This is a genomic window from Pirellulales bacterium (genome assembly GCA_019694435.1).
Lineage (GTDB): Bacteria > Planctomycetota > Planctomycetia > Pirellulales > JAEUIK01 > JAIBBZ01.
Genome location: JAIBBZ010000004.1, coordinates 57672 through 115342, shown reverse-complemented (window position 1 = coordinate 115342; position 57671 = coordinate 57672). Strand labels below are relative to the sequence as shown.

Sequence of the window (57671 nt, the reverse complement as noted above, 5' to 3'; positions counted from 1 at the left end):
GAACCCTTTGAACTTCGAGACCGAAGGAACGCTGCGCGGCCAGGTGCTCAGCGCCGGCAGCCTGCAATTCGACGTCGAAGGCAACCTGTTCGTCGGCGGCAGCGATTTCTTCGGCGGCGGCGAGTTCGACTATCTGGCATTGCTGCAGAACGACGCCAACGGCATGGGCCAACTGAATTTCGATCCCGATACGCTGGCCGCGAGCTTCTACAACCTGATCTACAACGAGGTGACCGGCGAGTTGTATGCCAACGAGCCGTTTCCGCTGGATGAGCCGATCGACAATACGGCGGTGTTTGTCATCCGACCAGTGCCCGAGCCGTCGAGCCTGGCGCTCGCGGTCCTGGGCGCGATCGGTGTTTCTTGGTGGTGGCGCCGGCGGCGTGCGTAGCGCCGCCGGCGCGGTAGTCAGGCCACGCCCCCCGCAAGTCGTTTTCCGCGCGAGAGAAAAAACCCGCGCAGCGGCAGCGCTCGGGGTGCGCGCCGAACGTGCTTTGCTTTTCGATCCGCGAACAGAAAGGACCGACGGATGATGTTCTGCAAACGCTCGATCTGGGCACCGGCCGTGGCGCTTGCCCTGCTGCCGGCGTTGGCGCAGGGTGGAACGTTTGCCCCGGCCGCGGGTCAGCCCGGCTCCCACGCCATCGCCGCGACGTCGCCGCTGGTCGATGCCTGGGCGACAGGCTTTGTCGACCTGGTGCGCGGCCCACAAAATGCCAGCGTGCTCGGTTCGCCTCTGGCTTCGTTCGGAGCCGGCGCCAACACGCTCGGCGCGGCCGACGCCACGGCAGCCAACCCCGCGCCGATCGTCAGCCTGGGCGACGGGGGCCACATCACGCTGACGTTCGCCCGGCCGATCGTGAATCGGTTCGGTCCCGACCTGGCGGTGTTCGAAAACAGCTTCGGCGATACGTTTCTCGAACTGGCGTTCGTTGAGGTGAGCACCAATGGCGTCGATTTTGTGCGGTTTGCGGCCACCTCACTCACGCCGACGGCGGCACAAGTCGGGGCCTTCACGGCGATCGACCCGACCGATCTCGACAATCTGGCCGGCAAGTACCGTGCAGGCTTCGGCACGCCGTTCGACCTCGAAGAACTGATCGGCGCGTCGCCGGCGCTCGATGTGAACGACGTCCACTTCGTGCGCGTTGTCGACGTGGTCGGCTCGATCACACCCGGGGTGGGCACACTCGACTCCCACGGCAACCCGGTGAACGACCCGTTCCCGACGGCTTTTGCCAGCGGCGGCTTCGATCTGGACGCGGTGGCCGTGCTGCACGAGGCGCCGGAACCTTCGAGCCTGGTCCTGGCGGTGATCGGCGCGGCTGGCGTCTGCGCCTGCCGGCGCCGCTGGACTCGCTGGGCGAGTCTGGCAAGATAGGTCCTGGACGCCGCCCCCCGTGCCGAGAGCAACCGCCGCTGATGAACCCGCTGGTCGATCATAACCGTCGGGCCTGGGATGCACGGGCGCGGCGCGGCGAGCGATTCGCCATGCCGGCCGACGCCGAGCAGTTTCGCGATCCGCTGGCCGCGCTCGACTCGAACGGCTGGCTCACCGGCGAGGTGGCCGGACGCGACGTGCTGTGCCTGGGCGCCGGCGGCGGCAAGCAAAGCGCGCTATTCGCAACGGCCGGCGCGCGAGTCACCGTCGTCGACCTGAGCGCCGAGATGCTCGCGCTCGATCGCGAGGTCGCGGCCGAGCGCGGGCTCAACATCCGCGCGGTGCAGGCGTCGATGGACGACCTCGGTGCGTTGCCTGCGGCGGGGTTCGACATGGTCTGGCAGCCGGTCAGCACGTGTTACGTGCCCGACGTGACGGCGGTTTACGAACACGTGGCCCGGCTGCTGCGCGACGGCGGGTTATACGTCAGCCAGCACAAACAACCCACGAGCCTGCAAGGCGAGCTGCAGCCGACACCCGCCGGCCTGCTGCTTACCGAGCCGTACTACCGCGAAGGACCTCTGCCCGACTCGCCGCCAGGCTTGCATCGCGAGGCGGGCACCCACGAGTTTTTGCATCGCTGGCAAGATCTGCTCGGGGGCATGTGCCGGGCGGGCCTGGTGATCGAAGACCTGGTCGAACCCTTCCACGCTGACCCGGCCGCGCCGCACGATTCGTTCGCTTACCGCAGTTGGTATGTGGCGCCTTACGTGCGCGTGAAGGCGCGCCGCCGCCCGCGTTCGGGCGCCGGCACGGCACGCCTGATCGTCGCGAGTTCGTGACCCCGATTGTTTGAGTCCCCGGCAACGCGATGCGCATTACCCATCTCGAGACGTACCCGGTGCGAGTGCCGCTGCGGCCCGAACGCAGAATGGTCTCGTCGCTCGGGCGGCACGAAGTGAGCGAGTATCTGCTGGTGCGGTTAATTGCGGCGGGCGACCCGATCGGCGGCGAAGTGGAAGGAGTCGGCGAGGCGACGGTCATGCCGCGGTGGAGCGGGGAAACCGTCGCCAGCGCACGGTACCTGGTCGAGCAATATTTCGCGCCGGCAGTCTTGGGCTGTGATGTCCGCGCGATCGACGAGATTGCCCGGCGGCTGGATGCGGCGGCCGCACATAACTGGTTCACCAAGGCCGCAGTCGAAATGGCTTGCTGGGACGCGCACGGCAAGGCGGTCGGCAAACCGGTGTATGAGCTGCTCGGCGGCCCCTGCCGGGAGCGCTCGTTCGATTGCCGTTTCTCCGTTGGCGCGTACGACGGCGAACGGCTGAGCTCGGTCGTTGCCGAACGGCTCGCCGCTGGCTTTCGCACGATCAAGGTCAAGGTCGGCGGAACCGGGCCCGAAGACGTTGCGCGAGTCCGCGCGGCGCGCGCACTGATGGGGCCCGAGCCGCGGCTCGATATCGACGCGAACTGCGGCTGGGACGTCGAGACCGCCAAACGCAAGATCGCCGAACTCGGCGACTGCCAGCTCGCGCTCGTCGAACAACCGACGCCCGACGGGGATTTTGCCGCCTTGGCCGAGGTGCGCCGCTCGACCCGGGTGCCGATTATGGCCGACGACATTTGCTTCGATCTGGCCGATGCCCGCGAGCTGGCGCGCAACGCCTGCTGCGATGTGATCAATGTCTATCCGGGAAAACACGGTGGCCTTGGCCGCGCGCTGGAGATCGTCGGGTTTGCCGCGTCGCACGGCATCGCCTGCACGATCGGATCGAATCTCGAGTTGGACGTGGCCACGGCCGCGATGGCTCACCTGGTCGTCGCCCACTCGAACATGCAGGTCGAACGGTTCCCGGGAGATTGCCTGGGGCCGATTTACCATGAGTTCTCCGTCGTGCACGAACCCGTATCGATTCGCGGGCCTTCGGTCACGATTGCCGATCGGCCGGGGTTGGGCGTGGCGGTCGATTGGGACCTGGTCCGCCGGCACCCGGCCCTCTGAGCCCCTCCTGGCCCGTCAGGCCGGCACTATCTTTGCACCCACTCGAGGTTGCTGGCGTATATAAGGTCGACGGGCAGAAAAAACCTCAAACTGCTAGCATCGGATGGCCGATGCTGTCGGAGTGGGAAGTCTATTCCGGTTGGGCAAGATTAAACGGACAGAGACCATAAAGCTCTACGGGCTTTTGGTTTCTGACAAATTCGAGTACGCTGCGTCGACACCGACGCGCTGATATAAGGAGTCGATGATGAACGTCCTCCTGGCAACGGCCGAGGCGGTCCCTTTCGCCAAAACGGGCGGTCTGGGAGATGTCTGCGGGGCATTGCCGCGGGCCTTGGCCAGGCTGGGAGAGAATACGGCCGTCATCCTGCCGGCTTACCGCAGCGCCTTGAAGAGCGGACAGGCCCTCAACTCGGTGGGCAGCGAGTTCGCCATTCCCATTGGTTCGAAGCAGGTCGTGGGGAGCCTGCTCGAGAGCCGTTTGCCGGGCACCAACGTGCCGGTCTATTTGGTTCGCCAGGACCACTATTTCGACCGGCCTGAGATCTATCGCGAGCAGGGTGTCGACTACATCGACAACTGCGAACGCAGCGTGTTCTTCTGCCGCGCGGTCCTCGAGACGATTCGCCAGCTCGAATTGCGCGTCGACGTGCTCCATTGCAACGACTGGACCACGGGCCTGCTGCCCGCGCTGCTCAAGACCGAGTATCGCGGCGTGCCGCATTTCGAACATCTCGTCTCGCTGATGACGATTCACAACCTGGCCTACCAGGGCACGTTCTGGCACTGGGATATGGCGCTCACGGGCCTCGACTGGAAATACTTCAACTGGCAACAGATGGAGTTCTACGGGCAGCTCAACCTGCTGAAGACGGGTCTGGCCTTTGCCGACGCAATCAACACGGTGAGCCCGCGCTACGCGGAAGAAATACAAAGCGCACCGCTGGGTTGCGGGCTGGAAGGCTTGCTGCAACACCGGCGCGAGGTCGTCTCGGGCATCCTCAACGGCTGCGACTACGACGAATGGAACCCCGCGACCGACGCGCATTTGCCGGAGCGTTTCGACGTGAACAGCTATGCCGTGGGCAAGGCCCGTTGCAAACAGGCCCTGCAAGAGGAGCTCGGCCTGCCCGTCGATCCGCGCGTGCCGCTGGTGGCATTCGTCGGGCGTCTGAGCGACCAGAAGGGCATCGACCTGGTCGAAGCCGTGATCAAGGATTGGGTGCAGCACAGCGACGTGCAGTGGGCCATCCTGGGCACGGGCGAACCGACCTATCACGAGCGCTTTGCCCTGCTGGCCGATCGGCATCCGCACCGAGTGGCCGTACGGCTGATGTTCTCCGAGCCACTCGCGCATCGCATCGAGGCGGGTGCCGACTTGTTTCTCATGCCGAGCCGATATGAGCCGTGCGGGCTCAACCAGATGTACAGCCTGCGCTACGGTACGGTACCCGTCGTGCGGGCCACCGGCGGGCTGGCCGACACGATCACCGACGCGACCGATGCGGCGCTCGCCGACGGCACGGCCAACGGGTTCAGCTTCCAGGAATACAGCCCCTTGGCACTGAGCGAAAAACTTCGCCACGCGGTGACCCTGCGCGAGACCCAACCCGAGGTCTGGGGCCGGCTGCTGGAGACGGGCATGCGCCAGGATTGGTCGTGGGACCGGAGTGCCCGGCAGTATGTCGAGCTGTACGAAAAGATGCTTGCCCGGCAGCGACAGGCAGTGCTGAATTGAGGCCGTCCCGGGGTCGTCGAGGGCGGCGCATCGGCCGCCGCTTAATGTGTCGCGGCGCGGCGTTTGACAGTCTGGCGCGCGACCACTATCACTGGCTGTAGAGATTGTTCCGCGCATAACGACGGCGGATGGATGTGCGCGGAATTCAGGTTCTCACGCCACCGCCGAGCACGGGCCGCAAGGCATCGGGCGCTCGCCTGCCTGGCCACAGAACTCGTCTCGGCGTGTTGATGCAGAAGCGATAAAATTTCCCGGCCAGGGAAGCTGGTCAAGACAGGGCAAGTTTGCCGATAAACTTGCTGCCTGCAGTGCGATCGACGCCTGAGTTGGGCGCTCGCGGCTGCATGGAAGTCCGCGCTCTTCTCGGTCCAACCTCGAAGCCTCGATCCCAGCAGCGTATGAGCCACTCGATTCGCTTTGTCTTGGCGTTACACAATCATCAGCCGATCGGCAATTTCGACGGCGTCATCGAAGCCGCTTACCAGGACAGCTACCGCCCGTTTCTCGACGTGTTCGAGCGGTTCACCGACCTGCGGATCGCGCTGCACACCAGCGGCTCGCTGATGGAGTGGCTCGACGCGCACCATCCGGAATACGTCGATCGGCTCGCGACGCTGGCCGCTGCGGGGCGCGTCGAAATCATTGGCGGCGCGTTCTACGAACCGATCCTGACCATGCTGCCGCGACGCGACCGCATCGGCCAGGTGCGGCGCTACACCCGCTGGCTCGAGTCGCGCATCGGCGCGCGGATCCGCGGCATCTGGGTGCCCGAACGCGTGTGGGAACAGTCGCTCGTCAGCGACCTCGCGGAAGCGGGCATCGAATACACCTGTCTCGACGACTTCCACTTCAAAAACGCCGGGCTGGTCGAAGAGCAATTGCACGGCTACTACCTGACCGAGGACGAGGGCCTGCTGCTCAAGGTGTTTCCGGGCAGCGAGCGGCTGCGCTACATCATTCCGTTCGCCGATCCGCAGGCGACGATCGATTACCTGGGCGAATTGGCGGCGCAGCATCCGCAAGCGGTGGCCGTGTTCGCCGACGACGGGGAGAAGTTCGGCACTTGGCCCGGTACCAAGCAGCACATTTACGACAACGGCTGGCTGGTGAGGTTCTTCGAGGCCTTGTCGGCCAATCGCGAATGGATTCACACCACGACTTTGTCCGAGGTGATCGACCAGACGCCGCCGGCGGGCAAGGTCTATCTACCCGACGGCAGCTACCGCGAGATGACCGAATGGGCCCTGCCGGCCGACCGGCTGATGGAATTCGAACGGCTCCGCCACGATCACGAGCACGAAGGCTTGTGGCAGACGTGCAAGTCGTTCATTCGCGGCGGCGGCTTCTGGCGCAACTTCAAGGTCAAGTATCCCGAAGCCGACGAGATGTATGCCCGGATGCTGATGATCAGCCGCCGGCTGGAAGCGGCCGAGGCCGATCAGGAGCTCTCGGGCACGAACGGCATCGACCCGTTCGACGCGGCACGACAAGAGCTGTACCGCGGCCAGTGCAACTGCAGCTACTGGCACGGCGCCTTCGGCGGCATTTACCTGCCCCATTTGCGCAACGCGGTCTACAACCACCTGATCGCCGCCGACAACCTGCTCGAATCCGCCATGGGTCGCCAAGGGCCGTGGGTCGAGATGACCGCCGGTGACTACAACCTCGACGCCCGGCAAGAGGTAGCGCTGGCCAACGACCGGCTCGTGGCGCTGGTGGCGCCGACGCGCGGGGGCCAGCTCTACGAACTCGACGTCCGGTCGATCTGCCATAACCTGGGCGCCACCTTGACGCGGCGGCCCGAGGCCTATCACCAGAAGGTGCTGGCCGGCGCCTCCGCGGCCGATGGCGAGGTGGCCAGCATTCACGACCGCGTCGTGTTCAAGCAGGAAGGCCTGCAAGATCGCGTGCAGTACGACGCCTTCCCGCGCAAAAGCCTGCTCGATCACTTTTACGATGCCGACGTGTCGCTCGCGGCCGTCGCGGCCGGACATGCGCAGGAGCGGGGCGATTTTGTCGACGGCGTGTACGAAGCCCGGCTGCGGCGCAATCCCGACCGCGTGCAACTGCAGATGGCCCGGCTCGGCCAGGTGTACGACCACTCGGTGCGGCTGATCAAGAGCGTCACGCTGAGTGCCGGCGGCAACGTGCTGGAGATCGGCTATCAGCTCGAGGGGCTGCCGGCCGGTCAGCCGCTGCACTTGGCGCTGGAGTTCAACTTCGCCGGTCTGCCGGACGGGGCCGACGATCGGTTTTTCCACGACGGAGCAGGCGGCCGCTTGGGCCAACTGGGCCGGCAGCTCGATCTGTGCAACGTGTCCGCGCTGGGCCTGACCGATCAGTGGCTGGGGATCGACGTGCTACTCACCGCCTCGCGGCCGACGCACTTCTGGACGTTCCCGATCCAGACCGTCAGCCAATCGGAAGGCGGCTTCGAGCTGGTCCATCAATCGGTGGCCGTGCTGCCGCACTGGCAAGCGCTGGCCGACGATCACGGACGCTGGGCCGTCTCGCTGCAACTGACGATCGACACGAGCCTGGCCGAAGGCCGTATGGAGCGCAACGGCGCCTTGGCGGCAACGTCGGGCTGAAACAGGCCGCCCTGGTCACTTCGCCGGCGGTTTCCAGTCGGCCAAGGCAAGCCAGTCGACCTCGCGATCGAGGCTGCCTGCGCCGTGATGGACTTCGGCCAGGATCGGCGGCACGGCACGGGCCGCGAGTTCTTCGCGATGTTCCGCGCGCGACGCCGCATCGAGCGCGGCCTGCGGCTCGTTCAGCACCAGGCCCGCCACGGCCAAGCCCTCGCCGTAGCTGACGGCCGCGATCAACGTGAGCAAGGCCTGGTTGATCACGCCGACCGCGTTGCGGGCCACGACGACGAGCGGGTAGCCCAGGGCCTCGGCGAGGTCGGCGACGAACAACTCGTCGGACAGGGGCGACATCAGCCCGCCTGCGCCTTCGACCAGGACGACGTCGTAGTCGTCGCACCAGGCGTCGCGCCCCGCCACGAGTAGCGGCACGTCGATCTCGCGGCCCTCGCGTCGTGCGGCGAGGTGCGGGGCCAGCGCCGCCTCGAAACGCTGCGGACAGACCTGCGCCAAGGCGCCTGGCCGCCCGGCCGCTTCCCACAGCTTCAGGGCATCGCCGGAGATGAGTTGCTCATCCTGCCAGTAGCAACCGCTCGCGACCGGCTTGTAAACGCCCACGCGCTGGCCCCGGCGGCGCAGCTCCTGTGCGATCAGGGCCGCGACGTAGGTCTTGCCGACGTCGGTATCATTGCCGGTAATGAACAGGCCCGGTGGCGGTTTGCGCATCGTGGCCGCCAAGGTACCATCACGCCCATGAGCCGTCCAAACCGTCCGTCACAAGGCCCGGGGCCCGACGCGAACTCCACGTCGGTCGCCGTGGCGCTGGTGCAGATGAGCTGCACGCCGCGTAAAGAGGAAAACGTCGCCAAGGCGCTGGCGCGGATCGGCGAAGCGGCCGCCGCCGGGGCCAACATCGTCTGCCTGCAAGAGCTGTTCGCGGGACAGTACCCCTGCCAGAGCGAAGACCACGCGCGGTTTGCCGAGGCCGAGCCGATTCCCGGCCCGACGAGCGAGGCGCTCGCCGCGGCGGCCGCACAGCATCGCGTGGTCGTCGTCGCTTCGCTGTTCGAGCGCCGCGCGCCGGGTTTGTACCACAACACGGCCGTCATCTTCGACGAGCTGGGACAAACGGCCGGCGTGTATCGCAAAATGCACATCCCGGACGACCCGCTGTATTACGAGAAGTTCTACTTCACGCCGGGCGACCTGGGCTTTTGCAGCTTTGCCACGCGGTTCGGCCAGCTCGGAGTTTGCGTTTGCTGGGACCAGTGGTATCCCGAGGCCGCGCGGCTAACGGCACTGACCGGGGCCGAGATCCTGTTCTACCCCACGGCCATCGGCTGGCATCCCAGCGAAAAGGCCGAGTATGGCGCGAGCCAACACGCGGCCTGGGAGACGATGATGCGCTCGCACGCGATCGCCAACGGCGTGTTCGTCATCGCCGTCAATCGCGTCGGCATCGAAGACAATCTCGAGTTCTGGGGGGGGTCGTTCGCCGCCGATCCGAACGGCAATCTGCTGGCCAAGGCGGGTCACGACGAGGAAACCACGCTGATCGTCGAGTGTGATCGGGCACGGATCGACGTGGTGCGGACGCATTGGCCGTTCTTGCGCGATCGGCGGATCGACGCCTACGGCGGGCTGACCGAGCGCTACTTGGCTCCGCCGCCTTGGGAGGGCGCCGCCGCGCGGCGGACGCACGAGCGATGAGCAGCCGCCGACTTCCCGCGCCCCGGCCCGGCTCGCCGGGCGCCTTGGGCTATCGCATGCCGGCCGAGTGGGAACCGCACGCCGCGACGTGGCTCTCCTGGCCGCACAATCGCGACTCGTGGCCGGGCAAATTTGAGCCGGTTCCGGCCATCTGGGCGCAATTGGTGCGCACCTTGGCCGAACACGAGCCGGTGCACGTCTTGGCCGGCCGACCGGCGGTCATGGCCGAGGCCCGCCGGATGGTGGGCGATGTGCCCAACGTCGCCTTGCACGATATTCGCACCAACGATGCCTGGACGCGCGACCATGGACCGACGTTTCTCGTCGGCCCGACGGGCGCGTCGCCGGCCTTGGTCGACTGGCAATACAACGCCTGGGGTGGCAAGTATCCCCCGTTCGATGACGACAATCGGGTGCCCGAGCAGATCGCCCCGCTGGTCGGCTACCGGCGGTACGTGGCCGACATCGTGCTCGAAGGCGGCGCGATCGACTCGAACGGTGCCGGGACGATCCTCACGACCGAGCAGTGCCTGCTGAATCCCAACCGCAACCCGACGCGCAGCCGCGAAGAGATCGAGCAGTACCTGGCCGACTTCCTGGGCGCCAAACAGGCGCTGTGGCTGGCTCAAGGCATTGAAGGGGACGATACCGACGGCCACATCGACGAGCTGGCGCGGTTTGTCGATGCACGTACCGTCGTGGCGATGATCGAGCCGGATCCTGCGGACGCCAATCACGAACCGCTCGCGCACAACCTGTCGCGGTTGGAGGCGATGACCGACGAACGCGGCCGGCCGCTGGAGGTCGTCACGCTGCGGATGCCTGCGCCGATGTATCACAACGACCAGCGCCTGCCGGGCAGCTATGCGAACTTTTACATCGCCAACGGGCTGGTGATCGTGCCGCAATACGACGACCCGGCCGACGCCGAGGCGCTGGCGACCCTGGGCCGGCTGTTTGCCGATCGGCGCGTGGTGGGCCTGCCGGCCCGCGATCTGGCCTGGGGGCTGGGCGCCTATCACTGCATCACGCAGCAACAGCCGCGGCAGCCTTGAGGCCGTCGGCCGCTCGCCCGTTCACCGAACTGCCCGCTTACCGCGGCGAGTTGAGAAACTTGCCGATCTGGTCGAAGCCGGCGGCCAACTGGTCGAGGCTCGTGGCGAAGGAGACCCGCATATAGCCTTCGGCGCCGAAGGCCGAGCCCATCACCGTGGCCACGCCCTGTTGCGCCAGCAGCTCCAAGCACCACGCGGCCGAGTCGTTGACCGGCTGACCGGCGTAGTTGCGACCCAAGTGCTCGCGGATGTTGATGAAGGCGTAAAACGCCCCGGCCATGTCGGGGCAACTCAGGCCTGGCAGATCGGCGATCCGCTGGCGCACGTAGTCGCGCCGCTTGACGAACTCGGCCAGCATCTCGCCGACGCAGGCCTGCGGGCCCTCGAGGGCCGCCAGCGCCGCGTACTGGCTGATGCTCGCCGCATTCGATGTCTCCTGGCTTTGCAGGTCGCCCATCGCCTTGGCGATCGGCGCGGGCGACAACGTCCAGCCGATGCGCCAGCCGGTCATCGCGTAGGCCTTGCTCACACCATTGACGACGATCGTGCGCTGCTGCAAGTCGGGACGCACGGTGGGAAAGCTGGCGAACTTGTGCGGTGCATAGACGAGCTTGTCATAAATCTCGTCGCTGATCACGTACAGATCGCGCTCGATCACCACGTCGGCCAGCGCCCCCAACTCGTCCGGTGAATACATCGTGCCGGTCGGGTTCGAAGGCGAACAAAGCAACAGCGCCTTGGTGCGCTCGTTGCAGGCCGCGCGGAGCTGGGCCGGCGTCAGCTTGAACGAGTCGGCCTCGCTCGTCGAGACGATGACCGGCGTCGCCCCCGTCAGGCGCACCAGCTCGGCATAGCTCACCCAATAGGGCGCGGGAATGATCACCTCGTCGCCCGGGTCGAGCAGGACGGTGAACACATTGTGCAGCGAGTGCTTGGCGCCGTTGGAGACGATCACCTGAGACGGGGTGTATTTCAGGCCCGACTCGGCGGCGTATTTCTTGGTGATCGCCTCGCGCAGCTCGGGAATGCCGCTGGCGACCGTGTAGTGCGTGTGGCCGGCGGCCATCGCGGCCGTGGCGGCCTCGCAAATGTGCCGGGGTGTGGTGAAGTCGGGTTCGCCCACGCTGAAGTCGTAGACCGTGCGGCCAGCGGCCTTCAGCTCTTTGGCCTTGGCGGCCATGGCCAACGTGGCCGAGGGTTCCAACGCAGCGACACGACGCGAAATGGGCGGGCGCATGACTCGTTCCAAAACCTACCAGGCGGGGACACAAGAGGCGGCGCGAAACCGACAATGATAGGCCACCGCCGGTTCGCTTCCAAGGACTGCGATCAGCCGGCGGAAGCCCAGCCGGCTAGGAATCTTGCGCGGGGTTGAAGGTGCGCAACAGCTTGCGGCCGACGAAGATCGCCCAGGCCAGTTGGGGACCGATCGGTCGCGCGTGGCCCGTGTGCGGATACCACTGGAGATGGTCCGCGCCGCCGGCATCATCGGCCACCAGCAAGGTGCCCTGCGTCTCACTCCGCCGGGCCAAGAACACGGCGGCCACGTCACCAAAACAACTGCCGATGCACACCGGCTCGAGGCCGGAGTATTCGGCCAGTGCCGGACTCTGCTCGAGCCGCGCCGCCGTGGCTCGTAGCGAAGCGCGGGCCGTGGCGGCGGGTTCGAGCACCAGTTCGGCATGTTCGACGTCGCTGCCGGCATAGGCCGCGTAGATGTCCTCGGGCGAGAGATCGAGCAGATCGGCATCGAGCGCGGCCGTCAACGGGCCCACGATGCCGACGCCTGAACGCGCGACGCCCGGCAAGCGGTACTCGTAGCGCACCAGCCAGCACGTTTGTTGCTGCTCGTAGCCGGGCCAGAACCACGTGCGCTCGTCGAGCACTTCGAGCGATTGCGGCGCCATCCCAAAGCGTTGCGGCAGCGCCAACCAAGCCGCCAACTCGCCGACGGCCCGGGCCGCCGGCGTGCGCAGCTCGGCGGGCACGCGCTCGGTTTCGTCCAGTTCGGCCAGGTAGTGCAGGACTCTCGTCCGCGCGGCCGGATCGGCTGCCAGCTCGACGAGGCGAGCGACGCCGTCGGGCTGCCCGATGCGCGCCAAGGCGTGTGCGGCCTCGGCCTGCAGGCGGCGATGCGGCAGCGCGAGCGCCTTGCGCAGCGCAGCCTCGGCCTGTGGCCGGCCGATGAGCGCCAGCGCATAGCACAACGCCGACGCAAGGGCGACGCCATCGTCGACCAGCCGCTTGAGCGCTCGGGCGTCGGTGGCGTATTCCGCGGGCGATTCGGCGACGCGATCCAGGCGATCGGCCGTGGCACCTAGGAGCACGATCAAGACATCGAACCGGTCCGCGGCTGGATGCTCGTTAGCGAGCCCGCGCCGCACCAGCTCGTTGGCCAGATCGAGCACCGCGACGGCCAATTCCGGCTGCGTCAGGCCAGCCAACAGCCGCGGAAACGCCGCTTGCGCGCCGCGCCGGGCCAACAGGGCGAAGATCCGGTCAACCAGCACCGGCCCGAGCGGCTGGACCAGCACCAAATCGGCCAGGCCTGCGGCCGTCTCCGGCGCCAGTGACGGCTGAGCATTTTGCAAGCCTTCGACGAGATTCTCTACCAGTGGCGTCCACAGTGGCGAGCGCAGCGCGGGCCGCGCTGCTAGCGTCGTCAACAGCCGGACCACATCGTCGTTAGGCGCGGTGCGCCACCAGCGCACGCGCTGGAGCGCGGCGCGGCGCTCGTCGACCGGCAATTGGTCGAAGCGCGCCAGGTCGTCGACGGTCCACTCCACGCGATCGGCGTTCATCGGCGTTGTCCGCAACTCGAATTCCTCATGCTCGCGGCTTGCGCAACCGATCAACTCACCTTGACGCGAAAGATCGATTGATGCTCCAATCCCCGCGTCAAGGCCACCACGACAGAAAAATCGCGGTCGCCGCGACCTCCGCACCAAGTGTAACGCGAGTGCAATTCAACGGGAAAAACCCGCCCGGAGCCGAGCGAATCCTCCCCATGGCGAGGAGCCTGCGACCGGCGGAGAGTTTTTCGAGAGTCTAGTCGGCGGCACGCCCCGCACTGGGTACCCAGGGGCAGTTGTTCGCCAACCGCTGAAGGGTGCCCAGTTTTCCGAGGAGCCAAGGACATGGCCACGAAGAAGAGCACGACTGCGAAGCGTTCGACGAAGACGACCGCCAAGAAGACGATTGCCAAGAAGGCGACCGCCAAGCGCTCGCCGAAGAAGGCGATCGCCCGCAAGGCGACCAAGTAGTCTTCGTTCCGCGGACGTTTCGTCCGCGGAGCACAGCCGCCGGGCCAAGACCTTGCGTCGGCGCCCTGGCGGTACGATTTCGACAGGTTCAGGCCGGCCCTCTGGCAGCACGAGGGCCGGCCTGTTTTCGTTTTGCCGTTCGAGGTCGCCGTCGCCGCTCTGGTGAAGCACGTCGTACGAGATTCCCGGGGCGTTGACGAAACCTATTGGCGCGGCTAAAGTTGCGCCAAACCATTCATCTTGAGAACCTTAGCAGCGTGACCCGCAACGACTCCGCGGAGACAATTGCCGAAGCCGGCCTTGCGAAGAGTTTTGATGAGTTGGGCCTTTCGCCCACCATGCTCGCCGCCGTGGCCCAGGCCAACTATCTCGCGCCGACCCCCATTCAAGCCGGCCTGATTCCCTTGGCCGTGGCGGGGCGCGACGTGCTCGGGCAGGCGCGCACCGGCACCGGTAAGACCGCGGCCTTCGTGATTCCGATCCTCGAACGGGTCGATCCCAAGCGTGCCGCCGGCGCCCCGCAAGCGCTGGTGCTCGTGCCGACACGCGAGCTGGCCGTGCAGGTCCGCGAAGAGGTCGTCAAGCTAGCACACGGCCGGCGGCTACACTGCGTGCCGCTCTACGGCGGCAAGCCGATCCGCGGGCAGATCGAGAAGCTGAGCCGCGGTGCCGAAATCGTGGTCGGCACTCCGGGACGCGTGCTCGATCACATGAGCCGGCAGACGCTCAAGCTCGATCAGCTCAAGATCGTAGTACTCGACGAGGCCGACCGGATGCTCGACATCGGCTTCCGGCCCGACATCGAGAAGATTCTGCGGCGCTGTCCGCGCGAGCGGCAGACGCTGCTCTTGTCGGCCACCGTTCCGCCGGCGGTCGAGCGGCTCTCGACGCGGTACATGCACGACCACGAGACGCTCAATTTTTCGCCCAAAGAGGTCTCGGTCGACACGATCGAGCAGTTCTATTTCACGGTCGATCCCGAGCGGAAATTCGAGCTGCTGGTCAAGCTCATGCGCCGCGAGCAGCCGCAACAGGCCATCGTGTTTTGCCGGACCAAGCGCGGCACCCAGCGGATCTTTCAGAACCTTTCCAAGAAGTTCGAGGGCGTCGAATGCATGCATGGCGATCTGGCGCAAAGCGCCCGTGATCGGACCATGCTGCGGTTCCGCGAGGGTAAGGTTAAATACCTCGTCGCGACCGACGTAGTCGGCCGCGGCATCGACGTCTCGAGCATCTCGCACATCGTCAACTACGACATCCCCGAGTTTTGCGACGACTACGTCCACCGTGTCGGCCGCACGGGCCGGATGGGCCGAGAAGGCGTGGCCTACACCTTTGTCGCCCCCGACGAGGGCGCCGAGCTGACCAGGATCGAGATTCGCATCAACCGGCTGCTGAAGCGCGATCACCTTGAAGGCTTCGAGCATCAGGCGGCCATGCCGGCCGCCGACAAGCAGCCCGCCGGCGCCGCGCCGGCTGCGGCGCCGCAGCCCGAAGAACCGGCGGCCCCGAAACCGGCCCCCTTACCGGGCGGCCGCACCCGGCGATATCGCCGGGCCCTCTGAGGCCGAGGTCGGATGCGAAGGGGGGGCCGCGCTGGCCGGTACCGCGCTGGTTGGTGCGGCGACGCGTGTCGCAGGCCGCCCCGGACCGGGAATCGTGCTCAGTTCCAACAGCAGCAGCACGAGCACGGTCGCCAGCGCAAAAAAGCACTCGATCGGGGCAGAACGGCCGCCCTGAATGCCGACGATCTGGACACGCCGGGTCCAACGCGCGCTCCACAGCGCCACTGCGCCGGCGATCAGGGCCACGGCCAGCAGCGCCGCCGCCAGCTCGTCGTGGCCTGCCAGCAACAGCCGCGATCGAGGCCCGCGCCAAAGGCTGACACCCACGGCCAAAGCCAGCACGCAATGGCCGGCAACGGGGAACCAGAGCCAGGGGCCCGGCTCATAGCGTTTCTTGGGCCACGCCAGGCCGCGGCCGAAAGACCGCAGCCCGGTGACGACAAAATAGATGCCGGTGGCCGCGGCTATGTTCCACACATGGACGCGTTGCCACGCCAGATAAGGCGCCGATCGAGCCGAGGGAAGCGTCCGCAGGTCCCAGGCGCCATAGACCAGGGCCGCCACGCACAACACGGCAACTGCCAGTGAAGCGGCCCGAAGTCGGCGTGGCAGCGGTTGCGCGTCGGCAAGAATAACCACGAGTGGCCGTTCGGAAGCCAAAGGATCTTCGGGGAAGTCGCCGCGGCGGCGTACATTAGCGTAGGCGCCGCACGGCCGGAGCCGCAACCACGCTCTGCCAGATTGGTTTCATAGCCAGGAAATCGAGTGAGTCGATCCGCCGCGATGCTCGTTTGTGCCTGCGCCCTCGCGGCTGCCCGCGCTGCCGCCGCCGACGCTGGGCTCGCGCGGTACGCCGGGCAGCACATCACGCTGGTCGCCGACCAGCTGGAGCCTGCGGTGGCCAACGAGCTGGTGGCGATGTTCGACCTGGCCGTGCCGCAATGGTGCGATTTCTTCCAGCAGCCCCTCGACGGGGCCGCGAAATGGCGCGTCACTGCCAGCGTGATGCGCAATCGCGAGCGATTCGTGGCCGCGGGGCTGCTGACGCCCGACATTCCGCGCTTTCGCCACGGCTATGCCCTCGCCGATCGGCTCTGGCTCGATGCCCAGACCTCGCCTTATTACCAGCGCCACCTGCTGCTGCACGAAGGCACCCATGCGTTTGTGCAGGCCCGGTTCGGCGACACGGGCCCTCCGTGGTATGCCGAGGGCACGGCCGAACTCCTGGCAACCCACACCTGGCAGTCGGGCCAATTGACGCTGGGCGTGGTGCCGAAGAGCGCCGGGGAAGTTCCCGGCTGGGGACGCATCGGCTGGGTGCGCCGCGCGGTGGCAGCGGGCCGCGGCCGCACGCTCGACGAAATCCTCGCGCTGCGCATCCCGGCCGATCGCGACGACGATGAGTATGGCTGGTGCTGGGCCGCGGCATTGTTTTTCAGCCGGCACCCGGTCACACGGGCCGCCTTCGCCGGGCTGCCGCCGCACGTCCGGAGCCGCGACGTGAACGAAGCGTTGCGCGGCGAGCTGCGCAGCGCATGGCCCGCCTTGGCCGAGCAATGGCTGGCCATGACCCAGGAGCTCGCCTACGGGCACGACGTCGAGCGTACGGTCATCGATTTGCAAGCCGCGCAGAAATCGCTGGCGCCGGGCGAAGCAGCGGTCGTCGAAGTGTCCGCGGAACGCGGCTGGCAGAACTCCGGCCTGAGGCTGCGGTCCGGTCAACGCTATCAGCTTCGTGCCAGCGGGCGCTACCAGATTGCCCGCACCGATCGTCCTTGGCCCTGCGAGGCGGGGGGCGTGACGATCCGCTATCACGAAGGCCGGCCGCTGGGGATCTTGCTCGGTACGGTCCGTCCCGAGGACGCCCCGGACGCGGCGCAGGGCGTTTGCTGGGCGAAGCCCCTGGTCGTGGGGCTCGAAACGGAGTGGACACCCACGACAGAGGGCACGTTGTTCCTCCGCGTCAACGACTCGCCCGGCGAATTGCACGACAACGCCGGCAAGGTGACGGTCCGGATTCGCGCGCAGTGATGTCGTGAGGGGGCACGGCCGCCAAATCATTCTTTACGCGCGGCGCTGCATGTGACATAGTTCGCAGCCCCGGGAAAGGATTTTCCGGACAACGAACGACGCCGCTGCACCAAGGAGGGCGCACGCGATGTGGAGCGATCTGGTCTGCCCGATCGATCAAGGCGCGCTGGAAGGCCGCGACGAGCGATTGGTTTGCCGGCGCTGCGGCTCGGGTTTTCCCGTGCTGGACAGCATTCCGACGTTTCTGGCCGGCAATGAATCGACGCGCTGGCGTCGCAGCCAGCGGCGCTGGCTGGCGGCGCTGCCCCGCTCGCCGCGCGACGAGCGCGTGCAGATCGTGCCCGAGCTGCGCGAGCGCGGCCGGCGCGTCGAACGGCTGCTGCGCGATCACGTGGCCCTGGGCTCGCACGACCGGGTGCTCCAGATCGGCGCCGGCGCCGAGGGCGAGGTCCACCATTTTCAAACGGGCGTCCGCTACGCGGTAGATCCCCTGGCGGCGGTGTTGGCCGAACGCCGGTTGCTGCGCTGGGGCCAGGTGCGCTGGGTGGCGGCGCGCGGCGAACAGTTGCCCTTTGCCGACGGCACGTTCTCGGCCGTGATCTTGGCCAACGTGCTGAACTGGGTCGACTCGCCACGGCGAGTCATGTTCGAAGCCTGGCGCTGCCTCACGGCCAATGGAGTACTGCTCATCGCCCACGGAGCCAACACGCTGCAACCGTTGCGCGACTTGACCCTCGGCGCGGTACACGAGCTGTCCACCGGATTTCGCGTGTTGGCGCAAGGCTCGTGCGGACCGCTAGCGGTGAGCGACGCCCACTCGGGCGCCGTCGCGGCGCGGTTGGTGGCCGACACCCGTCATTACCTGTTGTTGTCGCGCACCGCGGGCCTGCGACTCATGGCGGCTGCTTGAGGCACTTGCCTGAATTGCACAGCTTACTTCGCGGCGTCGCCGGCTAACGTCGGAATAACATTGTCCTAACACGGACATCCCCGACGCGCGCACCTCGGCGAAGAACTATTTCAAAAAACTCCGTGCACTAATCGTCCGCAAACAATCGCACTCTAGATTCCGCCGACGTGGATGCTTGAGTACTGGACCCGTGTGACGCGCCGCGGCTGGGCGCCGGGCCCGATGCAGCGATTGGAAATGCTCATGACGATCTGAAGCCTGCGCCCGCGCGACACCAGTTCGCGCGATTCTTTGCAGGCACCGGCAGACGGCTCTGTTGAGAGCAGTCCCTTGGCCTGAGCGTCGCGTACGCCGGCAAGAGTTGCCTCGCACACGTCTGCAGCGCCGCGGTCTGCGGCGCCTTTCCGCGCGACGCCGTCCGGCCCGAGTGGCGGCCGCAGCGCGTGCTCCCTCGTTCATTCAGCATCGCCTCGATCGAGGCGATGCCAGGCGTGATTTGGCTGACGTATTCAGAAAACAGGAACCTTCGATGAAATTTCGTACGATGGCCGGCATGTGGCTCGTTTCGCTCGGTTGCTCGCTGGCCCAGGCGGGCCCGCTGATCAGCGAGATCTATTTCAATCCGCCGGGCGGCAACGACTCGCCGGCGACCAATGCGCTCGAGTACATCGAGCTTTGCGGTCCGGCTAACCAGGCGCTCGACAACCGCTATCTGATCATCATCGAGAACGAAAACGACGAGTTTAACTCGCAAAACCCCGGTGAAATCGAGGGGATCTTTAATCTCGCCAACATGACTTTCGGCGACAACGGCTTCCTCGTGCTGGGCATGAAGAACCCTGCCTATCCGGGGATCAACGACTCCGTGGCTTTTGACGATCCGACCATCGATGTGCCCGGCGCGCCGACGATTGCCGAAAGCCTCAAGACGCTGGCCAACGGCGCGCACGCCTACATCAACCGCGACACCGGCGCGGGCTACGGCAACGGGCCCACCAGCAGCATCGGGTACACCGGTCAAGGGCTCGATCTCGAAGGCTCGGGCTTTACGGCCATGCTGATCGAGGTTGATCCGGCCATCGGTTCGGCCCCGGTGTTGAACGACGACCTAGACGTCGGCAACAACGGCCTCGACGTGGTCACGGGCCAGGCCGGCTGGACGATCCTGGATTCGATCGGCGTGTTCGGCGAGGCCGACGAGCCGGAGTTTGGCCGTCTCTACGCGGAGGTAAACTTCGGGCCGGGTCCCTTGGGACTCGCGGGCATCGGCGGCATCGAGCCGGGCGCTCAGTACATCAACACGCTGGCGCAACTCGCCGAAATCGAGTACATCGGTCGCGTGGGCGGTGGCAGCACGCCGGCCGATTGGATGGTCGCTAACCTGACCGATAACGCGGCGACTGGCTTCACAGCCGCTGCGCGCAACTACGCGATCAGCGGGAACCACGCGCAGTTGAACGACGCGGAGGTCTACGTCGGCAGCACCGCGCAGCCTGCGGCGTTTCCCTATGGCACCGATATCACCGTTTCGTTTGGCACCGACAATGTCGGTTCCGTACCGCAACACCCGGTGCCCGAGCCGAGCAGCTTTGTGCTCCTGGCGTGCGGCGGGGCGTTCGCGCTGGCCGTGCGTCGGCGTTGGCAGCAACCGTAGCTCGTCGCGCGTGGCGAAACGCTGATCGACACGTGGCCGCAGTCCATCGATGGACTGCGGCCACGCTCTTTGGGATGCGCCTCCAATGCGCCCCAGCAAGGCGCTGCGTCGCAGCGCCAGAAGAAACGGGAAATTTTACGCAATGCTCATCATCGACGAATACAGCCGCACTACATTCTGCGACTCCTTGAGCCGCGAGCATGGGCATCGCGACGCAGGATGAGGCAGAGGATTGATCGCAGCGACGCGCACAGGCCGGCGCTGCGCAGGACTCACCACCAGGCGGACCGCTAATGATCGCACACGGTTCGTGACCGGGTCATGGAAACGACTCGCGGCACGGACATCCTTGTGCAACGCCACAGACTGCCGGGGCAGCTTGCCGCGGCTCGTCTCAGCCATCGACCTAGTCAGGGGCATGCGCCGGCGGCCGGTAACCGCTGGCGAATCTAGCTGGCCCTGCGGCGACTGTTCCGTTCCGCACCAGGATGTCTGTCCGGCCCGTTCCGTACTGCGTGCGAGCGAAGGCATCTGGCCTGCAGGGTAGGCAGCTTTGCGAGACCGCAACGCTGACAACGTGAACTAACAACGGCTCGACACTTCATTCAGGAAATCTTTCGGAGAAGCAAATGCAGAACTTTTTGAAACTGTTTACCGGCACCGTGCTGGGCTGGGTGCTGCTGGCCAACTCGGCCAGCGCCGGTCCGCTGATCAGCGAGATCTACTTCAACCCGCCGGGCGGCAACGACGCGCCGGCGACCAACGCGCTCGAGTACATCGAACTCTGCGGCGATGCCAACCTGGCGTTGGACGATTACTACCTGATCTTCCTGGAAAACGAGAACGATTCGCTCAATTCGGGCGCGCCAGGCGAGATCGAGAACATCTTTGACCTGTCGGGCATGAGCTTTGGCAGCAACGGGTTCCTCGTGCTGGGCATGCGGAACACCGCGTATCCCTCGATCAACGGCGCCTTCGATATCGCGACGCCGGCCATCGCCTCGGCTCCGACCAAGGCTGAAAGCCTGAAGACGCTGCCCAACGGTGCCCATGCATATATCAACCGCGATACGGGCAACGGCTACGGCAGCGGCGCGACCAGCAGCATCGGCCACGTGGGTCAGAACACCGACATCGAAGGCTCGGGCTTTACCGCCATGCTCATCCAGGTCAATCCGCTCGTCGGCGCGGCGCCCGTACTGAACGACGACCTGGACGTCGACAACGACGGACTCGACGTTCCCACTGGCCAGATCGGCTGGACCATCCTCGACGCGATCGGTGTCTTCGGCGAAGCCGGCGAGTCCGACTACGGCCGGTTGTATGCCACCAATGGCTTTGGTCCGGGCACGTTTGCCGGCGGCGGCATCGGCGGCATCGAAAGCGGCGCTACCTATATCCAGACCGACTCGGCCAGCCCGGCCTTGCTCGAGATCGAATACGTAGGCCGCGTAGGCATGGGCAACGACCCGGACGACTGGTTCGTCGCCAACCTGACGAACGATGCGGCCTCGGGCTTTGTGACCGCGCAGCGCAATTACGCCGTCAGCGGGAACCACACGCAGCAAGACACGCCCGAAGCGTGGATTGGCAACACGCCGGGTGCCGTGCCCTACGGTACCGACGTTACGGTCACGTTCGGATTCTCGAACGCCGTCCTGCACCCGGTACCGGAGCCGAGCAGCTTCGTACTGCTGGGCCTGGGCGGCGCAGTGCTGGCCCTGGTCGCGCGTCGTCGTCGCGCGGGCTAAAGGTGCTGGACCTGAGAGGTTAGCAAGACCTTAACGCCGGCAGAGCGCTCCTTGCACAAAGGCGGCGCTCTGCCGGCCGCTCTCATTGCTATGGCACCTGATTGGTCACGAACAACCGATCGATGTTGGTGGGCTGCGTTCGCCTGCTGCGCCTTGGCGGTGGGCTGCAACCGCGAGAACAACGCGACCGCGCCGATCGATCTGTATCCGGTGCGTGGAAACGTGACTTACCGGGGGCGGCCGACGCCGGGGGCCGTGATCTATTTTCATCCGGTCGACAACAGTCCTTATCCCCGGCCGCATGCCGAGCTGGATGCTGAGGGCGGGTTCCAGCTCAGCACGTTTCGCCTGCACGATGGCGCCCCGGCGGGCACCTATCGCGTCACCGTGTCTTGGAAAGTGCTGCCCGAAGGGGCCAGCGAGTATCTGAACGCCGAGGATCGAGACGAGGGCGACGAGCAGTTGCCCAAGCGTTATCTGCACGCCGGCTCGACGCCGTGGGAAATCACCGTGCAGCCCGGTACCAACGACCTGGGCAACCTGGAAATCGAACCTTGAGGCATGCCGCGCTCAGCGATCGCAGTCCACGACACCGGTGACCGCCGTGCCAGTTGCCGACATCCCGAATCAGGCGAGGAAGGCCATGTCCGACGAACGACGCGCGCGCGCAGGATTTACGCTGGTAGAACTGCTGGTGGTGATCGCGATCATCGGCGTATTGATCTCGTTGTTGCTCCCGGCCGTGCAGGCGGCGCGTGAGGCGGCAAACGCCAGCGCCTGCAAGAACAACTTCAAACAAATCGGCCTGGCGCTATTGAACTACGAGCTCACCTGGGGAGCCCTGCCGCCGAGCCGAATCCAGTACGTCACCAACATCAACGGCCAGGACAAGAACGTCTTACACTCGTGGACCCCGGCCGGCTTGCCCTTTTGCGAGCAATCGCAGTTAGCCACGCAATATCGCTGGGATCGCGATTGGCGCGCGGCCGAGAATCGCACCGTGGTGCAAACGACGGTGGCGCTGTACCGTTGTCCGTCGGCCCCCTCGTCGCGGCGGTCCAACAACTTCACCGGCGACGCGGTCGGCGATCTGGGCGCCGTGAACGAGGTAAAGCAAGACTTCTTCGATGCCACGGGCATCATGCCGCCGTCGAACCGGGCCGCCGCGATGACGCGCTGGGTCGAAACGCGGTTTGCCGAGATCACCGACGGCACCTCGCACACCATTACGACCGCCGAATGCGCTGGCCGGCCGCAGTTGTGGATCAAGGGCCAACTGCAAGACCGATCGCCGCCCGACGGCGTGGGCTGGGCCGACCCGAATTGTGGCTTCAGCATTTCCGGCACGCAGGCCGACGGCGTGCTGGTGGGCGGCCCCTGCGTGATCAATTGCACCAACGACAGCGAGGTTTACAGCTTTCACCCGGGCGGCGCGCACACCCTGTTCGCCGACGGCAGCGTCCACTTTCTCTACGAGCAAATCGACCTGCTGACGTTCGTCGCCCTGGTGACCCGCGCCGGCGGCGAGGTGATCGATCTGAAATCGGTCTATTAGCGGGCCGGCGACCACCGCGACGCCGCGGCGGGACGCCCGATTGACGATTGGGCACCGTCGCTCGACAATCGGGGTTTCACGGTTTCGTAGCGAAAGTGCCCTGCCGATGAATTGGATCGAGCGCGAGGACCCCGCCGTCTGGACGGCCATTTCCCAGGAAATGGTCCGCCAGCAGGACGGCCTGGAGATGATCGCCAGCGAGAACTATGTCAGCCCCGCCATCATGCAGGCGGCCGGCAGCGTGCTGACGAACAAATACGCCGAAGGCTACCCCGGCCGGCGCTACTATGGCGGCTGCGAACATGTCGATGTCGTCGAAGACCTGGCGCGCGATCGGGCACGGCAACTGTTCGGCGCCGACCATGCAAACGTCCAACCGCACTCGGGCAGCCAGGCCAATATGGCCGTCTACCTGTCGGCGCTCGAACCCGGCGACGTCGTACTGGGCATGGACCTGGCCCATGGCGGGCACCTGACCCACGGCATGAAGCTGAACATCTCGGGCCGGCTCTACAATTTCGTCGCCTATGGCGTCACGCGCGACACGCACCGGATCGATTTCGACCAGGTCGCGCGGCTAGCTCGCGAACATCGGCCCAAGCTGATCGTCGCCGGGGCGAGCGCTTACCCGCGCGAAATCGCGCACGAGCGTTTCGCCGAGATTGCCCGCGAGGTGGGCGCCCGGCTGATGGTCGACATGGCCCACTATGCCGGCCTGGTGGCAGCGGGAGTTCATAACAACCCCGTGCCGGTGGCCGACTTCGTCACCACCACCACGCACAAGACGCTGCGCGGGCCGCGCTCGGGCATGGTGCTGTGCCGCAACGAATTTGCCAAGGACGTTGACCGCAACGTGTTTCCCGGGCTGCAGGGCGGACCGCTCATGCACATCGTCGCCGCGAAGGCGATCTGCTTCGGCGAAGCACTGCGCGACGATTTCAAGGATTATGCCCGGGCCGTGGTGGCCAATGCCTTGGCGCTGGCCGAGACGCTCCTGACCGGCGGCGCGCGGCTGGCCAGCGGCGGAACCGACAATCACTTGCTGTTGTTGGACGTGACCTCGCTCGGTACGGCAGGCAAGCAGGCCGAGGCGACGCTCGACCGCTGCGGCATCACGGCCAACAAGAACATGATCCCCTACGACGAGCGCAAGCCGCTCGATCCGTCAGGCATTCGGTTGGGCACTCCGGCCCTGACGACGCGCGGTATGCGGACCGACGAAATGCGCCGCATCGGCGGCTGGATTCTCGAGGCCCTGCGCTGCCAGGACGACCCGGCGGCGCTGGCGCGCATTCGCGGCGAGGTGCGGGAGCTGTGTGGGCAGTTTCCGGTGCCGGCGATGCGGCTGTCGCCGGAAGACTCGGCCGTGACCGCCGGCCGGTAGCGCCGTTTGTCCCCCTTTTCGACCGCCAGGGCCCACCAAGCCAGAAAGCCATCTCATGTCGCTGCCGCGTAGCCGGATCCTGATCGCCGACGACAACGCGACGAACGTCGAGTTGTTGGAGGTCTACCTGACCGGGATCGATTGCGACCTGGCCGTCGCCGTTGATGGCCAGGACACGCTCAACAAGGTGCGCGACTTCAAGCCCGACTTGATCTTGCTCGACATCATGATGCCCAAGCTGTCGGGCTTCGAGGTCTGCAAGCAGCTCAAGTCGGACCCGGCGACGCGCGGCATCATGATCCTGATGGTCACCGCCCTGAACGAATTGGGCGACATCGAACGGGCCGTCAACGCCGGGACCGATGATTTTCTCAGCAAGCCGGTCAACCAGGTCGAGCTGCGCAAGCGGGTCGAAAACATGCTCCGGCTCCGGCACATGGCCGACGAGGTCGAACGGTTGCGGAGCTACATCCAGGCGATGGAAGACGCCGACGCGCGGTAGTGGCGGCCACGTCGCCTCACGCGGGGCCGTATTCGGGCGCCTGCCCGCCGCAGCGTAAGTCGCGCTGGAAGGCAATCGCGACCGAACAGCCGCACCGACGGGATCTGGCAAGCAAGTGCGGCGATTGTCGATTATCTTCGGAATGGCCTGGGCTTCGCCTTACACGCTGGCCGGACTGACGTTTGGGACCCTAGGCCTGTGCACGGGCGGGCACGCTCGGGTCCGCGGCCGTACGCTCGAGTCTTATGGCGGCGCGGTCACGTGGTTGTTACATCGCCTTCCTGAGGGGCAGTTCGTGTTGGCCCTCACACTCGGCCACACCATTCTTGGGCAGTCTGCGGCGGCGCTCAATATCGCACGTAGGCATGAACTGGTCCATGTAAGGCAGTTCGAGCGGTGGGGGATCTTTTTCGGACCTGCTTATTTGTCGTGCTCACTCATCTTTTGGCTGCGAGGTCACGACTCGTATCGAGACAATCCCTTCGAGCGCGAGGCGTATGACGAATCGGGCGGGGACTAGGCGTTGAGGATTTGGCGCCACGAAGCCTTTCCCGGTGGCGATCAGGGGAACAGCTTGCCCCACAGCGCGACGGCTCCGCCCAGGCCGAGCAGCGATTGCACGGCCGTGACGGGAGACTTCAACGTGGCCGTTCCGAATGCTCCTGCAACGGCGACGCCGATCAACAGCACGCAGGCCAGCTCGTAAGCGGCCGCGCCGCGATAGGCCGACCAGAACAGTGCCCCGGCCATCACGGCGTTGTAGATGCCCGCATTCTTGACGACCGTGGCCACCAGATGCCGTTGCTCGGGCGTCCACTCCGACGGGTAATGCGGCAGCCGATAGCCCTTCGTCGAAACCCCCGAGCTCTTGGCCAGCTTTTTCAAAGAAGCGTAGAGCAACAGCGGTTGCGGCCAGGGCAACATCTCGCAGCCTGCGAACAGCGCGTGCACGACGCCAACCGCAGCGATGTACCATTCCATCCGAAGTCTCCTGCCCTGACGACGGTGAGGTAGTAAAAGTTAAGGCGAAAACATCTTATCGTATGCATGAGATAACGTGAAATAACCTGATCACCTCGCCGGGCTTGATCCCTTCCACAACGTGCATTGGAACGCGACCTGCCGGCTCGCTGGACTACCTCGTCCAGAAATATTTTGATCTCTTTGTAAGCCGCCGAGCGTTCGAGGTACCAATACCTCTAGCACGAGGTTTGGCGTTGCTCGACGAAGATCAAAAAGCGCTGTTTGTGGCCTGGCTCGGCGAACACGGCTCGTCGGTCCTGAAGGTCGCTCGCGCCTACACGCTCACCAGCGAGGAATGCCAGGACCTGGCCCAGGAAATCCTGCTGCAGGCCTGGCGGTCGCTGGCACATTTCGACGGCCGTGCGAGCGCCTCGACGTGGTTCTATCGCGTGGCACTCCATACCGCGCTGAACTGGCATCGACAGGACGCTCGCCGCCGGTCCAGGCAGCAGCCGCTCCTGGAATCGCGCGACGCGGTGGTCGACGGAGTCGATAGCTGCAAACAAGCACAGCAACGCGAGACGGTCGAACGACTCTACCGGGCCATTCATCAACTGCCGAAAACCGACGCGGCCTTGGTGCTGCTCTACCTCGACCAGTTGAGTTACCGGGAAATGGCCGAGGTGCTCGGCATTTCCGAGAGCCACGTAGGCGTCAAGTTGCATCGAGCCCGAAAAGCGTTGAGCGCCTTGATGAACGAGGACGACCATGGAACCTGATGCTTATCAGCAGGCCTGGCGCGAGCAGGCATCGCAAATGCGGTTCGCCATCGGTGCGGACTTGCTGTTGCAGGAAGTGCAACGCAACCAGCAGCATTTCCATACCCTGATCTGGCTGCGAGACGCTCGCGAAATCATCACCTGCTTGTTGCTCCTTCCCGTGTGGTTCATCCTCGGGGCGACGATCTCGCTGCCGTGGACCTGGTATCTCATGGTGCCCACTCTGTTCGGTGTGCCTGTGTTCATGTGGCTCGACCGCCGGCGCCATCCGCAGAGCCCGAACCTGGCGGGCGAAACGCTGGTGCACGGCGTCGAGAGTTCCCTGACGCAAGTGGAGCATCAGATCTGGCTGCTCCGCAATGTCTTGTGGTGGTATCTGCTGCCGTTCTTGATTCCGATGCTTGCGTTCTTCGCGCACGTCTCCTGGGACGTGGCCGTCGCGACGCATCATTGGCTGACGGGAGTCGTGTTCGGGACCTTGCTGTTAGTGTTTGTGCTGGCGATCAATAGCTACGTCTATTACCTGAACCAGGCCGCCGTGCGCAAAGTGCTCGAGCCGCGCCGCCAGGAGCTGCTCGCGTTGCTGACCAGCCTGAAAGAAGGATAAGAGCCCAAGCGCAGCCAGTGCCCGCGATGTTCCGCGGGAGCAACCCCGGTGGTTGCACCGTCGCTCCCGGGTCGGTTCACGAATGCCGCCGGCGAGTTGCCAGAGACGTCCCCGCAACGTCAAATGGTCGCCGCTGCGGGCCCTTTGTCGCAGGGCCTGCCCCCCCTTCGACCTCGACGGACTAGGAGCGTGCTGGGCATGAGTGCCACGGGACCACTCGATAACACCCCGTTGTGGTTGCTGTTCATCGTCTCGGTCGCCTTGATCTACGCGGCGCTCGAAACCGGCTATCGGGTCGGCCGGCACCGCAGCCAGCGATACCCCGAGAAAGAAACCACGCTGGGCGCCATGACCGGCGCCATGCTGGGGCTCTTGGCCTTTATCCTGGCGTTTACCTTCGGGCTTGCGGCGTCGCGCTTCGATGACCGGCGCCACACGATTCTCGACGAAGCCAATGCGATCGGCACCACGTACCTGCGCGCCAAGCTCTTACCTCAGCCTCAGCAGGCGGCCATTCGACGGCTGTTGAAGACCTACGTCGACACTCGGCTGTCCGCCATGCAGCCAGGGCAAATGGATGCGGCGATTAACGCGTCGCTGCGCATTCACGATCAACTCTGGAACGAGACCTCGGCGGTGGCGGCCGCCGATTCGCACTCGATCGTGACGGGGCTGTTCATCCAGTCACTCAACGAGATGATCGATCTGCATGCGACGCGCGTGATGGTCGGGCTGCGCAGCCGGATCCCCGGTGCCGTCTGGGCGGCGCTGTATGCCGTGGCCATTCTGACCATGGCCACTTTGGGTTTTCAGGAAGGCGTGTTGTCCAACCGGCGCTCGCTGGTGTCGTTCGGGGTGGTCCTGGCGTTCACCATCGTGCTGTTCATGACTACCGACCTGGACCGTCCCAGGGAGGGCCTGCTGCAAATCAGTCAACAGACCATGCTCGACTTGCAGCAGTCGGTGCGTGCCAGCGAGCCTTGAGGCGGAGCCCGCGCCAAGACTTCGCAGGATGTCTCCCCAGAAGCGAGGTGCCACATGAGCGACGTTCAACCAGGACAAGCCGCTCCCTTGGGCGCCAAGGTGACGGCCGGCGGTGTGAATTTCAGCCTGTTTTCCCGCACCGCAGCGAGCGTCGAGTTGTTGCTGTTCGACGCGGTCGATGCCGCCGCACCCCAGCGTATCATCCCACTCGACCCGGTCGAAAACCACACCTACCACTACTGGCACGCCTTCGTGCCCGGCCTGCAGGCAGGGCAAATCTATGGCTACCGTGTGAGTGGGCCGCACGAGCCCGCGCGCGGGCTGCGGTTTGATCCCGCCAAGGTGCTGCTCGATCCGTACGGCCGCGGCGTGGCGAGCCCGCCGGGCTACAGCCGGCAGGCCGCCTCGACGGCCGGCGACAATTCGGCCACGGCGATGAAGAGCGTGGTGATCGATCCCCGCGCCTACGACTGGGAAGGCGACCGGCACCCGCGCCATCCGGCAGCGCGAACGATCATTTACGAGATGCACGTCCGCGGGTTCACGCAACACCCCAACTCGGGTCTCCCCGACGCGCGCCGCGGGACCTATGCCGGGTTGATCGACAAGATTCCCTATCTCGCGGAACTCGGCGTGACCGCAGTCGAGCTGTTGCCCGTCTTTCAATTCGATCCGACCGACGCCCCGCTCGGCAAGCTGAACTACTGGGGCTACGCGCCGATCTCGTTCTTCGCGCCACACCAGGCGTACAGCTCGCGGCTCGACCCGACCGGGCCGACCGACGAGTTCCGCGACCTGGTCAAGGCCCTCCATCGCGCCGGCATCGAAGTGATTCTCGATGTGGTGTTCAACCACACGGCCGAAGGAAACCATGAAGGACCGACGCTCGGATTCCGCGGGATCGACAACGCCACTTATTACCTGTTGGAAGACGGCGGCGCCCGGTATGCCAACTACTCCGGCTGCGGCAACACGTTCAACGCCAACCACCCGGTGGTGCGCCGGCTGATCGTCGACAGCCTGCGCTACTGGGTGCAAGAAATGCACGTCGATGGTTTCCGCTTCGATCTCGCCTCGATTCTGGCGCGCGACGACACGGGGCAGCCGCTGCCGAACCCGCCGGTGCTCTGGGATATCGAGACCGATCCGGCCCTGGCCGGCACGAAACTGCTGGCCGAGGCCTGGGACGCCGCAGGCTTGTACCAGGTGGGAAGTTTCGTCGGCGATGCCTGGAAAGAATGGAACGGCCGCTTTCGCGACGATGTGCGCGATTTCTTCCGCGGCGAACCGGGCGCGCTGCGCCGCGTGGCCGACCGCATCGTCGGCAGCCCGCAAATCTACGGGCACGAAGAACGCGAAGCGGAGCAAAGCGTGAACTTCGTCACCTGCCACGACGGCTTCACGCTGAACGACCTGGTTTCATACAACGAGAAGCACAACGAGGACAACGGCGAGGACAATCGCGACGGGGCGAACGACAATCGCAGTTGGAACTGCGGCGTCGAAGGCCCGACCCCTGACGCGGCGATCGAGCGGCTGCGCAACCGCCAGATCAAGAACTTTCTCACTGTGACGCTGATGTCGTTGGGCACACCCATGATCTTGATGGGCGACGAGGTGCGCCGTACGCAACGCGGTAACAACAACGCCTATTGCCAGGACAACGAGCTGAGCTGGTTCGACTGGAGCTTGACGGACCGGCACGCCGACTTGCTACGCTTCGTCCAACTGCTGATTGCCCGACGGCTGATGCGAACGGTCGAACAAGAAAACCGGCGCGTGAGTCTCAACGCCTTGCTCCGCGACGCGGTCAAGGCCTGGCACGGCGTGCAACTGAACGCGCCCGACTGGGGCGAGAACTCGCATGCCGTCGCGCTCTACTCCGAACTGCGCCTCGAGGACTTGAAGCTGCATTTCATCCTCAACGCCTATTGGGAGCCGTTGGAGTTCGAACTGCCCGTGCTCCCCTCGGGTGGCTCGTGGAGCCGGTGGATCGACACGGCCTTGGACTCGCCCGACGACATCGTGCCCTGGCAAGATGCGCCCGTGCACGAAAGCGCTATGTATCGCGCGCAATCACGATCCGTCGTGCTATTGATCGCCGGCGGCACGGACTGATCCTGCGAGCCGCGTCCGATCTGCCACTACTCGGGCCGTGAGATCGACAGGATTTCGATCACCAGGTTCTCCGGCTCGTTGGAACGGCGCTTGGGACGGTCGCCGGGCGGTTCTTCCTTGGCGCCGGGCCGGGTAAAGAAAATGTCGACCGATTGCTGCCAGCCGGCGCGCGTGTCGGGCCGGATCGCGTCGAGCCAGCGGCCCTCGAGCTCCAGGTAGCGGTTGTTCGACTTCTTCAGTTCCTTCTGGTAGTACGCGTTCAGCTTCAACAACTGGCCCAGTTCTTCGATTCGCACATAGTGCAGGACCATGCCGCCGACCGGTGCGTCGGGCACCCGGGCCGCCGCGTCGTCGGGCCAGACGACGTGAAACTCGGCCGCGACCTTGGCGCCGGGGTGCAACTTGACGGGCAAGTTGCCCCGCTGCGCGGCGTTGGTGTCTTGATTGCCGAAGGGATCATCCTCTGGACGATCGGGACTGTTGGCCGCGGAGCCGCCGGAATCGGCCGAAGCCGCACCGTTGGCATCCGCGTTCTTGTCATCTGCGGCAGCGGGCGCCGCGGGAGCATCCGGCGCCGCGTCGGCGGCCTCGGCCTGCACCTCGGCGGCCAGAGCGCGCAGCTTCGCCGCGGCCTGCAGCCGGGCATTGATCGCCACGATCAGCCGTTCGCTCGCGTCCATCCAGGCGTACATCGCCTTGTCTTCTTTCGCTTGCCGATCGGCTGCAGGCGTGGGCCGCGTGCGCGGTCGGGCAGCCTGTTGCGGCGTGCCGTTCGGTTGGCCGCGCCGCTTGGCGCGGACCGCCGGGTCGTCCTTGCGCGGCGTGAGCTTGATCGTGAGCAGCATGCCCGGATCGTGAATCAGCCCGACGAGCTGGGCCGGGAGCGCCGTCTTTTCGGCCGCTCCGCGCCAATCGGACTGTAGTTTGTCGTGCACCTGCTTGCGAATCACGTCGACCGGCAGCGAGAGCGCCAGCGCGAAGATCGGCATCCCCTGGTCAAGGCTTTCGATCGCCGCCACTTCGGCCTGCACGGCTTCGAGGAACGCCGGCGTCCATAGATCGCGGACCGTCAGGGCCGTGGCGTCGAGGGCCGGAGCAGCAGGCACAGCAGACGATGCCGCCGGCGCGCTCGGGGTGCGCCCGCCGCTGCCGCTCGCGCTATCCGTGCCGGCAGGAAGCCCGAGCAGTTCGTCGCAAGCCGCAGCGCTATAGGTGGTGAACTGTTTGAGCAATTGGGCGCGGAGGGCGTCGGCCGTACCCGGCTCGAGATACATCGCGACCTGGGCCTTGAGGTTTTCCGGACGATTCTGCACCAGCATCGACTGGAGCGTCCGCTGGATCTCCTCCGGCGTGGTGCGTTTCGCGGCAAATGCAGCCAGTTGCGCGCGCAGCTCGGGGCTTGTGCGCTGTGCGACCAAACGCAAGGCGAGCTTCTGCAGATCGTCGGCTGTCCAAGTCGTACGCTCGGGGGTGCGGATCGTTTGCGGCTGCGTGATCGACGCCAGCAGCAACGCGTCGACGCCCGGATGCGCCATGGCCATGAGGGCTTCGAGCGCGGTGGGCGCGGCTTGCTTGTCTTCGGCACCGGTGTCGAGACTTCCGGCGAGCACCTGCTGAATGGCTGCAAAGGCCGGGTCGCTGCCATTCGCGGCCAGGGCCTGCAGCAGCGGCTTCATGCTGCTCGCCGAGCGGCGGCGCGCGTTGTCGATGTCACGCTGCCGGGCGTCGGCGGCGCGTTTCTGCTCTTGCTCGTTGCCGGACGGGGCCTCCGGCGCGGGCGGCTCCTTGAAGGTCAGCAAATCGATCAGCAGCGCCGCGACCTCTGCGTCGCCCGGCTTCGATGCGGCGAGAAAGGCCACGGCCGCGGCGAACTTGTTGCCGCCTTCGGCCTGCTCGTTGCGAAAATCGTCCGGCGTCCAATCGGCGAACTCCGCGGGACGCGGGGGCTTCTTCTCAGGCGTGCCGGGCCGAACCACTGCACCCGGAAGCTTGATCGGTGGCTTCGGCGGCGCCGGCTGGTTCGTGGGGGGCGCCCCCGGCTTGGCGGGCGTCTGATCCTGCCCGGGCGCCATGCCGAGACCGGTCGCCGCAAGTGCGAACCACAGCGCAGGACCTGCCAGCACGCCGCGAAGAAAACGGTTTGCCAACAAATGAAGCAATCGAGCCGTCATCCTCCCCCCTCGCCCAAGCATTCACCTGAGTTGCACGCCCCTTGCGCACCAATGGCGGAGGCTAGTATCCCACAGGAGTGTCGCGCCCGCGAATTTTTTTGCCCCGCGGCGCGAACCGGCACGGTGCGGTGAGCGTAGCTGGAAGGACGGTCGTCTGCGCGCCGTGATCGGGGTGGCGGCGCACGGCCCCGGTGATCGTTGACACTGCCGTCCGGCCGGGCCAGACTACGCAAACTTACCCCCCTGCGACACACCCTGCCCGCGGCTCTCCGATGCGGCGGGCGGTCTTTATTTCCTGCCTGTGCAACGCCGTCCTTCGAGACTTCGATCCAAGGAGATCCGCATGGTTCGTCGCATGAGTATCGTGGTTGCCGTGGCCCTGGGCTGCGTGCTGTCGCTGGCCTCGACCGGGTGGGCCGGCCGGTTCAACAAGGTGCTGAGCGTCGGTGACAAAGCCCCCACGTTCAAGGGCGTCGTAGGCGTCGATGGCAAGAACTATGGCCTCGACGATTTCAAAGACAAGAAGGTCATCGTCGCAGTGTTCACCTGCAACAAGTGCCCCGTGGCGATTGCCTACGAAGACCGGATCATCCAACTGCAGAAGGAATACGCCGACAAGGGCGTGCAGTTCGTGGCGATCAACGTCAACACGAACGATGAAGACAAGCTCGACAAGATGAAGGAGCGGGCCGAGGAGAAGGGATTCAATTTCCCGTACCTCTACGACGAGTCGCAGCAGTCGGCGCGCGACTTCGGCGCCACCGTCACGCCGCACTTCTTCGTGCTCGACCAGCAGCGCAACGTGGCTTACATGGGCGCCCTGGACGACAGCCCGTTTGAGCAGGTGAAGAAGGAATACCTGCGCGAGGCGCTCGATGCCGTGCTCGCCGGCAAGCAGCCCGCGACGCCGGAGACCAAGCAGCAAGGCTGCGGCATTGCCTATAACTGAGCGGCCCAGCGCCGGATCAGCGATCGGATAATATCACCGCCGCCGAGCACGTCGATCGTCCTCGGCGGCGGCTGCTTTTTCTCGACGCGGAGATGAGCCATGTTCGGGTTCAGTCGACGTTCGGTCGCCGTCGTACTGCTGGGAACGCTCGCCGGGTGCGCGCCGGACGAGCCCGCGGCGAATGCAACCGCGCCACAAGCCACGGCCGCGAACCCCGCGCCTCAGACAGATTCCGGCACGGCGATCGATCCCGCGGCGCTAGCGACGCTCGACGAGGCGGGCTGGGCACGGTTTCTCGCCGAGCAGCACGGCAAGGTCGTGTTTCTCGACTGCTGGGCCACCTGGTGCGGCACCTGCAAGGAGCAGTTTCCGCATACCGTGGCACTGCACCGCAAGCTGGCCGATCGCGGACTGGTCGTCGTGGCCGTGGCCTTTGACGAAGCGGACGCAGGCACGCGGCGCTCGATCGCTGAGTTCCTTCAAGCCCAGGGGGCTCACTTCCCCGCCTTTATCAATGCCCACGGCTCGGACGACGCGGCCTACACCATGCTCGGCGTCGAAAACTCGGTGCTACCTCATTACCAGGTGATCGATCGCAACGGACAGGTCGTCAAGAAGTTCCTGGCGGGCGATCCGACGAGCCATTTGGCCAAGCCGGAAGAAATCGAGGCTGCCGTCGTCGCCGCGCTCGAAGCGCCGGCCGCTCCTTGAGGGCCGGTCGGACTGCAATCGTCGGCCGGGCGCGACGGCGTCGAAGGACGCCTCGCCAGCCCACAAATCTTGCCCGGTTTGCCAAGCCAGCAGTATGCTGAACATGAGGGACCGCCCGCCCTCTGAAGGAAGGTCAGATCGATGAGCGTTGTGCGCAGCAGGACCCGGAACCGACGGCTTCGTCGAGCCGGCTGGGTCATCGCGGGAATCGCCGCGGTGAGCCTCACCGCAGGGCTGCATGCCGGTTTGTTGCGTGCCCAGGAGACTCCACCAGCGGCACTGGCCGACGGGGCCACAGCCAAGGGGGCACTCGCCGAGCGGTTGCAAAAGCTGATTGCCCAATTGGGCGACGACAGCTTTTTTGTTCGCGAGAAGGCTCAGGAGGAGCTCGCCGCCATCGGGCTCGAGGCGTTCGATGCACTCACGCTCGCCGAGGGAAGCGAGGACATCGAAATCGCCGCCCGGGTGCGCTACCTGCTGCGGCGCATGCAGGTCGAACTGACCCTGGCCGACGACCCGGCCGAGGTCAAGAATTTGCTCGACGGCTTTGAAACGGCCGACGAAAACAACCGCGAAGAGCGGCTCAAGAAGCTGGCCACGATGGCCAACGATGTGGGTCTGCCCGCGTTGTGCCGGCTGACGCGGTTTCTGAAATCGGACGCGTGGTCGAAGCGTGCAGCACTGGCAATCATGAGCCAGGGGCTCGCGGAAACATCGATCGAAAACATGGTCACGGGTCAGCCGTTCGATGAGACGGCGGCCCGCGCCGTGGCCGAAGCAACCCCGCCCCAGGCCGACCCGATCGCCGCGTTCGACGACGCCCGCTGGGACGCCCGAGCCCAGACGATCACGAGCAGCCTGGGCTCGAGCCCGCGCCCCGCGGCGAATTGGCTGCGGGCCTATGTGCGGATGCGCAAGGAGATGCCCGAGGCGATCGTGCAATGGCAGCCGCTGCTGGTGACGGAGATCGAAAACCTCGAACGTTTCCCGCAGTTGACCGCCCCGGAGATCGTCAAGACGCTGTTGCGACAGCACGTGGCCTGGATGGAAGCTACCGGGCGGCAGGCCGAGGCGGAAGAAACGACGCTGCGGATGGTGCCCCTGGCGGGCAGCGAACCGGGCTCGCTGATCGAGCTGCTGCACTGGCTCGTGGCGCACCGCGCGTGGCGAGCCGTCGACGCGACCGCCGAGCGTTTCGCCGCGAGCATTCAACAGCAGCCGCACCTGGCCTATACACTGGCCTTCGCGCGCGAGGCACAGGGGCAGCGCGAGGCAGCCGACAAGCTCGCGGCGCGCACGCTGGAATTGAACCCCAAGGACCTGGGCGAACATTACAGCGTGACGATGTTCTTACACAATCGCGGCTGGACGCGGTGGTGCGAGGCCGAATATCGCAAGATCATCGAGATCGGCCCGCCGGATAACGTCTACGTAATGCGTGCCGAACAAGAGCTGGCCGAGATCCTGCACGACCGCGGCGACGACGCCGGAGCCGCCGAAGCGGCCGCGGCGATCAACGCCGTGTTCGAGGCCCAGATCGCCGCCGGCCAGGACGTCCCGGCGAGCACGAACTACGATCCCGACGTGACCAAGCGGCGAATGTACTTCTTCCGCGGCGCCGATGCCGTGGCGAAAAAAGATTGGGCGCGAGCCATGGCCGAGTTCGAGGCCGCGTTGCCGCTCGATCCTACCGATGCCGACGTGCTGATCGGGCTGTTTCATCTGCCGGACCTGCCCGAGGCCAAACGCAACGAGATCAGGACGCGCGTGCGCGAGGCGGCCGAGATCTTTCGCAACCAGATTCAGCGCGACCCCGAGGTGCCGACGCCTTACAACCAACTGGCCTGGCTGATCTCGAACACCGAGGGCGACGCCAACGAGGCCATCCAGGCCTCGAAAAAGTCGCTGGAGCTGATGCCCAACGCGCCTGGCTATCTCGACACGCTGGGCCGCTGTTACTACTTTGCCGGCGATCTCGAACAGGCCGTCGCAACGCAGACCAAGGCCGTGCGGCTCGAGCCCCAGACGGGCCTGATGAGCAAGCAATTGGCGTTTTTCCAGCAAGCACTCGCCGAGCGCCGAGCGAAGGCGGGCCAGCCGTGAGCACGACCGCGGCGGCCGAGTCGCTCGAACGAGCGCCACGAGTGGTGGTGGTCGACGAGTCGGACTGCAGCGTGCCGCGCGGCCGGGAGATTGCTCCCGCCGAGCGGCCCACCTGCCAGCTCCACCCGATTGAAGATCCGGCCTGGCATTGGACGGCGCTGGGCGGCGCGCTGTTCGTGTTGACCGCCGCCCTGCTGTTGGAAGTGCGCGCGGAGCGCTACGTCGTGTTACCGCTGGCCGGGCAACCGCTGCCGGAACTGTGTCTCTGGCAGCGCTATTTCCAGGCCCCCTGCCCCGGCTGCGGCCTGACGCGATGCTTCATCTCGCTGGCGCACGGACGGCTGGCCGACGCGTGGCGTTTTCATCCGGCGGGCATTCTGTTGTTCGCCGCCGTGGCGGCGCAGGTCCCCTATCGCGGCTGGCAGCTCTGCCGCCTGCGCGCGGGACAAGCGGCCTGGCATGCCCCCTGGCTCATCTGGTTGGGTTGGGCCATGGTGCCGGTGTTCGTCGTGCAGTGGATTGTCCGAACCCTGGGCTGAGCCATGCGGAAACACGTCGAGGTTGCGGGCACGCGGCTGCAAGTGCTCGACGAAGGCGCCGGGCCGGTCGTATTGCTCGTTCACGGTTTTCCGCTCGATCACACGATGTGGTGCGAGCAGATTCCGGTTCTGGCGAGTTCGTACCGCGTCGTGGCGCCCGACCTGCGCGGCTTCGGCGGTAGCGCGGTTGCTGCCGACGGGACGGCGCCCGAAGTGCTGCCCATGGAGCAATTCGCCGACGACCTGGCCGCGCTGCTCGACGGGCTGGCGATCGACGAACAGGTGACGTTCTGCGGCCTATCGATGGGCGGTTACATCGGTTGGCAGTTCTGGCGCCGGCATCGCCGGCGCGTCGGGCGGCTGATGCTGTGCGATACCCGCGCGCTGCCCGATACGACCGAAACGGCGCGTGGACGGCTGCAAACGGCCGCCACCGTCGCGCGCGAAGGGCGCGCGGTCCTGGCCCGCGCGATGGTGCCCAAGCTGTTTGCCGCCCAGACGCTCGCCGAACGGTCCGAGATCATCGCCGCGTGTCGAGCCACGATCGAAGGCACGCCCGCAACCACGATCGCCGCGGCGCTGCGCGGTATGGCCGCGCGGCAGGACAGCACCGACCTGTTGGTGCAGATCGACGTGCCGACATTGGTGCTCTGCGGCACGGACGACGCGATCACTCCGCTCGACGAGATGCGGAAGCTGGCCGGCCAGATCGCCGGCGCCCGGTTCGTCGAGATCGGCGCTGCGGGCCACATGGCCCCGCTGGAAAATCCCGCGGCCACGAATGCCGCGTTCCTGGAATTCTTGCGCAGTTCGTGACCGGCGGCGATAGGCCGCGTTCGTGCTCAAACGCGTTGCGTCAGGGCACTTCGAACAGCGACTGACTTTTGACGATCGCGTAGTCGTCCGGGAAGGTGTGGAACACCTGAACCAGCATGCTGCGCGACCGGGTCTCGACGTTCACGTAGCTGAGCGCGCCCAGGGCCATCCGGCCGCTGGAATCGAAGCGCTGCAGCATGCCTTGATGCTGGCCGTCGTAGCAGAGTTCTTCCTGGAAGGTCCAGAAGACCTCGGGATCGACCGGCTCGAGCGAGAAATTGACCTGATAGGTCACGCCGCCGCGCGATTCGACGCGGTCGCTGCGATCGCCTTTGAGACGGTACGACAACAGCCGGCGCTTTTGCGGCAACGGGTGATGGGCCGCCGTGGCCACCTCGACGAGCGTGAGGCCGTGATAGCTCCAGGTGATCACATGGCCGGCGCTGGTGATGTCGATGCGGGCACGATAGTCGCCGCGTTCGACGCGGCGCGACTGGTGGATTTCGAACAGTTCCGGATGCAGTGCGCGACCATAAAGCTGAAACACCAACTCGGCGACTTTAGGGCGAACCGTCAGCACGGGCGAAGATCCTTATCAAGTGCACGCGTCTCGGACAACCGAGCACAACTCATTCACCGCACGAGCGCGATTATAGATTGCACTCGCCAAGCGCTCAAAGGGAGATTCGCGCGCAGAAGATCATTGCTGTGCACTGCGCCGCTTGACAAACCTGCAACCGTTTGTTCTGTGCGCGTGCTAGCATCGGGCAACGCGCGCCAGTGCCCTGGCACATGCGGCCGCGCGAGGTTCAACCGATGCAGCCGACCCAAATGTCGTAGAGGGCGTGCGCACCAGCAGCAATGCCAAAGCCGCGCAAGACGAACAGCGCCGCAAAGAAGCCGCCGGCCAAGAGACGCACGGCAAACGTCGGCCACGCCCAAGCGTCGCCGTAGGGACCGATGTAGTGGGCCGCGGCAAATACCAAGGTCGACAACACCGCGGCCAGGAACCAGGCACGTGCGCGCGGCTGACTTCCTAGATTTTGCAGTGCCCAGGCTAGCACCGGCAAGAGCGCCAGGCGAAACAAAAACTCTTCGTACAGACCAGCGCCCAGATACAGCACCACCTGGCTCAGCGCGCGGCCGGCGGCATATTGCTCGAGAATGCCGGCGGCGGGTAGCAATTCCTGGGCCGACATCCGCGCGACCAGGTCGAGCTGCGCATGTGCCGCCGCGACCAGGCCCGCCGCCCAGGCGACCGTTTCGGCCAGCATGGTCAGCAGCACCAGGGCCGAAACATTCCAGCGCCGGCCCGACGCGTGATGCCAGGCCAGCAGCGCAACGACCGTGGCGACGGGCACCAACCACCTGCCGGCAAAGCCGGACTGGGCAATCACGGCATTGAGCCAGACCTCGGCGCCGCTGCGCCAGGCGTCGCGGCCGAGATACGCTCCGCCCAGCTCGTAACCCAAGAGCATCGGCAAGACGAACAGCAGGCTCGTCAGCGGGGCTCGCGACTCGTCCCAATAGTTGCGGGCCATGTGCAGCGGCGCGGCGCTCGTCGCGGCGACGGTCGTACTCATGGCGGGCCCGAACTGCGAGGGGGTTGCGGTGCTGGTCACTGGTCTACTTCGGGTCGTGGCGCCGCGGCTCTTGAGCCCGTACAATCGCTGTGAATCGCACGACCGTTGCCCGAGCGCCCTGCAAGGGCATATCTCGTCGGCAAGCCCTGGCAGGGCCACCTCATGTCCGCTTCGACCCGCAATGCTTCGCACGAACGCTCGACCGTGCGCGAGGTCTTCGAGCGGCTGTTGCAGCATTACGGGCCGCAATCGTGGTGGCCGGGCGAGACGCCTTTCGAGGTGATTGTCGGCGCGCTGCTCACCCAAAACACGAGCTGGAAGAACGTCGAGCAGGCGATCGCCCGGCTCCGGACGGCCGAAGTCCTCGATCCTTCGGCCATGTACGAACTGGCGCCCGAGGAACTGGCCGAGCTGATTCGCCCGGCAGGCTACTTCCGCCTGAAGGCCGGGCGGCTGCGCAATTTTCTGCACTGGCTGCACGCGCGCTACGAGGGCTCGCTCGAGGCGATGTTTGCCGAGCCGGCGGCCGAGCTGCGCGAGGCGCTGTTGAGCATCAACGGCATCGGCCCCGAGACGGCCGATTCGATTCTGCTCTACGCGGGACAAATTCCGACCTTCGTGGTCGATGCCTATACGCATCGCGTGTACAAACGCCACGGGTGGATCGAACCGGAGGCCGACTACCACGCCGTGCAGGACCACTTTCACGCGGCGCTGCCGCTCGACGCGGCGATGTTCAACGAGTATCACGCCTTGCTGGTGAGCGTCGGCAAGCAGCATTGCGGCAAGCAGCCGCGTTGCACGGGTTGCCCTCTGGCGGAAATGCTTCCGCCGTCGGGCCCCTGCGAGCCGGAGTGGTAAGCGGAACCGGCCGCGATCAGGGCGTGCAGGCACCCTGGGGCGGGTCGGACGCCGTACCGGCCATCGCCGCGTCGGCCGCCGCGCGGAACCGGACCATCGCCGCTTCGAGCGGCGCGGCAGGGCCATTGACGGCCGGGTCGAGCAGCCAGCTCGATTCGCAGGCCAGCAACGCCTGATAGCGCTGTTGCTGCTCGGGCGTGGCGACTTTGGGAAGATTGGCCGCGAGGGCGACGTTTTCGAGCACGCGCATCAAGCGCTGGCAACGCGCCCAGCGACGCTGTAGATCGAGCGACTGCTCGCCGAGCCGGGCGATCTCGTCGTGCAACTCGCGGAATTTGCTGGCCTCGGGCTGGTCGTCGATCGCCGCCGTCAGTTCGGCGCCGTGATCTTGCAGCAGGCCGCACACGACCGGGTGGTAGGGGTTCTCGAGCTCGGGCCAACGGTGTTCGACGAATCGCCGGAGCTGCGTGCGAAGCTGCTGATATTCTCCACTAACCTTGCGCTTCTGGCCATCGACGCGTCGCCGTTCGGCGGTGATCTCGGAGGCCAGCCGCTCGGCTGCCTCGTGTCGATTGGCAGCGGTCAGGTCCAATTGGGACGACAAGCGTTCGATGGCCGTCCGCTCAGCCGGCGCCGCAGTGGCTAACAACTCGTCGCAGGGCGCCTCGGCAGTGAGCAAATCGGCGTGCTCGTCCGATTTCAACTTGCTGAACGCGCGCAACAAAGCGTCGGACGTCTTGACCGAAATGTCGATCGTCGGCGATTGGATCAGGGCATACGCGTGGGCCTCGGTAAAGCTGACGTGGCCGTCGCCGTCGAAGTCGGGCAGGTCGATCGGCTCGCCCGCGCGAGTGCGGCCCCCCAGCGCCGCCCAAAAAGCCGTGCTGTATTCCTGATAGTCCTCTTCGCGAATGTCGGGCGTGCAACCCGCCGCGACTCGGTCGTATACCGTGGCAAAGAAACCGCAACGCCGCGCAGGACTGACGCCTTGCGCCGGATCGCCGCCTTGAAAGATCACGTTGGCGAACCCGCCCGAGTAGCACTGCACCATCACAAGCACCACCGGGACCTCCGGCGGCACGCGGTCCAACTGCGCGGTGAACTCTTTGACCGTCATCCGCTCGCCATTCCACAAATGGAACAGGCTGTTTTCGCCCGAACTGCCTTTGCCGCCGTGGCCGGTGAGATAAACGACGAGCCGATCCGTCGCGGTGAGTTGTTGCCCGACGTCGCCGAACCAGCGCTCAATATTGGCCCGCGTCGCACCGTGCTGCGCGCCGGGCAGGTCATGATTGCGGTACTGCAGCTCGAGCCCCTCCTCTTCGCCGGCGAGCTGGGCCAGCAGCAGATTCGCGGCCGGGACGTGAAAACCGGGATCGACAAATTGCAGATCGCGCGCCGGGTCGTCGCCGTCGGCAAAGAACACCTCGTGCGGCGCAGCGGCCAGACCTTGTTCGGCCAGCAGCCGCTGGAAGTACAGCACGTTCCGCTCGAGCGAGACCTGGTTGCCGCTGGGCGAATAGCCGCCGCCGATCGTGAGAAAGTACTGCGCGGCCCGGGCAGTCTGACCACAAAGTGCGAGTAGCGCGAGCAGGCAAAGTGCGACACCCCGACTCCGACCGACCTGGGCCCACGACATACGGTAAGCCTCCGAGAGTGCGCGGCGAGCGCTGGTGCAGGTGCGACAAAGTCACCAACCGAAAACTAACCCCGCTTCTGTAAGGGGTCAAGAAATTCCCGCGCCACGGTCCGTTGGTAGCTCGATTGTGCCGCCGGTTGCGCGGCCGGGAGCAAGAAAGGTTCGTTCGCAGGGGTGCTTGGCCGCCGCGCCTGACGATCGGCAAAGGTTCGCCGCGCGGGCAAACCTTGACGAATGCCCTGGTGTGCGCGGCCGGCCGCGTGGACCGCGCCTATAATGCCCCGTGATGAACCCGCAACAGCCACCACGCATCGTCGGCCGGGGTACGCAGGCGCAGCCGGCGAATCGCTTCGAGGCCACGCACCTGGAGCCCGACTTCGAGCAACTGGAGCACGACGAAGATCTCCAGGCCCCGCGGCGCACGGTGCCCACGCAGTTCCTGCCCGACCGTTCGCAATCGCTGATCACGCGCAACGACAGCCCCGACGTCGCGTTCGACTGGAGCATCAATCCTTATCGCGGCTGCGAACACGGCTGCGCGTATTGCTATGCCCGCCCCTACCACGAGTATCTCGGCCTGTCGGCCGGGCTCGATTTCGAGACCCGCATTCTGGTCAAGCACGACGCGCCGGCACTCTTGCGCAAAGAGCTGGGCCATCCGAATTGGCGCGGCGAATTGATCGCACTGTCGGGCGTGACCGACTGTTATCAGCCGGTGGAAGCCGAGCTGCGGCTAACGCGCGGCTGCCTGGAGGTGATGCTCGAGGCCCGACAACCCGTGGCGATCATCACGAAGAACGCCCTGATCACGCGCGATCTCGACGTACTCGCCGAGCTGGCGCAAAACAAGCTCGTCGCCGTCAACGTGAGCATCACGTCCCTCGATCAGGGACTGACGCGCCGGCTCGAGCCGCGGACTTCGGCGCCCCAGGCCCGCTTGCGAGCCATTCGCGAATTGAGCGCGGCCGCCGTGCCGGTGCGGGTGATGATGGCGCCGATCATGCCCGGCATCAACGACCACGAGATTCCGCAGGTGCTCGAAGCGGCCCGTGAGGCCGGCGCATCGAGTGCGACCTACACGCTGCTGCGGCTGCCGCTGGCGGTCGAACCGATCTTTCGCGCGTGGCTGGCCGAGCATCGGCCGCTGGCGCAAGACCGCGTCGAAGCCCTGATTCGCGAGACCCGGGGCGGCCAGCTCTACGATCCGGCGTTCGACCAACGCATGCGCGGCCAAGGCAACTATGCCCAGCAGATCGGCGCGATGTTCCAGGTGTTCAAGGCCAAACACGGCCTGAATCAGCCGCCGCCGTCGCTCGACAGTTCGCAGTTCCGGCCGCCGCGCGAGCCCTCGGGACAGATGCGGCTGTTCTAAAGCGATGCGGCTGTCCGGGCAGTGCAGGCCTTACGGCTGTACCGCGCGTTCGCCCAGTTGCACCTTGATCGCCGCGAACAGCTCTTTGATGTTGCGCGGATTCTGACCGAGGTCCCCCTTACCCACGCGCGACTTGCTTTCGGCATCGACGATCACTCCGCCCTCGGGCAGCGGCGAAATAGTGATCACGATATCGTCCTTGAAGCGCATCAGCGGAGTGGTGCGGACGAAGGCCAACCGGGCGCCGGCCGTGGCCGAAACCGTGCGATCCGCAACAGCCCACCGCGGCAGCGTGGCCGCGGCGGCCGCCACGGCCACGGCCGCGTCGTCGACGCTGGCCCGCACGCGCAGCGGATGCAGCCCTGGATCGGCCGCGGCACTGTCGGTGCGGGCCGTGTTTTGCGACAGGTCACGGCTCCAGTCGTCGATCTGCGTCGCCAGGATCGCGGCCACGGCCACGACGATCACCAGCACAATCAACAAAAACGTCCACACGGCGCGTCGTCCGGACGAAGAGACGGAAGCAGAGGGCGATGCCGACGAGGTGTCCATGGGGCAAACCCAGGCTGATGGCGCCGCATTGTAGGCCGTGGCCGCGCGGAATGCCACGCCGGCAAGCAGCCCGCGCGTTGCGGCGGTAGAATGCCATGTCGACGGCACGGCCGCGCGATGAGACCGACGACATGAACCTGTTTGCCGCCAGCGAAGAAGCCAATCGCCAACGGGCCCTGCCCTTGGCCGCGCGGATGCGACCGCGCACGCTTGCCGAGTTTACGGGCCAATCGCATTTTCTGGCCGAGGGGAAGTTGCTGCGCCGGTTGCTGGCGGCCGATCGACTCAGCTCGGTGGTGTTCTACGGCCCGCCCGGCACCGGCAAGACTACGCTGGCCCGGCTGCTGGCCGGCGAGAGCAAGAGCCACTTCGAACAAGTCAACGCCGTGACCAGCGGCGTCAAGGAGCTGCGCGACGTGATCGCGGCGGCCCAAGATCGGTTGGCGGCCGAAGGTCGGCGGACGCTGCTGTTCATCGACGAGATCCACCGGTTCAGCAAGGCACAGCAGGACGTGCTGCTGCCCGACGTCGAGAGCGGCACGATCGTGCTGGTCGGCGCGACGACGCAGAATCCCTTTTTTGCGCTGACCAGCGCGCTGGTCAGCCGCAGCCAGGTCTTCCAGTTCGAGCCGCTGACCAAGGACGACATCCGCTCCATAGTCCGGCGCGCGCTGACCGACGCGCAGCGCGGGCTGGGGCGCTACCCGGTGAACCTGCACGACGACGCGCTGGAGTTTCTGGCCGAGGTCAGCGATGGCGACGCGCGGAGGGCCCTGTCGGCGCTCGAGATCGGCGTGTTGTCGAGCCGCGAACGCCCCATCGAGTTTACCCGCGAGCTGGCCGCCGAATCGGTGCAGCGCAAAGCGATTCAATACGATCGTTCGGGCGACGCTCACTACGACGCCGCCAGCGCACTGATCAAGAGCATCCGCGGCAGCGACCCCGACGCGGGTCTATACTGGCTGGCGCGGATGCTGAATGCCGGCGAAGACGTGCGGTTCTTGGCGCGGCGGCTGGTGATCCTGGCCAGCGAGGACGTCGGCAACGCCGACCCGCACGCCCTGCCCCTGGCCGTGGCGGCGATGCAGGCCTGCGAGTTTGTCGGCTTGCCCGAGTGCCAATTGCACCTGGCCCAGGCCGTGACCTATCTGGCCTGCGCGCCGAAGTCAAACGCTTGCACCGTGGGCATCGGTGAGGCCAGCCGCGACGTGAACGAGGGGCGGCTCGTGCCCGTCCCGGTGCATCTGCGCGACCGCCACTATGCCGGCGCCAAGCGGATGGGGCATGGTGCCGGATACGAGTATTCGCACGATGCGCCCGAGGGGGTCGCGGCACAGGACTATCTGGGCGTCGAGCGGGAGTATTACCGGCCGGTCGACCGCGGCTTCGAGCGCGAATTGGCCGAGCGGCTGGAGCAGATTCGGGCCCGGCTGCGTACTTCGCGGCAGCCGGCCGATGCGCCGCCCCGCTAGCACGATGCTGCTGGCGTGTGCGCTGCCGCCAATTCGGACCGGGCAGCCGAAGCCGCTGCTATGCAGGCTGACGTAGCACTCGGCGGTCCCCTTGGCGTATGATCCGGCTCAAGCGTATCGGCCAAGGATCAGGTGAACGCTCTGCGGCAGGAAATCGTCCCGCACGCGCGTCAGGGAGGACGAACGTGAACTCGCTCAAGTCGTTGGTGATGTTGGTCGTACTAGGCGGCATCGGATATGGCGTCTGGCTCGCCTTAACCGGATCGCCGGAACCGCCACCGCCGGCCGAAGCGCCGCCCGGCTGGGCCGACGCGCCTCCCGCGATCGACATGGGCGAAGGCGATGCCGTGCCGACCGAGGTGCAACCGGTTCCAACCGAAGCGAGCGAAGCGCCGCCGTTTGCCGAAGCGCCGGCAGCGCCGCTGGCCGCCGCTCCCGCCCCTCCTGGCGCTGCGCCCGAGGTCGAAGCCCCGCCAGTCGAGGCGCCCGCCTTTGGCGCCGCGCCTCCGGTCGATCCCAGCGCCATGCCCGACGCGAACACCGCGGCCGCCCCACTGACCACGCAGGCCGCGCCGGTGAATGAGGCCTACGGCAACAGCTATGCCACGCCGCCTGCCGATCTGGCCACCGTGCCCGGCGCCGAAGCCGCCGGCGTTCCGCCCGCCGCGCCGGCGGGCGATTTCGCCACCGCACTCCAAGCCATGCGCCAGCAGATCGAACAGGGTCAGTTGGCCGCGGCGCACCTGGCATTGTCGCAGTGGTACGACAACCCGAATCTCGCGGGCGAAGAACACCAACAGTTGATGGAACTTCTCGACCCGGTGGCCGGCACGGCCGTGTACTCGGGCGAGCATGTGCTCGAGCCGGCCTACGTCGTGCAGCCGGGCGACACGCTCGACAAGATTGCCGCGCCCTACCAGGTGCCTTGGCAGTTGCTGGCCAAGATCAATGGCATTCGCGATCCCAACCAGTTGCAGCCCGGCACACAGCTCAAGGTGCTGCGCGGACCGTTCAATGCGGTCGTCGATCTTGATGAGTTCCTGCTGACCCTGTATTTGCACGAGCGCTACGCGGGCCGGTTCCGCATCGGCATCGGGCAGGATCAATCGACGCCGGTCGGCGAGTACACGGTGCAAAACAAGGTCGAGAACCCCGAGTACACCGGCGCCGACGGCACGATCGCGGCCGACGACCCCGCCAATCCGCTCGGCGAGCGCTGGCTCGATCTGGGAAACCATTTGGGCATCCACGGCACGAACGATCCGAACTCGGTCGGACGTGCCGAATCGCGCGGCTGCATCCGCATGTCGCCCGCCGACATCATCGACGTCTACGACATCCTCTCCGTCGGCTCGCGGGTGACGATTCGTCACTGACCGCCGCACGGCAGCGGATTGCAAATCCGACACCCTGGCCGCAGCCCAGGCTCACCGCGAGCCTGGGCTGCGTTTTGCTTGGGAGGCTGTTCGCCGTGCGCTAAGGGTGTAGGATGGCCGCCGGGCGCGAGATGCCGCTGGAAACGCAGAAAGGACCTGGTCACGACCGTGTACGATCGCAACGCACTTGCCGAGTTGGTTCGCAGCCGGGCCCTGCGGTTTGGCGACTTCACGCTCGCCTCGGGCAAGAAGGCCAAGTTCTACCTCGACTGCAAACAGATCACCCTGGCTTCGGCCGGCGCGCGGCTGGTCGGCGAGGGGATGCTTGATCTGCTGGCCGATAGCCCGCCAGCGGCCGTGGGCGGCATGTCGATCGGCGCCGATCCGATCGTGGCGGCCATCATCACGCTGGCCGATTTGCGTCAACTCGACCTGGCCGGCTTCCTGGTGCGCAAAGAGCCCAAGGGGCACGGCACCAACCGCTACATCGAAGGGCCCGTCGCGGCGGGTCAGAACGTGGCCATCGTCGAAGACGTCGTCACGACCGGCGGCTCGTCGCTGTTGGCGATCGAACGGGCCGAGGAGTTCGGCCTGAAGGTCGTGCACGTGCTGACGATCGTCGATCGCCTCGAAGGGGGCCGCGAGGCGTTCGAAAGCCGCGGCTACCGCTTCAGCAGCCTGTTCACCATCCGCGACTTCGGCATCGAGCCGGCGGGGTAATCCCTTGCGGCGGACACAGTACTCACTTCGCGTGCTGTTGTTGCTTGTTGTGGTAGCGGCAGGTTTTGCGAGTCATACGGCCCAGCTTCGCAGGCATTGGGAACTGCATCGCAAGCTGGAGAGCCTTGGGGCACGTCTTTTCGTGCGCGAGGGCACGCGCGATGTTCGGCCGTCTTGCCAGAATCCCCGTCGGATTTGCGACATCATCTTTGTCGACAGGGAAATGTCGCGGGAGCGATGGGAAGCACTTGCTCCATACACCCAACTGCGCCGCCTGGCCTTGGATGGATGCAAATTGAGCTCGGGCCTTCGCGTCCCACCACCGTGCTGTCCCGCACTCAAAGAGCTTTCGCTGCGCGGCTGTGCTGCGGACCTAAAGACATGGGCAGATATACGCAACTGCCCGAACTTGGAGTGTCTAGACGTTCGTTTAACTACTGTCACCGACGACTCTGTCCGTTCATGGTCCACACTTCGACATCTGGAATACCTCTACCTATCGCAAACCGCTATTTCAGATGCCTGTATTGACGGTCTTACGAAGTTCCCGGAATTAAAATGTGTGAAATTGGATCACACGCACGTGTCCGAGCGTGGCGTAGCTCGTCTCAAGCTGGCGAAGCCGCATCTGCTAGTTTTTCCATGAGTCGTCAGGCCTGATTGCCGCAAGCTGGCGGGCTCCAGGCAAGTTTGCTGGTGTGCGCGGTCGATACGTACGGCAAGCGATTCTCTCGCCATCCTTGCTAGCACCGACGGCACGCTTCGACCGTGGAAACTTCGCTGCACCGTGAGCTGAAATCTCTCTGCGGCGATGCCGACACGCAGGAGGTTCGCGTCGGCGAGTATCGCATCGATTGCCTCCGTGGCGACGAGCTGGTCGAGATTCAGCACGCGGGCCTGGCGGCCCTGCGCACGAAGACGGCCGCGCTCGTCAAGCGGCATCGGCTGTGCATCGTCAAGCCTGTGATCGCTTCGCGCCGGCTGATCAAGCTCAAACGGCGCGAGGGCGAGATCGTCTCGTCGCGGCTGAGCCCCAAGCGCGGCCGGCTGCTCGACGCTTTTGCCGAGCTGGTGCACTTCACGCAGGTCTATCCGCATCCCCGCCTGCGGCTCGAGATCCTGCTGGTCGACGTCGAGGAGCTGCGCGTACCGGGCCACGGCCGGCGTCGGCGCTGGCGGCGGAACGACTTCGAGGTGGTCGATCGCCGGCTGGTCGGCGTGCGCGAGCGCGTCGAGCTGGCCACGGCCGCCGACCTGCATCGCCTACTGCCCGACGATCTGCCCGAGACGTTCGACACGCAGCAATTGGCCGACGCTGCCGACGTGCCGCGCTGGCTGGCGCAGCAGATCGCCTACTGCCTGCATCGCTGCGGCGCCGCCGAACTGATCGGCAAGGCCCGTAACAGCCGGCTCTATCGCCTGGCGGCGTAGCGCAGCCAGCGTGCTCGCCGAAAGTGCCGCGTTAGTCAGGCTTTGCCCGTGAGCAGCGCGACCAGAATCGCTGAGCGATCCTGGTAATCGACGCGATCGGGGGCCTCGGGCGCGTACCACCAACGCGACTGCTGGAGATTGCGCGGCAGCAGCACAATGCTCGACGACACGGTGCCGCGGTGATCGTCGCGGACGATGATCGTATGCTGCTGCGATTCGTCCGGTCCGGTGCGCAAGATCGCTTGGGTCACAGCGGAGAATTCCGTCGTGTCGTCGCAGCTGCGGTCGGCCAGCAGGCTGCGGAAATAGCGCTGGCGAAAATCCGACGCGTCGTTCAGCGGGCCATTGGTCAGCAGGTGCAGGCCCGGCCGCAGATCGATCTGCTCGACATTTCCGCGCACCTCCATCAGGCCCGTGAAGCTGACGACGTGGCCGCTGGCCGCATCGAGGCAGACGTAATTGACCCCGGCATAGCGTCCGGTGGCCAATTCGCGGTGTGCCAGCTCTGCGGCTTGCCGGGCCGTGGCGCAGGCGAGCAATTCCATGGCCAGCGAGCCCCGCGAACGCGGCTCGGGCGGCGACTCGACAAACCACCGATTCGTCACCGCGACGAGCACGCCGCGACCGTTCACGCCCAACCAGGTTCCGCCAGCCCGAAGGTCTTGTCCACAGACCACGGGCATGGTTCCCGCCCGGCGCAAGGCCGGCGGGTCGGCCGGTCGATCGAAGTACTCCTCGCGATTGGCCGCAACGGCCACGGGACAGTCGTCGAAGACTTGAAAGGCGAGGGCAATCAGGCACATATCGGCGCACGGCCCGTGATGCGCGGCCAGGCCGCAAGGCAAAGTTGCCCCCTCATCATAGTCGAGCCGACGCGGGGGGCAGGGTTGCTGATGGCTGCTATCGCCGCCTTCGTCGCAGGGCCTGCGGTCCGCCTTGTGAGCTAGCGGCGAAACACTTACTCTTTGCACTCCTCCTGCCCGGAATGCCGATCTTGAGTCTAGGACACGGTCCCGCGGGCAGGCTCGTCGAGTAATCCGATGACGGCAATTCGAGCCCAAAAATCGCCGGTGCGTGTGGCCATCGTAGGCGCTGGCGCCGTCAGCGATTACCACCATGTGCCGGGGCTGGCGCTCGATCCACGGGCGCAGCTCGTGGCCGCCTGCGATACGAGCACCGAGCTGCTGGCCCGCCGCCAGGAGACCTGGCCCAAGCTGCGGGCCGACTGGCCGAAGCTGCGCGTCACGACCGACGCCGAGCAGCTCGCCGCCGACCCCGAAGTCGACGCGCTGATCATCGCCACGCCGAATTTCACCCATCGCCCGATCTCGGTGGCCGCCGCGCGACACGGCAAGCACGTGATGTGCGAAAAGCCGCTGGGACTGAATGCCCAGGAAGTGGGCGAGATGTACGCTACGGCCCGCGACGCGGGCGTCGTGCACATGACGGCGTTTACCTACCGCTTCGCGCCGGCGATGCGATACATGAAACACCTGGTCGCCAGCGGACAGTTGGGCGAGCCGCGGCATTTTCGCTCGCAGCGGTTTCTCGATTGGCCCGAGACGAGCTGGGGCTGGCGCCAGTACCAGTCGCAGGCCGGGGCGGGCGACCTGTTCGACATGACGATTCATCGGCTCGATTTTGCGATGGACCTGCTCGGACCGCTCGCGCGGATCAGCGGGGCCATCGCCCGGTTTGCTCCGCGGACCAGGACGGTCGACGGGCGCGATTGCCCGCCTTCGGATGTGGACGACTGGTCGGCGCTGCTCGGCGAATTCGCCTGCGGCGCGACCGGCGTGTGGGAAGGCACGACCTTGGCCAAGGGCTACGGCCGCGAGGGCTTCGGCCACGAGTGGGCCGAGATCAACGGCTCGCTCGGCTCGGCCGTCTATCGCCTGCACGAACCGAATACGATTCTGCTCGGCAAAACCGGCAGCGACCTGGCGCCGGTGACCGTGCCGGGTGAGTTTCTCAAGCCGGCCGACAGCCCGCGCGACCCCGCGGTGGGCGTGCCGGCGACCGTGTTTCGCTACGACCTCGCGTGGGAGTTCGTTTCGGCCATCGTGGGCGGGCGCCAGGCGGTGCCCAGCTACTACGACGGATGGAACGCCCAGCGCGTGGCCGACTCGGTGTTGCGGTCGTATCGCGAACGACGCTGGATCGACACGCCCCCCGGCGAGCCCTGACCGACTGCGCAAACCACCTTTTCACAACTGCCGTCCGTGAACTCAGAGGAAGCGGCGGCCCGGACAAGGATGTCTCGGAAATGAGTGAGCTGACCCCCTCGGGCGACGTTTCGCATTGCGAGTATTCCCCGGCGCTGCCGCCCAGCGGCCGCTGGTCGGGCCCCGATCCGCTGGGCAAGATTCCGTTGTCGCCAGTCGTCGAACAGACCCGCGCGCCGCGCGACCGTCGACATGCCCCGGTGCGTCGACTGATGGGCTTTCGCATCGTCTCGACGGGCAGCTATGTGCCCGAGCGCGTGGTGACGAACGAGGAGCTGGCGCAGACGTTCGGCTACGACGCCGACTGGATCGTCCAGCGCACCGGGATCGTGACCCGGCACCTGGCCGCGCCGGACGAGGCGACCAGCGATCTGGCGCTGCGCGCGGCACAGCGCGCAATCGAACGCGCCGGGGTGCAGGCCGAAGATATCGACCTGCTGGTCCTCGCCACGGCCACTCCCGACACGTCCGGCACCAGCAGCGCGGCCTTGGTACAAGATCGACTGGGATTGGGGTGCCAGGCCTTCGACGTCACGGCGGCCTGCGCGGGCTTCATGTATGCCCTGACCACGGCGGCGCAGTATGTCGTCACCGGTTGCAGTAAGCTGGCCCTGGTGATTGGCGCCGACACGATGTCGCGAGTCTGCAACCCGGCCGATCAACGCTCGGCGCCGCTGTTCGGCGACGGTGCCGGCGCGGTGCTGCTCTCCGCCGGCACGCCGCAGCAGGGCTTCGAGAGCTACGCCCTGGGGAGCGATGGCTCGGGCAGCGGCTATCTGCACCGCCCGATGGGCGGCTCGCGGATGCCGATCGACCCGAATCGGCTCGGCGAAGGGTTGCAGTACATGCAGATGGACGGCCGCGCGGTGTTCAAATGGGCCATCCAATTGCTCTCCTACAACATCCCGGCCGTGCTCGAGCACGCCGGCTGCGCGGTGAGCGACATGGACCTGTTCGTCCTGCACCAGGCCAACGAACGGATCATCAGCGCCGCGGCCGAAAATCTCGGCCTGCCGCCCGAGCGGATCTTCATGAACGTACAGCGCGTCGGCAACACGACGGCCGGGAGCGTGCCGTTGGCCTTGGACGAGGCCATCGCCGCGGGGCGCGTGCGACCGGGCAATCGCGTGCTGCTCTCGGCGTTCGGCGCGGGCCTGGCCTGGGGTACGGCCGTGCTGCGGTGGTAAGACCGCCACGACGGTGTGCTCGAAAGCCCTCGGCAAATCCGCTCTAATCTCAGCGGGCGCATCCCCGCCCCGTCTTCCTCTGCCGTCCCGTCGGGCGGCAGCGTGTTTCCCGATCGACACCCTGGCACCGCCGACATGAGCAAAGTCAAAGCGTTACCGACGCGCAAGCAAGTCAAGCCGAACGACACCTGGGACCTGGGCAGCCTGTTTGCCAGCGACGCCGAATGGCAATCTGCGCTGGCGAAGTGGGAAAAGCGCCTCCCCCAGCTCGGCAAGTTTCGCGGCACCCTGGCGAGCGGCGCCGAGGCCCTGGCCGCGTGCTTGAAGTACTACTTCGACTTTCAGCGCGTCGGCGAACGGCTGGGCAACTATGCATTTCTGCGCACGGCCGAAGACACGGCCGACGGCCCGGCGCAGGCGATGCTCGCGCGGTTTCGCAACGTCAGCAGCCGCGCCGACCAGGCCACGAGCTATATCCAGCCTGAGCTGATGGCCATCTCGACCACGAAGATGGATCGCATCCTGCAGGCCAAGCCGCTCGACCCGTATCGCCGGCTGTTGCGGCGCTGGCTGCGATATAAGCCGCACACGCTCAACGACCGCGAAGAGCGCATCCTGGCGATGCAGGCCGAGATGAGCGCGGCGGCCGCGCAGACGTTTCGCCAGTTGAACAATGCCGATCTCAAGTTTGGCACCATCGACAACGGCCGCGGCCAGAAGCTCGAGCTCAGCCATGCGACTTTTTCGGCGTGCCTGCATTCACCGCTGCGCGAGGTTCGCAAGGCGGCCTTTCATCAGTATTACCAGCAGTATGCCGGCCATCAGAACACGATCGCTACGACGCTGGCCGGCTCGATCCACCGCGACATCTACTATGCCAAGGTGCGCAATTACGGCAGCGCGCTCGAAGCGTCGCTGTTTCACGACAACGTGCCGGTCACCGTCTACACCAATCTGATCGGTGCGGTGCACAAGCACCTGCCGTCGTTGTACCGCTATTACGACCTGCGCAAGCGGCGGATGAAGCTCAAGACGATCCACCACTATGACACCTATGTGCCGATCCTGAGCGAGCTGGAAAAGAAACACACCTGGAACCAGGCCGTCAAAACGTGCATCGCGGCGCTCGAACCGTTGGGCACCGAGTATTGCGGCGTGCTCGAGGCCGGACTGATGGGCCGGTGGTGCGACCGCTACGAAAACCACGGCAAGCAAAGCGGCGCGTTCAGCTCGGGCTCGTACGAGAGCGACCCCTTCATCCTGATGAACTACCAGGCCGACGTGCTCGATCACGTGTTCACGCTCGCGCACGAGGCGGGCCACTCGATGCACACCTGGTACTCGGCCCGGCACCAGCCGTTCCACGAGTATGATTACACGATCTTCGTCGCCGAAGTGGCCAGCACCTTCAATGAGCAATTGCTCAGCCGCCACTTGCACGCGCAGGCCCAAGACGATCGCGAACGGGCCTTCCTGATCAACCGCGAGATCGACGCCATTCGCGGCACGATCATCCGCCAGACGATGTTCGCCGAATTCGAGATGCTGGCCCATGCCCATGCCGAGGACAACCAGCCGCTCACGCTCGACGCGATGAAGCAGATGTACCGCGGGCTGCTGGAGCGGTACTTCGGCCCGGACTTCACGCTCGACGACGAGCTGAGCCTGGAGTGCTTCCGGATTCCGCACTTCTACAGCGCGTTCTACGTGTACAAGTACGCGACGGGCCTGTCGGCCGCGATCGCGCTGGCCGAACGCGTGCGCAGCGGCGGCCCGAAGGAGCTCGACGACTATCTCAATTTCCTGCGCGGCGGGTCGTCCAAGGACCCGCTCGACCTGCTCCGCGGCGCGGGCGTCGACATGGAAAAGCCGCAACCGGTCGAAACGGCGCTGCGCTACTTCGGCAAGCTGGTCGACGAGCTGGACGAGTTGCTGTGAGAGTGAGGTCGCCCTCCACCGAGCGAACCATGCGTCTACTGCCCGCCGACGTCAAATTTCTGAATTCGGTGGTTGTACGCGTCGACGATGTACAGGTGCCCGCGACTGTCTAATGCCAGGCCGTGCGGCGCGAGAAACTGGCCAGGTTCGGTCCCCTGTTCCTCGCCAAAGCTGCGCAGAAACTCGCCGTCGCTGGTGAATTGCTGAATCCGACCGCCCGCGGCACTGATCCACAATCGGTCATGGCTGTCGCAACAGATGCCGATGGGGCCATGCATGCTGTGAAGTGGTTCGAACTCGCGCCCAAAGCTGCCGGGCCGGTCTTGGAGGTCGCCAAACGCCGCGAGGAAAGCGCCGTCGGGAGTGAATTTCTGCACGCGGCCGTCCATGGCTTCGGTCGTATAGACATTGCCCTGCTTGTCGAGCGCAACAAAATCGGGGCCGCCAGCGCGTGATCGGACGTTGGTGTTGCCGCCGAATTCGCCCGGCTTCGTCCCGTGCTTTCCCCACTCGGCTAAAAACCTCCCCTCCAGGTCGAGCACCTGAATGCGGTGGTTCGTCTGGTCGGCGACGTAGAGACGACCGTCGGGCGCGATGACCATGCCGCCGGGATAGTTGAACTCGCCTGGTCCGGTCCCGGACTTCCCCCATTCGTGCAGCAGTTCACCCGCAGGACTGTAGACAGACAGCCGGTCGGGATAGACCTCTTTGCTGGTCGACGCGGCCGTAAAATGACCGAGGTAAAGGTTGCCCGACTTGTCGAGCGCGATTCCGCCCGGATTGGGCAGCACGGCGAAATGACCCAAGAGCTGGCCGTCGGACGAGAACTTCTGTACTCGGTTGTTGTAATGGTCGGTGACCAGAATCTCGTTTGCCGGCGTAATGGCGATGCCGATCGGAAAGTGAAACTCGCCGGGCTCCGTTCCCTCCTTGCCCCACGCCAAGAGAAAACGCGGTTGAGCAAGTTCCGGTTCCGCAGCGCGCAACGAAAGCGCCGACCCGTGCGGAAGGCAAAGCAACAGTGCCAGCAGCGGCCAGCTCGAAACGCGCCTCCGCCAGGGAACACACGTTCGGCGATGAGGCCTCAAAATCGTCGGGAATGCAGGTCGCACAACAGATTCCTTCGTCATCCAGAATCTACGAATTTGAGCAGGCCGATTTGCTGCTTTCCGCACCCAAAACGCTAGGCGGTGCCAGATGTCGGGTCAAGCTGCGCGACCGAGAATCAAGCTTGCCGCTGGGGTCCAGGCTGGCGTCGCTGCGGAATCAACGTTCGTCGCTCCTTTTGCAGATGACGGCGTTATATGCGGCGAATTCGCTGGCTCTCGATACCATGCTCGTCCAACCCGTGATTTCCGGCAGGCGGAATATCGTGCTCGCGAGTGTCCCCACGGTCGACGCGAAGAAATCGGTCGCGTCCTGGCAGCATCGCGGCGAAGGGGGGAAGCAGCCATTGCCAGACTGCGGTGTTCCGGCGTAGAGCCTGCAGAAACCCTCGAACGACGCCGGACAGCACCGCAATCGGCGATTGAGAAAGGGGCCTCGGGGCTTATATTTGGGGAGTCGCATCGTTCCGGTGGCCACGGCCGGCCGGGGGGTTAGGCGGAGACGCCCCCCTTGGAACACGACTTTCGGGCACAACAGCAAGCGTCGCAACAAGCAAGGGCATTCGGGCCCCTGCCCCGGCAGCCACGCGAAGAGGCGTAATCGAATGGGACGTATTTTCGAAAAGCGTAAGCAGTCAATCTTCAAGACGGCTGCGCAAAAATCGAAGCTCTATGCCAAGTACGGCAAACAGTTGTACATGGCGGCCAAGAACGGCGTACCGAGCATCGAGGGCAACCCGGCTCTGCGCGCCATGGTCGAAAAGGCCAAGCGCGACCAGGTGCCCAGCCACGTGATTGAAAAAGCGATCCAGAAGGCCGCTGGCGCGGGCGGCGAGGACTACCAGGCCGCGCGGTACGAGGGCTTTGCCCCCGGCGGCGCCCTGGTGATCGTCGATTGCCTGACCGACAACAACCAACGGACGATCTCCGAAATCCGCAGTTGCTTCTCGAAGACCGGCTCGAAACTGGCGGCGAACGGCTCGGTGGCGATGTCGTTCGACCACGTGGCCGTGCTTTCGTTCAAAGGAGACAACGAGGAGCAGGTGCTTGAGGCGATGTTCGCCGCCAATGTCGACGTCGAAGAAGTCGAAAGCAAGGACGGCTACATCACGATCTTCGCCCCACCGGCCGAGTTCTACAAAGCCAAGACGGCCTTGCTCGAAGCGTTTCCCGACGTCGACCTGGAAACCCAGGAGATTACCTTCCTGCCGCAGGCGCTCAAGGCGCTCAGTCCGGAAGACCAGGCGCAGTTCGAGAAGTTTCTGAACATGCTGAACGATTGCGACGACGTGCAGGACATCTATCACAACGTCGACATGCCCGGTTAGCGCGTGCGAAGCCTGCGGCTCGGTATTGCTCTGGGCTCCATGTGGCTCTGGCGCCAGGCGTCCGTCGCGCCACGACGCCAAGTGCAAGAACCACGGCATCGTGGCGATCATTCCCTGGCTCTGGGCCGAGGGTCACATCGCCACGATGCCAGGGAATTCGCGATCGACGGCGGACACACACTGCGGCCGGCCGCAATTGGCCCAACCGTGGCTAGCTCAGCGTAAATCCTCGAGCCGCGCTCGAAGCTGTTGCAGTTCTGCCTCGAGTGCCTGGATGCGCTCCAAGATCTCGTCGACCAAGGGCTCCGCGCGTGCGCCGTCGACGGCAGACGATGCGGGCGCTGTTTCAACGGCCAACCCTTCCGGAGCCAGCGGCGTCACCACGTTCATCGTGAAGGTCACGTCGATGGGCCGGTGATCGGTCGTGGAGTCATCATCGTCGAAATTGTTGGGTTCGCCCGCTTCCACCGGATCGTCGCCTTCACGTTCCAGGATCCGCGCCCGATAGTTCCAGCGCTCGACCAGGGGCGTGGCGTTGGCCACCATGAAGTAGTCCAGGATGGAGTTAAAATTGGGGTTGGCCTGAGTCTTCGTCAGGTGCTCAGGCTGGAGCCAAGTGAACGGGCCAGACTCGACGAGCGCGGCGAAATCGTCTCCGGCACTGGAAGTGCTGATGTCGAATGGAATATTGAGATCACCGCACATCAACACGGGAATCGGGGCCTGCGCTTCGGCCCAATCGGAAATCAGCTTGCACTGTTGCTTGCGGGTCGCCAGCCCGTCGCCACAGCACTTCAGATGGTTCACCATGAACCAGAACATCTGGCCGGATTGTTTTCCCTTGAATTGAGCAACCAGCGGCGCGCGCAAACTGGAGGTGACCGCAACGAAGTGCAGCTCTTTCGGTTCGCCCACCAGCTCAAGAACATCGCTGTTGTAGATGATTGCAAGCCGTACATTCGGCCCACCGGTGGTACCCTTGATAATGCGGAAGTCTCCCGTCTCGCCTTCGGCCGCACCGGAGAGAAACGCATTGAATCGCGTCTTCT

At 65.6% G+C, this 57671-nt stretch carries 50 protein-coding genes (2 of these 50 cut by a window edge); 37 read left to right on the top strand and 13 right to left on the bottom strand.

Going from position 1 to position 57671, the window contains the following annotated elements; translation table 11 throughout:
- The 6 genes from K1X74_05590 to K1X74_05565 all read left to right on the top strand — a co-directional run.
- Positions 1 to 391 carry the end of a PEP-CTERM sorting domain-containing protein gene (locus K1X74_05590; GenBank protein ID MBX7165803.1) on the top strand. It extends 773 nt beyond the left edge of the window, so the window shows 391 of its 1164 coding nt (coding positions 774-1164); the start codon falls outside the window, past its left edge; the stop codon is at positions 389 to 391.
- Between the two features lie 138 nt (positions 392 to 529).
- The gene (locus K1X74_05585) at positions 530 to 1381 is read left to right on the top strand and encodes a PEP-CTERM sorting domain-containing protein (protein ID MBX7165802.1); all 852 of its coding nucleotides are present in this window, start codon (positions 530 to 532) and stop codon (positions 1379 to 1381) included.
- Between the two features lie 41 nt (positions 1382 to 1422).
- Positions 1423 to 2223 carry a class I SAM-dependent methyltransferase gene (locus K1X74_05580; protein MBX7165801.1) on the top strand — a complete coding sequence of 267 codons (801 nt, stop codon included), beginning with the start codon at positions 1423 to 1425 and terminating at the stop codon, positions 2221 to 2223.
- 29 nt (positions 2224 to 2252) lie between these two features.
- Positions 2253 to 3386 (top strand): hypothetical protein, encoded by a 1134-nt coding sequence (locus K1X74_05575; protein MBX7165800.1) that lies wholly within the window; start codon positions 2253 to 2255, stop codon positions 3384 to 3386.
- Positions 3387 to 3633: 247 nt separating this feature from the next.
- Complete coding sequence (gene glgA, locus K1X74_05570) at positions 3634 to 5124, top strand: glycogen synthase GlgA (protein MBX7165799.1); 1491 nt, start codon at positions 3634 to 3636, stop codon at positions 5122 to 5124.
- A gap of 398 nt (positions 5125 to 5522) precedes the next feature.
- Complete coding sequence (locus K1X74_05565) at positions 5523 to 7715, top strand: DUF1926 domain-containing protein (protein ID MBX7165798.1); 2193 nt, start codon at positions 5523 to 5525, stop codon at positions 7713 to 7715.
- A 15-nt stretch (positions 7716 to 7730) separates the two neighbouring features.
- Here K1X74_05565 and bioD read toward each other — a convergent pair whose 3' ends face one another.
- Entirely contained in the window at positions 7731 to 8438 is a 708-nt protein-coding gene (bioD, locus tag K1X74_05560; protein ID MBX7165797.1) for a dethiobiotin synthase, read from the bottom strand.
- A gap of 27 nt (positions 8439 to 8465) precedes the next feature.
- Here bioD and K1X74_05555 point away from each other — a divergent pair, with 27 nt between their 5' ends.
- Positions 8466 to 9422, top strand: a complete 957-nt coding sequence (locus K1X74_05555; GenBank protein MBX7165796.1) for a carbon-nitrogen hydrolase — start codon at positions 8466 to 8468, stop codon at positions 9420 to 9422.
- Positions 9419 to 10477: an agmatine deiminase family protein gene (locus K1X74_05550; GenBank protein MBX7165795.1), complete on the top strand. Its 1059-nt coding sequence runs from the start codon at positions 9419 to 9421 to the stop codon at positions 10475 to 10477. Before K1X74_05555 ends, K1X74_05550 begins: the two co-directional genes overlap by 4 nt.
- A 37-nt stretch (positions 10478 to 10514) precedes the next feature.
- Here K1X74_05550 and K1X74_05545 read toward each other — a convergent pair whose 3' ends face one another.
- Together K1X74_05545 and K1X74_05540 are read right to left on the bottom strand one after the other, a co-directional pair.
- On the bottom strand, positions 10515 to 11714 hold the full coding sequence (locus tag K1X74_05545; protein ID MBX7165794.1) for a pyridoxal phosphate-dependent aminotransferase: 1200 nt from the start codon (positions 11712 to 11714) through the stop codon (positions 10515 to 10517).
- Positions 11715 to 11829: 115 nt separating this feature from the next.
- On the bottom strand, positions 11830 to 13278 hold the full coding sequence (locus K1X74_05540) for a HEAT repeat domain-containing protein (protein ID MBX7165793.1): 1449 nt from the start codon (positions 13276 to 13278) through the stop codon (positions 11830 to 11832).
- A gap of 800 nt (positions 13279 to 14078) precedes the next feature.
- Here K1X74_05540 and K1X74_05535 point away from each other — a divergent pair.
- Positions 14079 to 15305 (top strand): DEAD/DEAH box helicase, encoded by a 1227-nt coding sequence (locus K1X74_05535; protein ID MBX7165792.1) that lies wholly within the window; start codon positions 14079 to 14081, stop codon positions 15303 to 15305.
- On the opposite strand, the gene K1X74_05530 is transcribed toward K1X74_05535, so the two are convergent.
- On the bottom strand, positions 15264 to 15944 hold the full coding sequence (locus K1X74_05530) for a hypothetical protein (protein ID MBX7165791.1): 681 nt from the start codon (positions 15942 to 15944) through the stop codon (positions 15264 to 15266). The genes K1X74_05535 and K1X74_05530 overlap by 42 nt on opposite strands.
- 126 nt (positions 15945 to 16070) lie before the next feature.
- Between K1X74_05530 and K1X74_05525 the strand changes: the two genes are divergently transcribed.
- The 8 genes from K1X74_05525 to K1X74_05490 all read left to right on the top strand — a co-directional run bounded on the left by K1X74_05525 (position 16071) and on the right by K1X74_05490 (position 25092).
- Positions 16071 to 17336: a hypothetical protein gene (locus tag K1X74_05525; protein MBX7165790.1), complete on the top strand. Its 1266-nt coding sequence runs from the start codon at positions 16071 to 16073 to the stop codon at positions 17334 to 17336.
- A gap of 127 nt (positions 17337 to 17463) precedes the next feature.
- Positions 17464 to 18246 (top strand): methyltransferase domain-containing protein, encoded by a 783-nt coding sequence (locus tag K1X74_05520; protein MBX7165789.1) that lies wholly within the window; start codon positions 17464 to 17466, stop codon positions 18244 to 18246.
- A 529-nt stretch (positions 18247 to 18775) separates the two neighbouring features.
- Complete coding sequence (locus tag K1X74_05515; GenBank protein ID MBX7165788.1) at positions 18776 to 19900, top strand: PEP-CTERM sorting domain-containing protein; 1125 nt, start codon at positions 18776 to 18778, stop codon at positions 19898 to 19900.
- A gap of 629 nt (positions 19901 to 20529) precedes the next feature.
- Positions 20530 to 21651 (top strand): PEP-CTERM sorting domain-containing protein, encoded by a 1122-nt coding sequence (locus tag K1X74_05510; protein MBX7165787.1) that lies wholly within the window; start codon positions 20530 to 20532, stop codon positions 21649 to 21651.
- A 159-nt stretch (positions 21652 to 21810) separates the two neighbouring features.
- Positions 21811 to 22209, top strand: a complete 399-nt coding sequence (locus K1X74_05505) for a hypothetical protein (protein MBX7165786.1) — start codon at positions 21811 to 21813, stop codon at positions 22207 to 22209.
- Positions 22210 to 22294: 85 nt separating this feature from the next.
- A complete protein-coding gene (locus K1X74_05500) occupies positions 22295 to 23206 on the top strand; it encodes a DUF1559 domain-containing protein (GenBank protein ID MBX7165785.1) in 912 nt (303 codons plus the stop codon).
- 106 nt (positions 23207 to 23312) lie between these two features.
- Positions 23313 to 24590 carry a serine hydroxymethyltransferase gene (locus tag K1X74_05495; GenBank protein ID MBX7165784.1) on the top strand — a complete coding sequence of 426 codons (1278 nt, stop codon included), beginning with the start codon at positions 23313 to 23315 and terminating at the stop codon, positions 24588 to 24590.
- Between the two features lie 55 nt (positions 24591 to 24645).
- On the top strand, positions 24646 to 25092 hold the full coding sequence (locus tag K1X74_05490; GenBank protein MBX7165783.1) for a response regulator: 447 nt from the start codon (positions 24646 to 24648) through the stop codon (positions 25090 to 25092).
- A 561-nt stretch (positions 25093 to 25653) separates the two neighbouring features.
- Here the strand turns inward: K1X74_05490 and K1X74_05485 are convergent.
- Entirely contained in the window at positions 25654 to 26073 is a 420-nt protein-coding gene (locus K1X74_05485) for a DUF1304 domain-containing protein (protein MBX7165782.1), read from the bottom strand.
- Positions 26074 to 26309: 236 nt separating this feature from the next.
- Here K1X74_05485 and K1X74_05480 point away from each other — a divergent pair, with 236 nt between their 5' ends.
- The 4 genes from K1X74_05480 (at position 26310) to glgX (ending at position 30543) form a co-directional block, all read left to right on the top strand.
- A complete protein-coding gene (locus K1X74_05480) occupies positions 26310 to 26834 on the top strand; it encodes an RNA polymerase sigma factor (protein MBX7165781.1) in 525 nt (174 codons plus the stop codon).
- On the top strand, positions 26824 to 27441 hold the full coding sequence (locus K1X74_05475) for a hypothetical protein (protein ID MBX7165780.1): 618 nt from the start codon (positions 26824 to 26826) through the stop codon (positions 27439 to 27441). The genes K1X74_05480 and K1X74_05475 overlap by 11 nt, the downstream gene beginning before the upstream one ends.
- A gap of 198 nt (positions 27442 to 27639) precedes the next feature.
- A complete protein-coding gene (locus tag K1X74_05470; protein MBX7165779.1) occupies positions 27640 to 28425 on the top strand; it encodes a hypothetical protein in 786 nt (261 codons plus the stop codon).
- A gap of 54 nt (positions 28426 to 28479) precedes the next feature.
- Complete coding sequence (gene glgX / locus K1X74_05465) at positions 28480 to 30543, top strand: glycogen debranching protein GlgX (GenBank protein MBX7165778.1); 2064 nt, start codon at positions 28480 to 28482, stop codon at positions 30541 to 30543.
- Positions 30544 to 30569: 26 nt separating this feature from the next.
- Here the strand turns inward: glgX and K1X74_05460 are convergent, their stop codons facing one another.
- Entirely contained in the window at positions 30570 to 32714 is a 2145-nt protein-coding gene (locus K1X74_05460; GenBank protein MBX7165777.1) for a hypothetical protein, read from the bottom strand.
- Positions 32715 to 33069: 355 nt separating this feature from the next.
- Here K1X74_05460 and K1X74_05455 point away from each other — a divergent pair, with 355 nt between their 5' ends.
- The 5 genes from K1X74_05455 (at position 33070) to K1X74_05435 (ending at position 37832) form a co-directional block, all read left to right on the top strand.
- The gene (locus K1X74_05455) at positions 33070 to 33663 is read left to right on the top strand and encodes a thioredoxin family protein (GenBank protein MBX7165776.1); all 594 of its coding nucleotides are present in this window, start codon (positions 33070 to 33072) and stop codon (positions 33661 to 33663) included.
- 99 nt (positions 33664 to 33762) lie between these two features.
- The gene (locus tag K1X74_05450; GenBank protein ID MBX7165775.1) at positions 33763 to 34374 is read left to right on the top strand and encodes a redoxin family protein; all 612 of its coding nucleotides are present in this window, start codon (positions 33763 to 33765) and stop codon (positions 34372 to 34374) included.
- A 216-nt stretch (positions 34375 to 34590) separates the two neighbouring features.
- The gene (locus K1X74_05445; GenBank protein ID MBX7165774.1) at positions 34591 to 36477 is read left to right on the top strand and encodes a hypothetical protein; all 1887 of its coding nucleotides are present in this window, start codon (positions 34591 to 34593) and stop codon (positions 36475 to 36477) included.
- The gene (locus K1X74_05440) at positions 36474 to 37016 is read left to right on the top strand and encodes a DUF2752 domain-containing protein (protein MBX7165773.1); all 543 of its coding nucleotides are present in this window, start codon (positions 36474 to 36476) and stop codon (positions 37014 to 37016) included. The genes K1X74_05445 and K1X74_05440 overlap by 4 nt, the downstream gene beginning before the upstream one ends.
- Before the next feature lie 3 nt (positions 37017 to 37019).
- A complete protein-coding gene (locus K1X74_05435) occupies positions 37020 to 37832 on the top strand; it encodes an alpha/beta hydrolase (GenBank protein ID MBX7165772.1) in 813 nt (270 codons plus the stop codon).
- Positions 37833 to 37872: 40 nt separating this feature from the next.
- On the opposite strand, the gene K1X74_05430 is transcribed toward K1X74_05435, so the two are convergent.
- Positions 37873 to 38412 carry a DUF2617 family protein gene (locus tag K1X74_05430; GenBank protein ID MBX7165771.1) on the bottom strand — a complete coding sequence of 180 codons (540 nt, stop codon included), beginning with the start codon at positions 38410 to 38412 and terminating at the stop codon, positions 37873 to 37875.
- 229 nt (positions 38413 to 38641) lie between these two features.
- Entirely contained in the window at positions 38642 to 39415 is a 774-nt protein-coding gene (locus tag K1X74_05425; GenBank protein MBX7165770.1) for a CPBP family intramembrane metalloprotease, read from the bottom strand.
- Between the two features lie 162 nt (positions 39416 to 39577).
- On the opposite strand from K1X74_05425, the gene K1X74_05420 reads away from it, so the two are divergent.
- Positions 39578 to 40276 (top strand): endonuclease III domain-containing protein, encoded by a 699-nt coding sequence (locus tag K1X74_05420; protein MBX7165769.1) that lies wholly within the window; start codon positions 39578 to 39580, stop codon positions 40274 to 40276.
- Between the two features lie 16 nt (positions 40277 to 40292).
- On the opposite strand, the gene K1X74_05415 is transcribed toward K1X74_05420, so the two are convergent.
- Positions 40293 to 41915, bottom strand: coding sequence for a hypothetical protein (locus K1X74_05415; GenBank protein MBX7165768.1), 1623 nt, complete (start codon positions 41913 to 41915; stop codon positions 40293 to 40295).
- A 286-nt stretch (positions 41916 to 42201) separates the two neighbouring features.
- Here K1X74_05415 and K1X74_05410 point away from each other — a divergent pair, with 286 nt between their 5' ends.
- Entirely contained in the window at positions 42202 to 43287 is a 1086-nt protein-coding gene (locus K1X74_05410; GenBank protein MBX7165767.1) for a PA0069 family radical SAM protein, read from the top strand.
- 30 nt (positions 43288 to 43317) lie between these two features.
- Here K1X74_05410 and K1X74_05405 read toward each other — a convergent pair whose 3' ends face one another.
- Complete coding sequence (locus tag K1X74_05405) at positions 43318 to 43782, bottom strand: DUF1499 domain-containing protein (GenBank protein MBX7165766.1); 465 nt, start codon at positions 43780 to 43782, stop codon at positions 43318 to 43320.
- Between the two features lie 188 nt (positions 43783 to 43970).
- Between K1X74_05405 and K1X74_05400 the strand changes: the two genes are divergently transcribed.
- The 4 genes from K1X74_05400 to K1X74_05385 all read left to right on the top strand — a co-directional run bounded on the left by K1X74_05400 (position 43971) and on the right by K1X74_05385 (position 48838).
- The gene (locus K1X74_05400) at positions 43971 to 45311 is read left to right on the top strand and encodes a replication-associated recombination protein A (GenBank protein MBX7165765.1); all 1341 of its coding nucleotides are present in this window, start codon (positions 43971 to 43973) and stop codon (positions 45309 to 45311) included.
- A gap of 185 nt (positions 45312 to 45496) precedes the next feature.
- Positions 45497 to 46687 carry a L,D-transpeptidase family protein gene (locus tag K1X74_05395; protein ID MBX7165764.1) on the top strand — a complete coding sequence of 397 codons (1191 nt, stop codon included), beginning with the start codon at positions 45497 to 45499 and terminating at the stop codon, positions 46685 to 46687.
- A gap of 156 nt (positions 46688 to 46843) precedes the next feature.
- On the top strand, positions 46844 to 47407 hold the full coding sequence (gene pyrE, locus K1X74_05390; GenBank protein ID MBX7165763.1) for an orotate phosphoribosyltransferase: 564 nt from the start codon (positions 46844 to 46846) through the stop codon (positions 47405 to 47407).
- A 768-nt stretch (positions 47408 to 48175) separates the two neighbouring features.
- On the top strand, positions 48176 to 48838 hold the full coding sequence (locus tag K1X74_05385) for a hypothetical protein (protein MBX7165762.1): 663 nt from the start codon (positions 48176 to 48178) through the stop codon (positions 48836 to 48838).
- 35 nt (positions 48839 to 48873) lie between these two features.
- Here the strand turns inward: K1X74_05385 and K1X74_05380 are convergent, their stop codons facing one another.
- Positions 48874 to 49641, bottom strand: a complete 768-nt coding sequence (locus tag K1X74_05380; protein ID MBX7165761.1) for an NRDE family protein — start codon at positions 49639 to 49641, stop codon at positions 48874 to 48876.
- A 237-nt stretch (positions 49642 to 49878) separates the two neighbouring features.
- Between K1X74_05380 and K1X74_05375 the strand changes: the two genes are divergently transcribed.
- From K1X74_05375 to pepF, 3 genes are all read left to right on the top strand, one after another.
- Positions 49879 to 51024 (top strand): Gfo/Idh/MocA family oxidoreductase, encoded by a 1146-nt coding sequence (locus K1X74_05375; GenBank protein ID MBX7165760.1) that lies wholly within the window; start codon positions 49879 to 49881, stop codon positions 51022 to 51024.
- A 239-nt stretch (positions 51025 to 51263) separates the two neighbouring features.
- Complete coding sequence (locus tag K1X74_05370) at positions 51264 to 52250, top strand: ketoacyl-ACP synthase III (protein MBX7165759.1); 987 nt, start codon at positions 51264 to 51266, stop codon at positions 52248 to 52250.
- A gap of 135 nt (positions 52251 to 52385) precedes the next feature.
- Positions 52386 to 54188, top strand: coding sequence for an oligoendopeptidase F (gene pepF / locus K1X74_05365; protein MBX7165758.1), 1803 nt, complete (start codon positions 52386 to 52388; stop codon positions 54186 to 54188).
- Between the two features lie 35 nt (positions 54189 to 54223).
- Here pepF and K1X74_05360 read toward each other — a convergent pair whose 3' ends face one another.
- The gene (locus tag K1X74_05360; GenBank protein MBX7165757.1) at positions 54224 to 55132 is read right to left on the bottom strand and encodes an NHL repeat-containing protein; all 909 of its coding nucleotides are present in this window, start codon (positions 55130 to 55132) and stop codon (positions 54224 to 54226) included.
- A 155-nt stretch (positions 55133 to 55287) separates the two neighbouring features.
- On the opposite strand from K1X74_05360, the gene K1X74_05355 reads away from it, so the two are divergent.
- Both K1X74_05355 and K1X74_05350 read left to right on the top strand, forming a co-directional pair.
- Positions 55288 to 55668 (top strand): hypothetical protein, encoded by a 381-nt coding sequence (locus K1X74_05355; GenBank protein MBX7165756.1) that lies wholly within the window; start codon positions 55288 to 55290, stop codon positions 55666 to 55668.
- 231 nt (positions 55669 to 55899) lie between these two features.
- On the top strand, positions 55900 to 56622 hold the full coding sequence (locus K1X74_05350) for a YebC/PmpR family DNA-binding transcriptional regulator (protein ID MBX7165755.1): 723 nt from the start codon (positions 55900 to 55902) through the stop codon (positions 56620 to 56622).
- A 216-nt stretch (positions 56623 to 56838) separates the two neighbouring features.
- Here the strand turns inward: K1X74_05350 and K1X74_05345 are convergent, their stop codons facing one another.
- Positions 56839 to 57671, bottom strand: partial view of a hypothetical protein gene (locus tag K1X74_05345; protein ID MBX7165754.1) — the 3' portion only. The gene runs 247 nt beyond the window's last position; the window shows 833 of its 1080 coding nt (coding positions 248-1080); its start codon lies off the right edge, out of view — the gene reads right to left on this strand; its stop codon occupies positions 56839 to 56841.

Excerpts from the sequence above, each read along its gene's own strand:
- K1X74_05565 (MBX7165798.1), top strand. The coding sequence starts at position 5,523 with ATGAGCCACTCGATTCGCTTTGTCTTGGCGTTACACAATCATCAGCCG.
- K1X74_05475 (MBX7165780.1), top strand. The coding sequence starts at position 26,824 with ATGGAACCTGATGCTTATCAGCAGGCCTGGCGCGAGCAGGCATCGCAA.
- K1X74_05450 (MBX7165775.1), top strand. The coding sequence starts at position 33,763 with ATGTTCGGGTTCAGTCGACGTTCGGTCGCCGTCGTACTGCTGGGAACG.
- glgX (MBX7165778.1), top strand. The coding sequence starts at position 28,480 with ATGAGCGACGTTCAACCAGGACAAGCCGCTCCCTTGGGCGCCAAGGTG.
- K1X74_05490 (MBX7165783.1), top strand. The coding sequence starts at position 24,646 with ATGTCGCTGCCGCGTAGCCGGATCCTGATCGCCGACGACAACGCGACG.
- K1X74_05520 (MBX7165789.1), top strand. The coding sequence starts at position 17,464 with ATGTGGAGCGATCTGGTCTGCCCGATCGATCAAGGCGCGCTGGAAGGC.
- bioD (MBX7165797.1), bottom strand. The coding sequence starts at position 8,438 with ATGCGCAAACCGCCACCGGGCCTGTTCATTACCGGCAATGATACCGAC.
- K1X74_05375 (MBX7165760.1), top strand. The coding sequence starts at position 49,879 with ATGACGGCAATTCGAGCCCAAAAATCGCCGGTGCGTGTGGCCATCGTA.
- K1X74_05540 (MBX7165793.1), bottom strand. The coding sequence starts at position 13,278 with ATGAACGCCGATCGCGTGGAGTGGACCGTCGACGACCTGGCGCGCTTC.
- K1X74_05575 (MBX7165800.1), top strand. The coding sequence starts at position 2,253 with ATGCGCATTACCCATCTCGAGACGTACCCGGTGCGAGTGCCGCTGCGG.
- K1X74_05350 (MBX7165755.1), top strand. The coding sequence starts at position 55,900 with ATGGGACGTATTTTCGAAAAGCGTAAGCAGTCAATCTTCAAGACGGCT.
- K1X74_05380 (MBX7165761.1), bottom strand. The coding sequence starts at position 49,641 with ATGTGCCTGATTGCCCTCGCCTTTCAAGTCTTCGACGACTGTCCCGTG.
- K1X74_05435 (MBX7165772.1), top strand. The coding sequence starts at position 37,020 with ATGCGGAAACACGTCGAGGTTGCGGGCACGCGGCTGCAAGTGCTCGAC.
- K1X74_05550 (MBX7165795.1), top strand. The coding sequence starts at position 9,419 with ATGAGCAGCCGCCGACTTCCCGCGCCCCGGCCCGGCTCGCCGGGCGCC.
- K1X74_05500 (MBX7165785.1), top strand. The coding sequence starts at position 22,295 with ATGTCCGACGAACGACGCGCGCGCGCAGGATTTACGCTGGTAGAACTG.
- K1X74_05580 (MBX7165801.1), top strand. The coding sequence starts at position 1,423 with ATGAACCCGCTGGTCGATCATAACCGTCGGGCCTGGGATGCACGGGCG.
- K1X74_05545 (MBX7165794.1), bottom strand. The coding sequence starts at position 11,714 with ATGCGCCCGCCCATTTCGCGTCGTGTCGCTGCGTTGGAACCCTCGGCC.
- K1X74_05515 (MBX7165788.1), top strand. The coding sequence starts at position 18,776 with ATGAAATTTCGTACGATGGCCGGCATGTGGCTCGTTTCGCTCGGTTGC.
- K1X74_05555 (MBX7165796.1), top strand. The coding sequence starts at position 8,466 with ATGAGCCGTCCAAACCGTCCGTCACAAGGCCCGGGGCCCGACGCGAAC.
- K1X74_05400 (MBX7165765.1), top strand. The coding sequence starts at position 43,971 with ATGAACCTGTTTGCCGCCAGCGAAGAAGCCAATCGCCAACGGGCCCTG.
- glgA (MBX7165799.1), top strand. The coding sequence starts at position 3,634 with ATGAACGTCCTCCTGGCAACGGCCGAGGCGGTCCCTTTCGCCAAAACG.
- K1X74_05535 (MBX7165792.1), top strand. The coding sequence starts at position 14,079 with ATGCTCGCCGCCGTGGCCCAGGCCAACTATCTCGCGCCGACCCCCATT.
- K1X74_05410 (MBX7165767.1), top strand. The coding sequence starts at position 42,202 with ATGAACCCGCAACAGCCACCACGCATCGTCGGCCGGGGTACGCAGGCG.
- K1X74_05470 (MBX7165779.1), top strand. The coding sequence starts at position 27,640 with ATGAGTGCCACGGGACCACTCGATAACACCCCGTTGTGGTTGCTGTTC.
- K1X74_05460 (MBX7165777.1), bottom strand. The coding sequence starts at position 32,714 with ATGACGGCTCGATTGCTTCATTTGTTGGCAAACCGTTTTCTTCGCGGC.
- K1X74_05485 (MBX7165782.1), bottom strand. The coding sequence starts at position 26,073 with ATGGAATGGTACATCGCTGCGGTTGGCGTCGTGCACGCGCTGTTCGCA.
- K1X74_05355 (MBX7165756.1), top strand. The coding sequence starts at position 55,288 with ATGCAGGTCGCACAACAGATTCCTTCGTCATCCAGAATCTACGAATTT.
- pepF (MBX7165758.1), top strand. The coding sequence starts at position 52,386 with ATGAGCAAAGTCAAAGCGTTACCGACGCGCAAGCAAGTCAAGCCGAAC.
- K1X74_05455 (MBX7165776.1), top strand. The coding sequence starts at position 33,070 with ATGAGTATCGTGGTTGCCGTGGCCCTGGGCTGCGTGCTGTCGCTGGCC.
- K1X74_05420 (MBX7165769.1), top strand. The coding sequence starts at position 39,578 with ATGTCCGCTTCGACCCGCAATGCTTCGCACGAACGCTCGACCGTGCGC.
- K1X74_05585 (MBX7165802.1), top strand. The coding sequence starts at position 530 with ATGATGTTCTGCAAACGCTCGATCTGGGCACCGGCCGTGGCGCTTGCC.
- K1X74_05510 (MBX7165787.1), top strand. The coding sequence starts at position 20,530 with ATGCAGAACTTTTTGAAACTGTTTACCGGCACCGTGCTGGGCTGGGTG.
- K1X74_05415 (MBX7165768.1), bottom strand. The coding sequence starts at position 41,915 with ATGTCGTGGGCCCAGGTCGGTCGGAGTCGGGGTGTCGCACTTTGCCTG.
- K1X74_05425 (MBX7165770.1), bottom strand. The coding sequence starts at position 39,415 with ATGAGTACGACCGTCGCCGCGACGAGCGCCGCGCCGCTGCACATGGCC.
- K1X74_05495 (MBX7165784.1), top strand. The coding sequence starts at position 23,313 with ATGAATTGGATCGAGCGCGAGGACCCCGCCGTCTGGACGGCCATTTCC.